This window comes from Mojavia sp., from assembly GCF_059505145.1.
Genome location: NZ_JCACKA010000077.1, coordinates 43,863 through 90,159, shown reverse-complemented (window position 1 = coordinate 90,159; position 46,297 = coordinate 43,863). Strand labels below are relative to the sequence as shown.

Here is a 46,297-nt window from a genome sequence, read left to right as displayed (position 1 = left end):
ACAAAAGCAAGCGATTTGATTTCCTCTCTCATTCGAGCGATCGCTCCCAACCCAATCACCGAAACAACTCAAGAACTTTTTTCTAGGTGGAAAACAGGTGCGATCGCTTGTGGTCATGATCAAAAGTCCCAACAACGACGGCCCAAACCCGAATGATTTCGTCAACTTCCAAAGTTTTCAGCAACAATTGCCAGGTTAATAATTTCTACCGAGAGTAAACAATTAGACTTGTTGGTTTGGCTACAAGAGTTTTTATTATAAATTACCTATTTATGAACTGGTGTCTCTTCCTGATGAAAGAGAACTTAGCCATCAACGTTTTCTAAAGTGGGCTTAAAGAATTAATCTCGATGCGATCGCCATCACTCGCTCGCATCTTGTTTGCAGTGCGAAATTTTAGTATTCGTTTTGACAGCAGTGGGGAGTCAATGGAGGTTTCGCGAAAAGGAGATAACTTATGGAATATCGGCAGTTAGGTAAACACGGCATTCGTGTGTCGGAAATTTGTTTAGGGTCATGGCTCACCTATGGTGGCGCAACGGTAGAAGATACTGCCCGTCAATGTATTGAGCAAGCCTATGATTTGGGAATTAATTTCTTTGACACGGCAAATGTCTATGCTGGGGGAGAAGCCGAAAAAATTGTGGGTAAGGTGCTGCGGCAGTACCCGCGTGAATCCTATGTTCTGGCAACCAAAGTTTATTTCCCAATGGGCAATGGGCCGAACGATCGCGGGCTATCACGCAAACATATTTTGGAGCAATGTGATGCCAGCCTGAAGCGATTGGGGCTGGACTACATTGACCTCTACCAGGCACATCGTTATGACCCCACCGTACCGCTAGCTGAAACCCTGATGGCATTTGATCATCTGGTGAAACAGGGCAAAATCCTTTATTACGGAGTTTCTGCATGGAGTGCCGGACAACTCGCCCATGCAACCGACCTGACCCGGTTGGCAAATTTCGCGCCGATCGCGTCCGATCAGCCTCGTTACCATATGTTTGACCGCTCGATTGAAGAAGAAGTATTACCTCTGTGCCGTCGTGAAGGGATTGGCATAATCAATTACTCTCCCTTAGCACAAGGCTTGCTGACTGGTAAATACAAACCCGGTCAAGCGTTACCGGAGGGGTCACGGGCAAGTGACCCCAAACAAAATATGTTTTTGAACAATGGAAAACTCGATCAGCAACAGTTACTTAAGGTGCAGCGACTGTTGCCCATCGCCGAGCAAGAAGGTTTGAGCCTGAGCCAACTGGCGCTTGCCTGGTGCTTACGCAATCCCGAAATTAGTAGCGTCATCATTGGTGCAAGCCAACCAACACAGGTACAGGAAAACGCTAGCGCATCAGGTAAGCAACTGTCTCCGGTAACGATTCAACGGATTCAAGAAGTTCTGGAAATGGAAATCAGCGATCGCCTCACCGTTGGTGTCTGAGCTGTTCTCAATTCACTCAATTGGGATTGCAAATCTATCAAAGGAGTTTTTGATTAATGCATATCAATTATGACAGCTTATTTAGGCTCATCGCCTTTGCGATCGCTTTACTACCCGTTTTCCTGCTACTCGATCGCTGGTGGCGCGAACGGATTTACAACCTGTCAGGCAAAACCATTCTGATTACAGGTGGTTCACGCGGATTGGGACTGGTGATGGCACGCCAGTTGATTGATGCAGACGCACGCATAGCAATCTGTGCGCGGGATGAAGCAGAGCTGGAACGGGCACGAAATGAACTGGAGCAACGAGGCGGTGAAGTTTTCGCCTTGACCTGTGACGTGACGGATCAAGCTCAGGTTGAGCAAATGGTACAACAGGTGAAACATCGCTTTGGAGCGATCAACATTCTCATCAACAATGCGGGAACCGACATCGTAGGCCCGGTAGAAACCCTCACTATGCAGGACTACGACGATATGATGAAACTGCATTTCTGGGCACCGCTCTACACAATGTATGCCGTTTTGCCAGAGATGCGGCAGCAAAAGAGCGGACGAATTGTGAATATCTCCTCGATTGGGGGAAAACTGGCATCGCCGCATATGGTCGGGTATTGCGCCAGCAAATTTGCCCTGGTTGGGCTATCAGAAGGAATGCGAACCGAGTTAGCAAAAGATGGAATTGCCGTTACAACCGTATGTCCTGGTTTCATTCGCACCGGAGTGATCGATCATGCCGTGATGAAAGGTCAGCACCGCAAGGAGTTTGCTTGGTTTAGCATTGGTGATTCGCTACCGTTGATTTCTGCCAGTGCAGAAAAGGTTGCCCGTGCCACGATCGCTGGATTACGCCGGGGTGCTACGGAAGTCATTGTGCCGTTGCCAACCTGGTTCTCGGTCAAATTCTATGCCCTGTTCCCCGGACTGAGTACCAATCTATTCGGTTTGGTAAATCAGCTTTTACCAGAACCGGGTGGAATTGGCAAAGAGCGGGCATTTGGCAAAGACAGCCACTCAGCTTGGTCGCCCTCTTGGTTAACTTATTTGAGCGATCGCGCCGCACAACGAAATAACGAACGTCCGGTAACTGAACCAAAAGGTGCGACCGAGGTTAAACAGGTGGGAACCGATGGCAAATTATCGCTCCAAGCCCCTAAACCGACCCTTGCAGAAGATAACCAATCTGCCTTTCCATTAATCGATCCTGGCCAAGCACCTTCTGAAGTTCAAGCCTGTTTAAGCGATATTCAAGATACATTAGGGATTCCCTGGAAACCTGCTAACTGGCGAGCTTACGCGATGTTTCCCCCCGTGATGCAGTTGTTTTGGCAACGGCTCAAAGGAGCCACACAAACTGAATATTTTTTAGAGAATGCGATCGCCATTACCGAACAGGTATATCGAGATGTTGATGACTGGTATCAACCGAGTTATCAAATCGATGTTGATCAGGCATCGCAGCGGCAGATCCAGCGAGAATTGAATGCGTTTAGCTTTGGTAATCCGCAATTGCTGATTCAACAGATCGCTTTAAGTAAAACCCTAGCAGGCGAAGTCGTTGGCCAAGATGGGAGTGCAGATATCCGGCGGGGGCCGAATGCCTATCGTCATCCAGAAATTAAATTAACCGGGGAGCAGGAGGCAAGAGAAATTTCTGCACAAATGCAGCGTGTGTATCGTGACATTAAGCAAACTCTGGGGGTTCCGCTCGTCAACTCTGATTACCAGGCTCTTGCTCGTTGGTCTGCCTTTTTCATTCCCGCTTGGGAGGATATCAAACTCTGGCGTGAGCGACCGGAATATCAGCTTCTCAAGCAAGCAATTGTGCAAAGAGCAGAGAATGCTGCCAGTCAGCTTCGTCCTGCGGTTGTCATCGGTGAAGCAGAAGTACGCGATCTCTTAGACAATCCCGAAGATTTCGAGCAAATTCAGCAGACGGTGCAGATGTTTACAGAGATTTTGCCCGAACTGATTATCCAGGATGCTCTATTTTATCTGGGTTTGGCAGGTGTTCAGCAAGCGATCGCTCGCTGAAGTCGATAGTCAGGAATTGGGTTTAATGATGATTCTGGCGATCGCGCTCATCGTTTTGTTCATTGCCTATGTCCTAGATTGCCTCGTTTGTATCCCCTCAATGATGGAACACAAGCGAGGCACTATCATCGTCAGCAGTGGTTTATCTCGCTATCCAAGAGAAGGCTTTATCGCTCATAATACCGCCAATTCTAAATTAACTGAGATATACACCACCAGAAATACAACTTGTTATATTCCAAAATTTATTATTTATTCCCTCAGTATAACTGCTTTATAACCTCTATATTCCCTGAGTACTATTTTCAGTTTATCTGTACGAGTTCGTACAGATAAACGCTAGTTATTTTATTTAAATTTGAGAACAAGATGCATTTGAACGCACCATGTTCATTAGATTTAAAAATGGAAAAATTGCTATGATGTTCAACATTAATGAGTATGTACTAAATCCCCAAACTGGACAGGTGGGAAAAGTTATTGGTTACGGTCATGAAATTATCAACAATGTATATACCGTAACCCTAAAAGTTTTAATATCTGAAACTGCTCATTATCCAAATAAGTTATTAGTCTTGGAAGATTTAGTTTCAGCCTGGAGTGTGATGCCATAAATAGAAAATTTCCATTATTTAAGAGCAATTAAATTGCTCTTAAATAAAATTATTAATTCCAAATGAAGCGACATTTTTTTTGAGATAGAAGATTAGGATTTTTTGGCAGAATCTATTTACGTTTTGTTTGGTTCAATACTAACTATGGATGTATAGACTAAATTTCAAAGTTAATACTCCTGACACAGAAAATACTGAAATTTACGATAGATAATAACTATTTTTTGCAGTTAAAAGTATAAAGCAAAGTTTATTGATTTAAAAAGGAACAGTATGATTACAAATATTTTGTCAATGCCGAAGTTTAGCCAAGGTCAAAAAGTAGTATTTGTCGGTGGTGAAGGCATCATTAAAAATTATAGGCCAGAGTCAGATAGCTGGGTTTATTTGGTAGAGATGCCTTTAAGACCAAAGCAAAATATAGATAGGGTCGGCTATGAAACCATGCTCTGGCTATCTGAATCCGAGATATCTGAAATTTTTAAGACTTGATAATCAGAAGTCATTAGTAATTCAATTAAGAGACAGATCAAATCTAGCTTTTTTATTATCAAGAGAAAGCTTAGTATGAATGGAATTCTGTTAACTTTAGATTTATAAATTTGAGCAACAGTGGCACTTAGGGTGTTTACTTTCAGTCCTTGCTGATCAACAGGATATGTGGGGGCTGGGGCTAGACGAGAATACAGCTGTGATAGTTAAAGGTAACCAGTTTAGAGTCATTGGCAAAAATGCCGTCACTGTTGTAGATGTCAGTGAGGCTAGCAACAGCGACGAGAACAAACTCGGCAAGGGAGAGAATTAGTAGTCTGGGGAGCCTAGCTAAATGTTCTTCCTGATGGATACAGTTTTTATATTGAAAACGAAGGTCAATTCTGAAGAAAGCCTCTAGTAAAGAATTATTTAGTGTCTGAGCTAGGCTGCCTGCTAAAATACATAAACATGATTGAGTACGAAATTCTACCTCAAACACATAAAACATTTGTGCAAGTTGCAATGATTCGGTTAATGCTTTCCTAACATCCTCTAATACCAATTCACGAAAATCCTGATAGACATAAATTTTTCGTAGGGGTTTAGCATTGCTAAACCCAAATCCCGCGTATTTGTATCATTATTAAAGTGAAATGGGATAAGAGTAAACAACAGGCTGTTTATAACTAAGTCTTATTATCCAAACACTCATCACCAATTAAACTTGCAAAAATTTTTATAGAGCCTATAGTTATATATAAGCATTAACTTGTTATGTGATTTTAGCTACTTATAGAAATATTAAATTTTTATAAAAATTACAACAGATATAAAAATGAATTAATTCCTTGCTATCTTAATTCAATTGATATTTTGCGTCGTACATCTGAAGAAAAGCGACCGGATAACTATCAATAATCAATTGCTGATTGTGAATAGGGTTTAGAACTGGACTAAGTGCGCTCGCACCCCTTTGACGAATCGCTAAATACCTCAAGTCCTTGTGTGTTTAGCCTTTGGTATCCAAGTATTAATAAGAAAAGAGTAAGAAACGCCAACAGTATAGAAACGTGGCTGTTGTATCATTGGAACCACAAAAATCACTGATTGCGAAGGCAGTAACGGCTGTTTCATGTATGTATTGGAGCAGCCTAAGCTTTTCCGTACTATAAAAGTAGCCCATCTTTTGAAAGCCGATACTCTTACAGCCACAACAGAGCAAAAGTGTTGAAGGTTCGCACCCATCCAAAACGCTTGGGGACAAGACTTTCTTGTTTAATACTTTAGGTATTTCTGATTTATTTCTTTCGCCCAGCATTGGCGGCTAATTCCGCATTTATCACAATTAAATTGACAAATCTAGCATTAGTCATCGCATAGGAAGCGGAACCCACTTTTGGAAACCTTCTAAATGATTCCAGTAAGCTAAATAACCAGTGAATGCCCAAATCAGCGCAGCTATGATCAGCACCGCCGCACCAATTAAGCGCCAATTTCGGTTAGCTTTCCAATAGAGAGTTGGTGCAGCAAAAATGCCACCCAAGCCGGTGAGAATAAAACCTATTCCTGACATTAATGGTTGCCGTGTCATGTTCAAGTTAATGATGCGTACACCGACCACGATCGCAGCCAAGCCAGCAAAAAAAGCATAAATTGCAATTGTCAGCAAATCCCAACCTAACGAAAGTGCGATCGCTGACGCAATGAACAAAATTCCGAACAATACCGTAGTTTCACCAAAAGCAATGTTAAAACTACCACCAACTGGCCAAGTAAATATCATGTGTAATCCAGTTGTTAAGGCGATCGCACCTGTAATTCCAAAGCCAGGAATCCACTGTTTCTGATTAGCGTTATCTATCCCTCGATACACGTAATCTGCCAGTAAAATTAACCCGGCTACCATATTGATCAACATGAGTGTGATGTAGTCGATAAACATGATTAATGTCTGAATGTATTTCTAGGTTGATTTACTGTTTTATTTCACTCATTAAGTGCTGTAGGTATAGGCTGATTTAGGAAGCGTAAAAAGAAAAAATTGTTTAAGGTATCAAATATCGCTTCGTCAGTACAAGCTACTTTACCTCATTCTCTGCCGTGCTTTCTTGAGGGAACACAGCAGCTTTTTATGCTGATAGATGGTTAAGTGTTACGATCTTGGCATATTCCGAGTGCTTATTTTAAGTTAATACAAACGAACAAAACACACAGTTAGAAGCATAGCTTTCCCCTAGAGCATACTATTTACAGGAGCAGTATGAGCCGAAAAAGATGTCACAATAGACACTTTGCAAAATGTTTAGCAGTAAAACTTAACATAGGTGTCTATCAAGACTATTTTCCAGGTGTATCCGCCCTTTGGTAGACTTGAAGACTGGAAGAGCTAGATAAAACGACGCTAAGTCAAGCAATTGAGAGGGCGACTCTGTGGAAAATACACTTGGGTTAGAGATTATTGAGGTAGTAGAACAAGCCGCGATCGCATCCTCAAAGTGGATGGGCAAAGGCGAAAAAAACATTGCTGACCAAGTAGCAGTGGAAGCCATGCGGGAGCGGATGAACAAAATTTATATGCGTGGTCGCATTGTCATTGGCGAAGGCGAACGTGACGATGCCCCTATGCTGTATATTGGCGAAGAAGTAGGTATCTGCTCCCGTCCAGATGCCAAAGACTTCTGTAACCCAGATGAATTGGTCGAAATCGACATCGCTGTTGACCCCTGTGAAGGTACAAACCTGGTAGCATACGGACAACCTGGTTCGATGGCTGTCTTGGCAATTTCGGAAAAAGGTGGATTATTTGCTGCTCCTGACTTCTACATGAAGAAGTTAGCAGCACCTCCAGCAGCTAAGGGCAAGGTAGACATCAACAAGTCAGCAACAGAAAACCTCAAGATTCTCTCCGAGTGTCTAGATCGCTCTATCGAAGAACTTGTGGTAGTTGTCATGAAGCGCGAACGCCACAACGATTTGATTAAAGAAATCCGCGACGCTGGGGCGAGAGTGCAACTGATTTCCGATGGTGATGTGGGTGCAGCCATCTCTTGTGGTTTTGCTGGAACTAACATCCACGCGCTGATGGGTATTGGTGCTGCTCCTGAAGGTGTAATTTCCGCAGCCGCCATGCGTGCTTTGGGTGGACACTTCCAAGGTCAACTGATCTACGATCCAGCAGTAGTGAAAACAGGTTTGATTGGAGAAAGTAAAGAAGCCAACCTTGATCGTCTGAAGTCTATGAATATCAATGACCCCGATAAGGTCTACGATGCTCATGAACTAGCATCTGGTCAAACCGTGCTGTTCGCTGCTTGCGGTATTACCTCTGGTAACTTAATGCAAGGTGTACGCTTTTTCAAGGGTGGAGCAAGAACTCAAAGCTTAGTTATTTCCAACCAGTCAAAAACTGCTCGTTTTGTGGATACCATTCACATGTTTGAAGAGCCTAAGACCGTGCAATTGCGATAAATAGTGAGGAGTTAGGAGTAATGAATTCTATTCCTAACTCCCCACTGACCATTCACCACTTACCAATTAACATTTAGCAATTACCATTTAGCAGATGAATATAGCAGTGGTGGGGTTAAGCCATAAAACAGCCCCAGTAGAAATTCGGGAAAAGCTGAGTATTCCAGAACCACAAACCGAAAGCGCGATCGCTCAACTTACCAGCTATCCCCATATTGACGAAGTTGCCATTCTGAGTACTTGTAACCGTCTGGAAATTTATATCGTGACTGGTGAAACAGAACACGGTATCCGGGAAGTAACTCAGTTTCTGGCTGAATACAGCAAATTGCCTGTAATCTCTTTGCGACATCACCTGTTTATGTTGTTGCATGATGATGCAGTGATGCATATGATGCGGGTGGCAGCTGGGTTAGATAGTTTGGTACTCGGAGAAGGTCAAATTCTAGCTCAGGTGAAGAATACTCACAAACTGGGGCAGCAATACAACGGTATAAAAACAATTTTGAATCGCTTATTTAAGCAAGCACTAACAGCTGGCAAGCGGGTGCGGACTGAAACTAGCATTGGTACTGGCGCAGTCTCTATCAGTTCGGCAGCAGTGGAGTTAGCACAGATGAAAGTGGCAAATTTAGCTGCTTGTCGAGTGGCAATTCTCGGTGCTGGTAAAATGTCGCGCTTATTGGTGCAGCACCTAATTTCTAAAGGGGCTGGGCAAATTAATATTTTAAATCGCTCTCGTGAACGTGCCCTAGAATTGACCAAACAATTCCCCGATCAGCCTCTCGAAATTCATCCACTATCGGAAATGATGGCAGTAATTGCTAACAGCGATTTGGTATTTACAAGTACTTCGGCCACAGATCCGATCCTTGACCGCGCCAAGTTAGAAATAGTTTTAGAGCCTAACCAGCCTCTGATGCTATTTGATATTTCCGTACCACGTAATGTCCATGCAGACGTGAATGGATTAGCCAATGTGCAAGCGTTTAATGTGGACGATTTGAAGGCTGTAGTAGCGCAAAACTACGAAAGCCGCCGGAAGATGGCCCAAGAAGCCGAAAAAATACTAGATGAAGAAGTAGAGGCATTTGATGTTTGGTGGCGATCGCTAGAAACTGTCTCCACTATTAGCTGTCTGCGAAATAAAGTCGAAACCATCCGCGAACAAGAATTGGAAAAAGCATTGTCGCGCTTGGGTTCGGAATTCGCAGAAAAACATCAAGAGGTAATCGAAGCTTTAACAAGAGGAATAGTTAACAAAATTTTACATGATCCGATGGTGCAATTGCGAGCGCAACAGGATGTCGAAGCTAGACGTCGATGTATGCAGACTCTGCAAATGCTATTTAACTTAGATGCAGAAGAACAATTTAGCTGAAATCAACAGCTATGTTCTCATGGTGCGTTAGTGTAATTGCTAATGCACCACTTATGCTATTGGCATAGGAATTTAGTCAGGCGATCGCATACCAACTTACATAAGCGCTATTCTGCAACGCCAACAATTAAATACAACCAATATCCTGAAGCATAGTTAAATGCTGCTGCACAGGTGCAATGGTATTTGCGGCAATCATGCCACTAGCAGCGGCTGCTGGTAAACCAATACCCGGAAATGTCGAATCTCCACAGCACATCAACCCTGGTAGAGGTGTACCAGGGCCGGGAAACATACCAACTCCTGCTTTAATAGCCGGGCCATAAGAACCTCGATGGCGACGTAGAAAGCGTTCATGAGTCAGAGGTGTACCCACAAGACTAACTTCGCAACGAGAACGAATATCTGGAATGATGCGTTCCAAAGCTTGCCACATTACCTCTGCACGCAAAAGCTTTTGTTGGGCATATTCTTGGCTTTTCCTGTCCATTCCCTGCCAAAGAGCATACGGCTCATTACCAGGTGTGTAGGCATGAATCATGTGCTTGCCTGGTGGTGCTAGCGATGGGTCGAGAATTGAAGGAATTGATATCAATACAACGTTCTGAGGTGCTGTCACTCCCATTTCCCAGTTGTTGACAACGATGTAATGACACGCCAAATTTGATTGTAATCCTTGGGCATCAATGCCAAGATGCAGATGCATGAAGCTATCGCACTCAGGCGTTGCTTGCCTTTTAGCGCGAAACTTTTGTGGCACTGCCTTCTCTGGCAGCAGCTTCAATGTATCCCAAACCGACGCACCAGAAACAACTGCCCGCTGTGCCCGGATTTCCTTACCATCACGTAGACGCACACCTACTGCACGGTTATCTTCTACAAGCACTTGCTCCACATGAGCGCCAAGTAATAGTTGACCACCGCGACGCTTTAGCCCTTGCACTAGGGCATCAACTAAAGCACCGCTACCACCAATGGGATAGTCAAGTACGACACCTGGACGATACCAATCAGCAAACATAAACGCTACCTCTGCCGCACTCGTACCATCTGCTGGCAGCCCGGAGAGTAGAAAGGACAGCATATTGAGCCAGTTACGTGTAAATGGGTCTTTGACAACGCCATCGATAATTTGGCTGAAAGGCCCGGTAAGCTTGGTAATATTTGTAACATGGCTAAATAGGGATGGAGCAAATCGGCTCACAGTTTTAACTGCACCCCAATCAAAGCGCAATGCGGCTGATGGTATGGCTGTTGCTGCACTAGCTAGTGGTTCCATTACACGCTGGAGTTGCTGCCATTCGGCTACAGCATCATCACCACGAAATTTCATCAGCACTTCACAAAATTGTTCAGCACCAACTGATGTATCAAAATCACCTTCTGGCAAACAGCATCCCCAAGTATCGTAGGTGACGCACGGTAGCTGAGAACCGATTGCGTCTAGTACTTGCCGCAGGGGGTTAGCAGAGGGACTGTAGGATAATCCAGAGTAAAGTGATGGCCCTGAGTCAAATTTGAAGCCATTGCGTTCAAAAGCGTGGGCTGCACCACCGGGGATAGAGTGGCTTTCGCAAACTATGACATCAAAACCATACCGCGCCAAAAGTGCAGCACAACTTAAACCACCAATACCGCTACCAATGACAACTACATCTGGCTTCAACAAATTTTGTCTCCCTATTACTTTTGTAAAAACACCCAAGCCGCTTCAACTTTGAATTTTATACTTTTATAAAGAGGCGATCGCAAATGAGGAATACAACCACTCACTGTGTTCTGGGGCAATAAGCAAGGTATTTTGACTGTGCATAGCCCATCAAAGGAGCTGAAATTGGTACCCAACCACCTTTTCCTCGTGCAATTACAACATTTTGACCATTAGAAACTACTCCCACCCTGGCTGAATTATTAGAAGGAGCTGTTCGCACCACCAACCCACCATTAGCGGTAACCTTGCGACAAAAGTTTAGCTCAGGGGGTGTTGCGGCTTGTGAGGCTTGGCATGAGGCAAGAAAATTAGTATGTAATATGTATCCATTAACAGGAGAGGAAATTGCTACCCAGCCATTTTTCCCGCGATTTTCAACTGTGACATTTCTTCCATAGTCTAGAAGGCCAACAATACGACTATTAACTGATGGCCCTTGCCAGACATAAAGGCCATTCCTTGCCATAATCCGGCGACAGTTACTTGAATATTGCGCTAGTTGATATTCACCCTGTTTTTTTTGCAATGTGCTTTCTGAGGCAGAAGTTTGAATTTCTTGATTTTTACTCGTACTAACAGCGAGTGAAGGAGTTGCAAAACCTGTTGCAGTCAACAATAGCACAGTGCTTAAAATTGAGTATTTTTGGCAAATAAAATTAAATTTCATCCTCAAATCTCTCATTTTTTATTAATTATTTTTGTTTTGATAAACCTAGAAAAATGTTCTATTATTTTATTTTTGATTTTAGATTACTAAATTAATTACTTATCTAAAACTTAAGGTAATACACATCTTTTACCATCAATGCCAATATTTAGTACTGGTATCAATCAATTTTTAAGCTGCTATGCTAGAAATTTAATATCTTATATTTAAAAAACATCTTCTTTAAGAGAGAGCCAATATTCATCCCAATGACATAAACGAAAAAATAAGCAATAACACTTAAATTTTGCTAAGAACTATTGCGAAATAGAAATCTATAGTTAATACACAATAAATATTTGTAGGGAAGAGTACTAGCTTAAAATCAGATCTAGAAGTATAAAAAAGCTTGGTTGTTTGGAGCCTTGCGATCGCCTCTTGTAGTATTAAACTCAGCAAAAATTGCCATCATGAGTATTATTGTCTTTGGCAGCATCAATATAGACTTAGTAGCAACAACACCTCGGTTGCCAATTACGGGAGAAACACTGTTAGGGCATGATTTTTTTCAAGTACCGGGAGGCAAAGGCGCAAATCAAGCGGTTGCCTTAACACGATTGGGAATTCCTACTCAAATGATAGGGCGTGTAGGGGCAGATAATTTTGGTACAGAATTGATTAACAATTTGCAAACATCTGGTGTCCAGACTGACAATATTGTTGTGGATGAAGCTGTTAGTTCTGGAGTTGCCATTATCGCTGTAGATGATAATGGCGGCAACCAAATTATTGTTATTCCTGGCGCTAATGGGCGTGTGAATAATGAAGATGTAGAAAGATTGTCTCCTTTATTAGGGAGAGCTTCAACACTGCTTTTACAATTTGAAATTCCCCTTTCTGCTGTGGTGGCTGCTGCTAAAGCGGCACGAAAAGCAGGAGTAAAAGTTATTCTCGACCCAGCACCCGCACAATCTGATATCCCAGATGAACTTTACCCGTTGGTAGATATCATTACACCGAATGAAGTTGAAGCAGGGCAATTAGTAGGTTTTGCTGTAGATGGCGAAGAGTCGGCAGCAAAAGCAGCAGCAATTTTATTACAAAAGGGTGTGAAATGTGCGATCGCCAAACTTGGTACTAAGGGCGTTTTCTGTGCCACAAATGAGGAAACTTTTTTTGTCCCTGCATTTTCAGTTAATGCCGTTGATACAGTAGCCGCTGGCGATGCCTTTAATGGCGGTTTGGCAGCGGCACTTTATGAAGGACTTTCTCTGCATCAAGCAGTTGTTTGGGGTGCAGCAGCGGGTGCTTTAGCCGCAACGAAACCAGGGGCGCAAACTTCTTTGCCTGATAGGTTGACGTTTGATGCGTTTCTAAAGGAAAGGGGTTTTTAATGAACCGCAAAGGACATAGAGGAGACTATTAACTTTTGCTTATTGCCTTATTGACAAATGGTCAATGAAAAATGGCTCTTTCAAGCCAAAGGCAAAAAATGTAATCAGATACAATCGCATTGTCACCCAATACAATCGCATTGTCACCCGATACAATCGCATTGTCACTCGATACAATCGCATTGTCACTCGATACAATCGCATTGTCACTCGATACAATCGCATTGTTACCCAATACAATCGCATTGTCACTCGATACAATCGCATTGCATTGCGATGCGTTAACATAGCACGCTAATATTTCCAGGCAAAGGGGATGAAGGAAAAAAATAACCAATGCCCTATGCCCCATGCCCCATGCCTACTTGCCGATATCCTCATTCCACAGTTCTGGATTAGTTTCAATAAATTCACTCATCATTTTTTCGCATTCATCAAGACTTAGATCAATTACTTCCACGCCGTGAGATATCATAAATTCTTTAGCACCAGGAAAAGTTTTAGACTCTCCGGCAATAACTTTTTTAATGCCAAATTGCACTACTGCCCCAGCGCATAAGTAACAAGGCATTAAGGTTGAGTAGAGTGTTGTACCTCTGTAGTTCCCGACTCTGCCAGCGTTGCGGAGACAATCAATTTCGGCGTGGGTGACAGGATCGCCATCTTGTACACGCTTGTTGTGTCCTTTGCCGAGAATTTTGCCATCCTTGACAAGAACCGAACCAATGGGAATTCCACCTTCTTGTCTGCCTTGTTTTGCTTCTTGAATAGCAGCTTGCATAAATTCATCCATTGTTTAATTCTCCTTGTATGTCAAAACAACTCGTATTAATGGATCACGATGGCGGTATAGATGATTATTTGGCAACTATGCTGCTGTTGACGATGGATCATGTTGAACTCCTCGGCGTTGTCGTGACTCCAGCTGATTGCTATATCCAACCAGCAGCTAGTGCTACACGTAAAATCTTAGATTTGATGGGATTCTCTCATATCCCGGTTGCCGAAAGCACGGCGCGCGGTATCAACCCTTTTCCCTATCTTTATCGCCGTGATTCTTTTATCGTTGACCATTTACCAATTCTCAATCAAAGCGAAACTGTTAATACTCCCTTAGTTGCCCAAACAGGCCAAGATTTTATGGTCAGGGTTCTGCGTGAGGCTACTGCACCAGTAACTTTGATGGTAACCGGGCCGTTGACGACAGTAGCAGTGGCCTTAGATAAAGCACCGGACATTGAAGCAAAAATTCAAAAGATAGTCTGGATGGGAGGTGCTTTAAATGTCCCAGGTAATGTAGAAAAAAATTGGGAACCTGGACAAGATGGTTCTGCTGAATGGAATGTTTATTGGGATGCCGTTTCAGCAGCGCGAGTGTGGCAAACCCAAATTGAAATCATTATGTGTCCTTTAGATTTAACTAATAATGTGCCAGTGACATCGGAGATAGTTTACAAAATGGGGCGACAACGCCACTATCCTGTTTCTGATTTAGCAGGGCAATGCTATGCACTAGTTATTCCCCAAGATTATTATTGTTGGGATGTGCTGGCGACGGCTTATCTTGGACACCCGGAATTTTATCAACTACGCGAGTGGGAAACAGAAATTATTACTACTGGTCTTAGTCAAGGGCGTACTAAAGTAGTGCCTAGTGGTCGAAAGATTTATGCGATGGACAAGGTAGATAAAGAGGCGTTTTACGCTTATATTTTGCAGCAATGGGCACGTTGAGTTTTTCGTGAATAACAAGATCCCCGACTTCTTTAAGAAGTCGGGGATCTAAGGTTATCAATTTTTACAAATTATATCATGTCCGTTTAAATAACTGTCATTGCGACCGAAGGGAAGCAATCACAAAATTTTTGTGATTGCTTCGTTTCACTTCGTTGCACTCGCAATGATGTTTTATAAGTGATCGGCTGAACATGATATTACTTGTTAACTTTCAGGAAATTTAATCCTAAAAAAAGAGCAGCAACGCTACCTGCTACAGAGATTTCACCCTGAGCAATTTTATCTAAAACTGATTCTACAGGAATTAATAATACTTCAATTTCTTCTGTGATATCTAGCTGTTGTTCTTCTACTTTAATTACATTTTCGGCTAAAAATAAATGTATTTGATTGGTATCTTTACTCGGCTTATCGTAAAGTGTGGCAATTTTTTTCACTTGTTGAGCAACATAACCAGTTTCTTCTACCAATTCTCTAACTGCTGCTACTTCAGCACTCTCTTGATGTGGGTCAAAACTACCAGCCGGTAATTCTATGAAAAATTCACCGACTGCGTGTCTATATTGACGTACAAAAATAATTTCTTGATTAGTAGTTATAGGTAAAATTAAAGCTACATCCGGTTTAATATTAACAAAATAATCATCTATAAGTTTTCCATTCGGTAATTCGATTTCATCTTGCCTTACCTGACACCAGTGATGATTTAAAACCATTACTGATTTACGGATTTTCCATTTCTCTAACTTTTTCATAGATGCAGTAAAATCTGACGACAATATGTATAAAACTTTGGTAATAAACTTGAATGTAAAAAAGTATAACAGATGTATAAGAGCATCTAAAAATTAAACTTAAACTGTGTTGTTTGCCTAAGCAATCAAGCACATATATTATGCAAATAGATGTCAAAATATTTACAGTTAACAAGCGATTCCCTTTAAAAATTAGTCGGGGCACAACGGCACAAACAACAAATGTGTGGGTAAGTATTTCCCAAGATGGGATTGAAGGCTGGGGGGAAGCATCACCATTTGGGGTAGGCAATTATTCGCAAGCAACTGAGCAAATCAAGGATGCTTTGCAACAAGTTGCACCTCGACTGCAAGTTTTTAGCCCTTTACAGCGGCAGCAAATTGAACAAGAGTTAAAAACAGCGCAGGTTCCTTCCTCAGTTAGAGCTGCACTGGATATGGCAATGCACGACTGGCTAGGTAAGCGTGTAGGACTACCGCTATGGCAAATCTGGGGGTTAGATCGTAATGCCATAGTGCCAACTTCAGTGACAATTGGCATTAATTCCCCAGAAGGGGCGAGGGCTAGGGCGCGAGACTGGTTACAATTTACCGATGTTCGCCTGTTTAAGGTGAAGTTAGGTAGCCCGGATGGTATAGAAGCAGACCGTAAAATGTTATTAGCCGTAAAAGAGGAAGCACCACATCTAGAATTATTTGTTGATGCTAACGGTGGTTGGAGTTTAGAACACGCTATTGAGATGTGTAATTGGCTAGCTGATTTAGGTATAAAGTATGTAGAACAGCCGCTGCCACGGGGACAGGAAAAAATTTTAACCCAGCTAAAGGAGCATACACCCCTGCCTATATTTGTCGATGAAAGTTGCTTCACCAGTGCAGATATTCCCCAATTAACAAACTATGTGGACGGCATTAACATCAAAGTCATGAAATCAGGAGGCTTAACAGAGGCAATGCGAATGGTACATACAGCGCGAGCCTATGGGTTGCAAGTAATGTTCGGTTGCTATTCTGATAGTTCGCTAGCCAATACAGCAGCGGCACAACTAGCGCCACTAGCTGATTATTTAGATTTAGACAGTCACCTCAACTTAATCGATGACCCATTTACAGGTGCATTGATTCAAGAGGGGAAAGTTTTACCCAATGATTTACCTGGTTTGGGGGTACAATACAGTGCGTCTGCCACTTAATCAACGAATAGCCATCCTGCTGCATGAGGGAACCACTGGAACTCAGGGCAAAACAGGGCTGTCAATTTTACGCTACAGTGAAGCTCCAATAGTTGCCGTAATTGACCGAGAATGTGCTGGCAAATCCTTGCCAGAATTAACAGGTATCAAACGTAATGTTCCAATTGTGGCATCGGTAGCCGCGGCCTTGGAATACAAGCCTGAAGTTTTAGTAATCGGCATTGCCCCAAAAGGCGGTGTTGTGCCAGATGACTATTGGCCGGAAATCAAAACCGCCCTAGAAGGTGGAATGTCGTTGGTTAACGGTTTGCATACACCATTGGCAAGCATCCCAGAGTTAAATGCACTCCTCAAACCAGGACAAATAATTTGGGATGTACGCAAAGAACCGCCGAATTTAGGTGTTGCTAGTGGTTTGGCGCGAACTCTTCCTTGTCGGCGGGTGTTGACTGTGGGAACGGACATGGCAATTGGCAAAATGTCGACTAGCCTAGAGATGCATTGGGCATCACGACTCAGGGGTTGGCGTTCTAAGTTCTTGGCTACAGGTCAAACTGGTGTGATGTTAGAAGGGGATGGCATAGCATTGGATGCAGTAAGGGTAGACTTTGCTGCTGGTGCTGTGGAACAGATGCTAGTGCGTTATGGCAAAAACTATGACATCTTGCATATTGAAGGACAAGGTTCACTGTTACATCCTGGTTCTACAGCAACGCTACCCCTAATCCGTGGTTCACAACCAACCCAACTAATACTAGTACATCGGGAGGGGCAAACTCATAACCGCAATAATCCTCATGTACCGATTCCCCCTTTACCAGAAGTAATTCGGCTTTATGAATCTGTCGCTAGTGCAGGAGGTGCTTTTGCACGAGTACCTGTAGTTGCTATAGCTTTAAATACTGCTCATTTAGATGATTCTGCGGCTAAAGAGGCGATCGCACAAACAACAGCAGAAACTGGGCTACCATGTACTGATGCAGTTCGCTTTGGTGCAGGGATACTGCTTGATGCAGTAATGAAGAATTAGGTTTTATTGTTGCCCAAAACTCTATAAATGAATACGATTCAGATAAGAGTTGATCCTCCCTAACCCTCCTTAAAAAGGAGGGAATTAAGCCCCCTTTTCTAAGGGCAGGGCCGTTTCATTCGTTGCTGTTTGAGATTTGTCAAGAGGATAATCTCACGCAAAGGCGCAAAGGCGCAAAGAAAAACAACGTATTTAGGGCTTAAGGCGCAAAAATTTTTTCCCAAAATTGTGGGCAAGCCCTAAATTTTAATCTCTTTGACCCTTGTAATTTTAACCATTTGAGGGTTAATGCTGAGAAGACTCGCTTAATAGATTTTTTTAATACTTTTCAAACATCCTCTCAGCCTCACGAGCTTTTTGGAATCTTTCGAGTATTTGCGTCGCCACAGTTTCACCATCCAAACCTTCTCCACGTTCAATTTCTGCAATTGCAACATCAACTTTTTGCTGGGTATCTTCTACCCATTGAACATAGTCAGAATTTAATTTTTCTAGCAGTTGAAATGCTATATCAATTACTTCATCTGCATTTGTAAATCTGCCAGTGGCAATTTGGGCTTGGATAAATTGCTCGTGTTCGGGTTTGAGTTTAATATTCATGATTTATCCTTAAACTTAGAAATCCGCTTTACCCAGATACTACTAAATTCTAGAAAAGGCATAAGGAGTTGAGGGCATAGATATGAGAACTGCTCAACCTCCCAAAATATTCTTTGCTACAACCTCAAACCCCTACTATCTCAAATTTCGTTCTCAAGGTATCACCGCGATGCAATCAATCTCTACCAACACATTCTTAGGTAAACGCGATACCTCAACGCAAGCACGTGCTGGCGCTGTGTCTTCAGGAAAATATTTAGCATAAACCGCATTCACGGCGGCAAAATCATTCATATCAGCCAGAAATACAGTGGTTTTAACCACATCTTGGAAAGTTGCACCGGCTGCTGCCAAGATAGCTTCCAAATTAGCTATTACCTGCTCAGTTTGCTTTTTAACATCATCAGTGTAGACAACATCACCAAGCCGGGGATCGATCGCAATTTGTCCAGCCACAAATAACATTTGGCCAGAAGCTGCGATCGCTTGATTATATGGCCCTACTGGTTCGGGTGCATTATCAGTATGAATTACTTTACGAGTCATAGATACTACTGTCTCTAACGATGCTTGCTGTTTGCCGATTTTCACTTCAGAGGCGATCGGCTTATATATTTCTCCATCAGGCATTATCGCACCAGTTAGGTCAGCATCTTGAAGATTAGCTCCGTAGACATGAGAAGAGGTCAAATCAGCCTTCTTTAAGGTTGCTCCACTTAGATTTGCTTTCATCAAATCCGCTTGTTGTAAATCTGCTCTCTCTAAATTTGTTCCTTGTAAACAAGCTTTCCTGAAATTTGTACCTCTCAGGTTTGCCGCACCCAGATCAGCCTCAGCTAGATTTATACCAGATAAATTTTGTTGAGTTAAATTAACACCCCGAATTTTCGCTCCCTGGAGATTAGCATCTTTCAATATCACACTGTTGAGGTTTGCTTGACTCAAATCAGATCTAAATAAGTTAGCCCCACTGAAATTAGTACCACTCAGGTTAGCTCTAACAAGATTTGCTTCTCTTAATGAGGCTTCAGTTAGATTGCTAGAGTTTAAATTGGTATCACTCAGATTGGCATTATCCAGGCTGGCATTACTGAATTTAGAGCTATTGATGGTTGATCCACTCAAATCAGCACTAGTCAAATCTGCCCAACTCAAATTTAAATGAGAACTTTCCACCAACCCACTCAAATTTGTGCCTGTCAAGGATGCCCTAGTAAGGTTAGTGCCATGAAGCAATCCCTTACTTAGGTTAGCATCATTCAAATTCGCTCCTGTCAAATCTGCACTTGTTAGATCTATCCCACTTAGATTTGCGCCTTTGAGGTTGACTCCTCTAAGATTTTCTTTCTCAAATTTCCGTTGACCTTGTGCGTATTTTTTTAAAAGTTCCTCAGCGTCCATCATGCACCTTTAAATACCATTGACACAGTATAGTCTCGATAATTTTGTGTCACAGGTATTCTTCTCTTCTCTTACTTTGCGCCCTCTGCGTCCTTTGCGGTTCGTTACCCTAACCCAACAAGGGACGTATCCCATAATGCCGATATCGCCAATAATCCCGCAGAATGCGATTGTGGTCAAAACATAAATTATCTGGCACACACCAAGACTCAAAAATCCCGATATTCTTGGCATCATCACCCGCTTTCGGTTCCCCTTTCGCCGTTGCCAAAAACACAATACTAATTGTGTGCTGACGCGGATCGCGGCTGGGATCAGAATACACCAGCAATTGTTCAACTAACTCAACCTGCAAACCCGTTTCTTCCTCAGCTTCGCGTCGCGCCGCTACTTCCACCGCTTCCCCGTAATCTACAAAACCACCGGGGATAGCCCAACCTAAGGGCGGATTATGTCTTTCAATTAACACTATTGGTAGATGAGGCCGATCCACCAGTTCAATGATGATATCTACTGTCGGCGCGGGATTTCGGTAAGTCATATGCAGTATTAAGTATTAAGTAGTAAATATTAGTTTTCTTAGTGATTTATTACTTTCTGTACAGACCCGCCTAACGGCAGCTATTAAAGCATACTCTGCCGTGATAAATTCGATGGCATCGCTTCCTCCTACATAAATCAGGTAAAATATGCCTTTTCCAAGATCCAGCGGCATTTTGCTGCATCCTACTTCTTTTCCCAGCCGATTTGGTATTGGGGATTTAGGCTTAGAAGCTTATCACTTTATTGATTTTCTCAAAGACACCTACCAACGATATTGGCAAGTTTTACCTTTAGGCCCTACTGGGTATGGCAACTCGCCATATATGTCCTACTCAGCAATGGCAGGAAATCCGCTGTTGATTAGCCCGGAAAAACTCCTAAATGATGGTTTTTTGGCTGAAGAAGACTTCGCAAACTTACCAACATTTCCAACAGATAAAGTAGATTTTGAGCAGGTTGCACCAATAAAAATTGAGTTACTGAAAAAAGCCTGCGAGAACTTTAAAACCAAGGCAACATCTTTCCAGCAGAAAGCATTTGCAGGTTTTTGTGATAGTAAAGCTTATTGGCTAGATGATTATGCCTTATTTATGGCGCTAAAAGATAGCCAAGATAATGCTAGCTGGCATACTTGGAAACCAGAACTAGCCAAGCGTAAACCTGAAGCATTAGATCAAGCGCAACGGCAGCTAACTACAGAAATTTTTTATTATAAGTTCGTCCAATACGCGTTTTTCCAGCAATGGTCAGAACTTAAAACCTACGCTAATATGCGCGGCATAGAGATTATTGGGGATATTCCAATTTATGTAGCTCATGATAGTGCCGACGTTTGGGCAAATCCTGATATCTTTTGCCTAGATGAAGAGACAGGAGAAGCCGCACAAATGGCTGGTGTTCCACCAGATTACTTTAGCGCTACGGGTCAATTGTGGGGTAACCCAGTTTATGACTGGAAGGAATTACAAAAACAAGACTTCAAGTGGTGGTTACTGCGCTTTGAGGCGATGTTAGATTATGTAGACATTATTCGCATTGACCACTTCCGCGGATTTGAAGCTTTTTGGGCTGTACCCCAAGGTGAAGAAACTGCCATTAATGGCGAATGGGTGAAAGCGCCTGGAGAAGCTTTTTTTGAAGCAGTTAAACAAAAGTTGGGCAAGCTACCTGTATTGGCTGAAGATTTGGGAGTAATCACGCCAGAGGTAGAAGCACTGCGCGATAAGTTTGAATTTCCGGGAATGAAAGTTTTGCATTTTGCATTTGGTTCTGATCCTGGCAATCCATTTTTACCTTTTAATTATCCACGAAACGCTGTAGTTTACACCGGAACCCACGACAATAACACAACCATTGGTTGGTTTGAGACAGCTAATGAACAAGAAAAGCGCGACTTGTTGCTTTATTTAGGTTGTTTCAGTTCCGAAGGCATCCACTGGGATGTAATTCGACTAGCTTTAAGTTCTATAGCTAATCAGGCGATTATTCCTTTGCAAGATGTTTTAGGATTGGGAGCCGAAGCGCGAATGAATTTTCCCAGCATTGCTGAAGGTAACTGGGAGTGGCGCTACTCTGAGGAAGCTTTGACCAAGGAATTAATTGAGAGGCTGAGAATTCTCACTAAATTATATGGACGCGTTCCTATAGAGTCCTGAGCCATCGGTTCTGAGTGCTGAGTGTAACTGTGAGCAATCAGCACTTAGAACTTAAGACTCAGCACTCTTTAAAACCTGGGTTTAGCAGCAATTTTGACTTCTTCAACTTTTCCTAATTCTCCCATTTGCTTGGCTTCTTGCTGATTGACACTCATCAGTACACCGCCAGCATTATCAGTTTTCACTGTTAGTTGCTCTTGGGCTTTCCAAGTGCGATGTGTACCTTGTGGCAAAGTCCCTTCAAACTCTGTTTTGCCATCTGCTACTACACGAATCCACGATGATGCCTTCAATGTGACGCCAATCTGCACTGGCTGAACATCTTGAGTGGTGTTGAGAGCATTGACGGCGGTTTTAGACTGTGATGATTGCTGTAATTTGGTTAACTCTGCTAGGGGAACTGACTCTTTATCTAGGGTTGGCTTGGTTTCGCTATTATTTGCTTGCAAGCCATAATTGTCCATTAGCTGAGACAAGCCGCTGACAGCACTGACAATCAGAACTATATAAACTACGTAAAGATGAAGAGGACGGAATTGGGGAATTGGTATCGGTTTCTTAGCAGTCTCAATGTTGACGCGCTGATAACCACCAATAGGAAAATTGCTGGCAAATTCCGTTCCATTAAAACCCAGTGCATCAGCAAATTGTCTGATTAAGCCCTGAATATAAACCGGTTCTGGCAGATCATTTAAATTACCTTCTTCAATCGCCTGTAACAGCCGCTTAGAAATCTTTGTCATTACAACAACTTCTTCTAAAGACAGGCCTTTTTCTTGACGCGATGCCCAAAGTTGAGCGCCAATTTCTGTCAACTTTTCGGCCTGTTGTTGCTCTAGCGAAACTGCTGGCTCCTGATTATCCTTCGTACTGAACCATCTCATGCTTGGTTACACTCCTTAACTCACCTGTATCTTGAATAGCAATGTGCTTTATTTGCTGTTGCAAAAAGCGAATTTCATCATCTTCGAGGAAACGATAGTTACCCTCTTTTAAACAAGGCTTTTTTGGTATTTGTAATTGAATCAGTCCTATAGCAGTCCGATGCAGCTTGATTACTGGGTAACCCAACTGTTGAGCTATACGGCGAATCTGGCGATTGCGTCCCTCTTGTAAAACAATTTCTAAGCTGCTGTGTGCAGCAGAACTTTCTATCAGGCGCACCTCGGCTGGTCGTGTTTTTCTTCCTTCTAAGATCACACCTTGACGCCACATTTGCAGTATTGCTTCGGGGGGATGTCCTTTGACTAATACGTGATAAGTCTTAGGAACACTGTGGCGTGGGTGGGTTAGCCCAAATGTCAGGTCACCATCGTTGGTAAGTATTAATGCCCCTGTCGATTCTGTATCTAAACGCCCAACTGGATGAATACCTGAACCTTCTCGTAATTCTTTTGGTAGTAAATCCAATACAGTTGTTCTTCCCTGAGGGTCGTAGCAAGTGGAAACGACTCCAGGAGGTTTGTGCAGCAACAGGTATATTAAAGCCGGACGCTGCTTATTAACTACGGGTTTGCCATCGATTGTGATCGTGTCTCTTTGGGGGTCAACTTTTTGACCTAATTCTGCCAATACTCCATTTATCCGCACACGCGATCGCCTAATCATCTCTTCGGCTTCGCGTCGTGAGGCTATACCCCATTGAGCTAGAATTTTTTGTAACCGTGCCTCCATGTGGAAATTGCTTATTTTTTCACTAACATTTAAATCATATTATTTGCATTTTGGAGTTAATAGCCATAAATATTACATTTAGGGCTTATTTAACTTTAGCCACTTGTTGAGTATATACCCATTAACAAAAAAGCAAGATGTCAGAGCAAAACTCAGAGGCCAAGACTACTGGTAAAATCCGGGTAATTACTAATATGCTCAAAACAGCTGTAAAGCTATGGTTGAGAGCACAAGTTAGTCAAGTATCGCAAATCGAAGTCGAAATTAGGGCGAGCGATCGCCAACTTCTTTCTGGAAGAATACCCTTCGTGTCTGTCTTTGCCGATCATGCTGTTTATCAAGGTCTCCATCTAGGACAAATTCAACTAGTTGCAGAAAAAATTCAGATTAACGTCGGGTCAATAATCAAAGGGCAACCACTGCGGCTGTTAGAAACAGTACCAGTGAATGGTGAGTTAATCGTCGAGGAGACGGATCTCAATTATTCCCTTTCATCTGAGTTATTATCGACTGCTTTGAATGATCTACTGGTTAAACTTTTACCAGAACACTGGGGAAAAACCAAGTCAATTGTTTGGGAAAAAATTATCCTTGGCAATAACCAAATTATACTGCGTGGAATTCTAACATCTCTAAGTAAATCTACGCTCTTGGAGGTTAGTATGGGCTTAACCTTAATTAGTGGCCATGAGCTACAACTGGCACCTATTCAAATTAAATACGACATCGCAGAACTAATAGAAAGTTATCCTGAGTACAATCTGGATCTTGGCCCAGAGGTGGATATTCAAGAACTGACCTTGATCCCAGGTAAGCTAGTATGTCGTGGGCGGATTAACGTTAACCCTTGAGAATTAAAAATTAAAAATTAACAATGATGATTCTTTATTTTTAATTAAGTTTTTCGCACCATCTGTTTCCAGTTAGAAGGGAAAATTTGTAGCAGCAACGCAGTAATTTACCATCGTTGCTATATCGATAGATTCCTATCTAATTATTTCTGATTGTTACAATAAAGATGAGTGAATACTCCCAAAAGTAACACTAAAGTCAATCAGTCCGCTAAGGAAATTGACAGCGATTTTAATGGGATCAGTTAGACAAACTTAAGCTTGAGAGAAAAGATACAAGAAAAAGAGATTTATCCTTGCCATTTTCTCCTAGCTTTTCCTTCCCTAATGCTGCAATTTGTATTACGCTCCACCAATAACTCCTATAAACTATTCGCACATATTTATATGTACCCCTGATTCACTTATCTGCGAGCAGAGGTAACAAAAGTGTCACGAAATAGTAGACCAGGGGAGCAGTAAAAATATAACTATCTGTGCGATCTAAAATGCCACCGTGTCCGGGGATCAACTGTCCTGAATCCTTGACACCAGCATCTCGTTTGAGCATAGACTCGGTAAGGTCTCCTAAAAGGCTAGCAATACCAATGAGTAAACCCAGTGTTGCGCCAGTATAAAGGGATCTAGGCAAATGAAGATAATACGCTCCTGCTAAACCCACAGCAACACTAGCACTAATGCCAAAAACGGCACCTTCAACAGTTTTTTTCGGGCTAATCTCAGAAAGACGAGTTTTCCCGAAAAATCTGCCAATAATATAAGCGCCGATGTCAGCTGCCCAAATGCACAGAAAAGTTAGTACTGTCGCTGTCAAACCTTGTGGTAGATAGGTGAGGTTGCTTTGATCGAGGATATCTGTCCAGCCTGTAGGCCAATAACCTCCCAAAGGTAGATTGCTAATAGCTTGACTACCGAGCGATCGCAACCGCACCCAGAAACTCGATAAATAACCTACATAAAATAGCCCCATGATTGAAGCGGAAACATCCGCAATCGTGGCCATTTTTGGTTGAAACAGTAGGTAAAAACAAATAAATGTGCCAGCTATTGGCATCACAGCATCAGCTAATGTGCCATCAAGCGTACAAATCACCAATAAGGCTTGGCTGACAACCATGGTGGTTTTAGCAGCAGGTGCTATAGCTCTAGCTCGCACCAAATTAAAATATTCCTGTTGTCCCAAAAAGACAACAATCGCAATCATAATAGTAAAATACCAGCCACCCAAAAGGGTCGCAAACAGAGCAAGGGCGATCGCAACAATTCCACTAATAATCCGAGACCAAGGCATAGAAGTATTTTGGATTAGGTATTGGGCATAGGGCATGGGGTATGGGGGAGGCAGTGCGTTGGTGAGGCAGCGACGGGTACGCAGGGGGTTTCCCCCAGGAGGAACTGCCGAAAGGGTTCCCCGGCTTGTAGACGCAAAGCGGCTTCCCGCAGGGTAGCAACTGCCGTCATGGGGGATTGGGCATTGGGGATTGGGCATTGGGGATTGGGCATTGGGGATTAAGTAAATTGCCCAGCCCCTTCCTTGTCCCACAGTCCCCTTGCCCCCTTGTCCCCTTATCCTCCTTGTCCCCCTTCCAGCCCCTAGTCCGTAGTGCAAAATTTATAGATTTAGTCTAGTTTCTCACCACTAAGGATAAAAATGGGATCTACAGCTGCAAAGGTTTGAGAAAAACCGCGCATCTCTAAGCGGTTGACCGCAGATTGGACGACTTCGATATTCCTTGCTCTTAATTGAGCAAAGCTTTGGGAAATAGCATACAAACTTTCTAAATTAGTTGCTGTAGCCACAACTCTACCCGTTGGTGGTAGATAATGCCACGCGGCTTGTAATATTTCTTGGATGGGCCGTCCTCCCTCAATGCAAACTCGGTGAGGAGCAACCTTGATTTCATGTAAACAATCTGGGGCGCTACCTTCAATGACTTCGACATTTTTCACTTCAAAGCGATCGCAGTTGCGCCGGATGAGGTTGGCTACTTCTTCATCCCGTTCCACAGCGATTATCTGTCCGCCTGGGCACAGCAGTCCTACCTCTACAGGAATTGTACCTGTCCCTGCACCAATATCCCACAACACGGAATCGGGTTGAAGTCGTAGTTGACAAATTAGTAATAGCCTAACTTCTCGTTGGCTCAGAGGAATTCCTGGTAAGTGCTCGAACAATTCATCGGGAATACCAGGGGTAGTGTAAGGCCAAAGTTGGGAGGGCATAGAGTTACATAATTATACTAAAGATATTTATCAGCTTTCCTCATACGATCAGCCATAGCTAGGCGATCAAAGCTTTAAATGTAGCGTTAACAGTAATTATCATGACTAAAGAAATATTAGGCGATCGCTACGAAGTGCAGCAGCACTTAGGAAAAAAAGCAGGACGAAGAACGCTATTAGCCCGTGACTTGCTAACTCAAGAACTCGTCGTAATCAAGTTACTTAGTTTTGGCGGTGACTTTGAATGGGATGATCTCAAGCTATTTGAGCGGGAAGCCGAAACGTTAAAATCTTTATCACATCCCTTTATTCCCAAATATTTAGACTATTTTGAGGTAAATTCTCCTGCTATCAAAGGATTTGCCCTAGTACAAACTTATATCTCAGCCCAAACTCTAGAACAATACTTAAAAGCTGGGCATCTTTTTACAGAAGCGGAAGTCAAACAGATAGCCAAAGCACTTTTAGAAATTCTTTGTTACCTGCATGGGCTACATCCACCTGTAATTCACCGTGATATTAAGCCTAGCAATATTTTGTTAGGCGATCGTTCTGGCAATAGCGTCGGTCAAGTTTATCTGGTAGATTTCGGTTCGGTGCAGACTGTCTTGGCTACGGAAGGTGCAACTCGGACGGTAGTTGGAACATATGGTTATATGCCACCAGAGCAATTCGGTGGACGTACCGTTCCCGCCTCTGACCTTTATAGTTTAGGTGCGACATTAATTTATTTGGTAACAGGTATACATCCAGCGGATTTACCTCAAAAGGATTTTCGCATTCAGTTTGAGTCAGCAGCTAATCTTAACCCCGGCTTCAGTCATTGGTTGCGATCGCTGATTGAACCTAATCTAGAACGCCGTTTAAGTTCTGCTGCTCAAGCACTCAAGGCTTTAGATAAACCGCAGTTGCATACTACAGCTTTAACTATTGGTAAACCAGCTGGTAGTAAAATTCAACTAACTAAAAACTCCGATGCTCTAGAAATCATTGTTCCGCCAGTTGGTTTTCATCCATCGATAGTGTTCACAGGTTTGTTTGCGATCGCCTGGAATTCATTTATCCTATTTTGGACAATTGGCGCTCTCTCTGCGCCTTTTCCCATCAACCTCCCCTTTGCTTTGTTCTCTCTGCCTTTTTGGGGTGCTGGTTGTTTCATGATGTATAACTTTTTATTTAGTGTGTGGGGACGCATCCGACTACGCCTCGATCAGCGGCAAATTGCTTTAACTTACGAGATATTGGGATTGAAATTCCATCGCCCTCGTTCATCGTCCAGACACAATATTACTAAGCTCGTTTACACTCCACCATACTTTACCAAAGACTCTGAAGGGAATCGGTCTCAGGTGCCAGCCCAATTAGATATATGGGCAGGAGTGCAAAAATATCAGGTTGGTGGGAGTGGTGGCGCTATTAAATCGGAAGCGGAACTGGAATGGCTAGCTTATGAATTAAGCGATTGGCTAGGTCTAGAAATAAAAGGAGAGAAAGCCTCTTAATGTCTATAGTTAATTTAAGTATGGTTTACAGGAGAAATGTATGTTTGGACTGGGATGGCCAGAAGTTGCTGTTATTGCCATAGTCGCTATTGTAATTTTCGGCCCGAAAAAAATTCCTGAACTAGGGAATGCACTGGGTAAAACTCTACGAGGCTTTAAAGAGGAACTAAAAACTCCCAGTGAAGAAACTAATTCGGAACACGAAAAATAATATTTAACTTGTCTTGAAAATGGGGACTGGGGGCTGGGGACTGGCGACAAGGGAATAACGGGACAAGGTGAGAAATTCTTATTCTTAACTCAGCACTCTTTCAAGCTAGGAGCCAGAAGGAATGAGTATTTTCATTCTTGATTGTGTTCGCCTTGGTGCGCTTTGCACTCACTTTAGTTCATGGTGTCTCTTGTGAGGGAATTCAAAATTCAAAATTTTACCCCAAGCGGCGGTCAATAGTAAAGATGCGACTAACCACATCTCTACTATTGACTAAAGCAGCGTATTGATTACAGAAGTAATGCCATTTTGAGAATCTACGATAGTCGTAGTGGCATTTTGTTGATGCGTTTCTTCTTTGACAACGCCACGCGTCCTAATTAACCGAATAGCACGGCTAACGCTTTCTGGCAAAATGACGACTAAACTATTCTCAGGAGCCATATCTAAGGCTTTATTTATGGCTTGGGTTTCATCCAAAATCGATTCATAACGGCAATTCGGTTTTACTTGGGTAATGCCTTTGGTAATTAATTCCGAGGCTGAACCTCTTAGCCGTCCCCTGGTATCATCATCTTCTTTGATAATGATGTAATCAAAAATTGCCGCTGCTAATTTGCCCAAGGTGATAAAATCTTCGTCCCGGCGATCGCCAGGTCCCCCAACTACACCAATCCGCTGTCCTGTGTTCCAATTACGCACAAAAGCACCTAAAGCTTCGTAGCTGGCTGGGTTGTGAGCATAGTCTACCAAAGCATGATAGTTGCCTAAATTAAATAAATTCATTCGTCCTGGCGTTTGACTCACGGAAGCGCGGAACGTCTTTAAGCCAGCACGAATCTGCTCAATAGTAACGTTTTGTACAAATGCTGCCAAACTAGCTGCTAAAGCGTTGGCAATCATAAATGGCGCACGTCCACCCATTGTCAAGGGTATTTGCTCTGCTCTTTCTATCCGGTGTGTCCAATCGCCTTTAACAATAGATAGATAGCCATTTTCATAGACTGCCGCTACTCCTCCCTTTTGAATGTGCTTACGCACTAATTCTGAGTCAGGGTTCATTGTGAAGTAGGCAACATTCGCTTTAGTTTTCTCTGCCATGGCAGCAACGCGGCGATCGTCGGCGTTGAGTACTGCATAGCCATCTGGCAATACAGCTTCTGCGACTACACTTTTGAGGTTAGCTAATTGCTCAATAGTATCTATATCGCCTATTCCTAAATGATCGGCGGCAACATTTAATACTACACCGACATTTGCAGCTTCAAAGCCCAGCCCCGAACGGAGAATGCCGCCACGAGCAGTTTCTAATACCGCTATCTCAACTGTGGGATCTTGCAATATGACATGAGCGCTTTGAGGCCCAGTATTATCTCCAGCTTCTACTAAATAATCACCGATATAAGTTCCATCTGTAGTTGTATAACCTACTACTTTACCCGTCTGTTTGTATATGTGTGCTATGAGTCGGGTAGTAGTGGTTTTGCCATTAGTGCCCGTTATGCTCAAAATCGGAATTTGGCTGGATTGTTCATTGGGAAACAGCATATCCATGACTGCTCCCGCAACGTTACGGGGAATACCCTGACTCGGTGCAACGTGCATCCTAAAGCCTGGGGCGGCGTTAACTTCTACAATCACGCCATCGACTTCCCGCAAGGGGCGGCTAATATCGGTAGTGACAATATCAAGTCCAGCAATATCCAAGCCGATAATTTTCACGACTCTTTGGGCGAGCCAAATATTTTCTGGATGGATTTCATCGGTGCGGTCTACGGCACTGCCTCCTGTACTTAAGTTAGCGGTGGCTCGCAGATAACAAATTATACCTTTGGGTATAACGCTATTGAGGGTGTAGCCCTGCCTTTCTAGAAGTTGGTAGCTAGTACGGTCTAGTTCAATTTTTGTGAGAACTTTGTCATGCCCTTCGCCACGATTTGGGTCTTGATTGGTTTCTTCGATCAGTTCTGCAATGCTAGATCTACCATTACCAACCACATGAGCAGGGACGCGTTCCGCCACTGCTACTACTTTGCCATCTACTACCAGCACTCTATGGTCTCGCCCGACATAATACCGCTCAACAATGATTGACCGCGAAACCTGTCTAGCAGCCTCATAAGCCGCCTCTGCTTCTTCCCAAGTTCTGATATCGATGGTAATACCGCGTCCATGATTGCCATCTAATGGCTTGATGACGATAGGATAACCACCTACGTATTCAATAGCTTCTTCTAAATCGTCCAAAAAGTTAATTACTGTACCTTTCGGTACTGGCACGCCAGCAGCAGCGAGAATGCGCTTGGTAGCTTCTTTGTCGCAAGCTAATTCTACTCCCAAAATGCTGGTGTTGTCGGTCATGGTTGCTTGCATCCGCTTCTGATTCACGCCGTAGCCTAACTGAATCAAAAAGCGTGCTTCCAGTTGCATCCAAGGAATGCCTCTTTTTTCTGCTTCTTTAACAATTGCTTCTGTTGAAGGCCCTAAAGAAGCATCTCGGCAAAAGTCTTTGAGGTCTTGGATATCTTGGTCTAGTTCTGCTTTTGGATAACGGCCTCGATCAACGATACTTTGGCATAACCGCACTGCTGCTCGTCCGGCGTAGCGTCCCGCTTCCTCATTTAGGTACTCGATCACTACCTGAAAAATTCCAGGTGTAGCGGTTTCACGGGTACGACCAAAGCCTACATGCATTCCAGCTAATTCCTGGAGTTCCAAGGCTACGTGTTCCACTATATGACCTATCATGGTGCCTTCTCGCACCCGCATTAGAAAACCACCACGACAGCCAGGGGAGCAATAGTGTCCTTCCAGACTTGGCAGCGCCTCAACTAATCCTTCATAAAAACCAGGGATTTCATTCGAGGGCGTCTCGGCAAGGTTTTCTAAATCGAGGCGCATGACGATCAGCTTGTGGCGTCGAATGCTCCAATAGTTTGGGCCGCGTAATGTCTGGATCTTGAGGATTCTCATGGGAATAGGTAGATGGAGATTCGGAACCAAAATTCTAGTTTCTTACTGAATTTGACCGCTAAACTGTTTGTGATGAACAGTTTTTTCTTTTTACATGGTATTTATCTAAATTTTTCTACAGCAATAAATAAATACGCGATCTACTCAGTGTAACCTCAGATACTCTATTCCGTCAGCTGGAGATGCGGTGTACAGCAGGCAGTACAGTGCGTTGGTACAGGTGGAAGCGATCGCCATAGCTGAGGATATGTAGACGTAAATTATGTACAGTTAGTGGTTCATTAGCACCTACATGGGGTTCGTTGGTGTGAGTTACTTCTGTGGGATCAACAATTGTGACGCTGCCTTTGCCCATAACTTGGAGCCAACCATCACGTTCAAACACAGCACAAGTATCTTCATCAATCCCAATACCTAAGCGATCCGGGTGGGCGGCGATCGCACTAATTAACCGTCCCATGCGATTTCGATTGTGAAAGTGTTGGTCTACAATCACTTCGGGAATAAATCCTAAACCTGTTGCCATATCTACCAGAGAACGGTTTGGTGACTCCCCGCTACCACCACCAGCAATCATATGATGCCCCATCACTGCTGCCCCCGCACTAGTGCCTGCTAGGGTAAGCTGCCCTGCCCTGACTCGCTGCCGAACAATTTCCATCGCTGGTGTATCTGCCAAAACACCACATAGACGCAACTGATCCCCTCCAGTCAAAAAAACTCCACTACAGGCTTCTAAGGATGCTTTAATTTGAGGGGCTTCACACTGTTCTCGTTCGCGGATGTCTAAAATCTCAACTTTCTCAGCACCCATTTCTTCAAATATGCGAATATACCGACCACCGATGATGGCTGGTTCGCGGGAGGCAGATGGAATAATTGTAATATACGCCTTACTAGCACCGGCACGACCAAAAAAAGTCCGCAGGATATCGCGTCCATGAACTTTGTCTTCTGCGCCTCCGATAACCAGAACGGCGGTTTTAGTTGCTTGGGGTGTCCTCATTTCCAGCGATTTAGCTTGTAATTGCGGCATTGTGTTTCTCCTGTCAACAACTTCAGGAGCCATCGCCTTGGACGGGTTTCCCGGCTTGTGGCGAATGGCGTGTGAATTTAACAAGGTTCAGTAGCCTGATTATGTTCGCGCTTTGCTTTTTGGGAGGACACTGCTTAACCCACATTAAGCCTTAATCTGCATATGTCCGTTGCCGTTCTTCAAAGCCAGCACCTTGTTTTTCACCTGTCCACTTTATTCCAGACTGGCAAAACAGTGCTTGGGTCGCTAGGGCTGACCTCTGGGTTTGGGGGCTAGGCTGCACCCTAGAGTGGGGAGTGCAGGTCTTGACAAGCTTTGTTCTGAGGCTGGCTCGATGCATCCTGGAAGTTGTTAACTTGGTCAGATTATTAATTTAAATGTAGTTGTGACAATATTTAAACATAAATTAAGTTATTAGAAAATCTTTTGATCCCACGAAGATCTAACTTTTCTGGTACTTTTAGTTACTATTGACAAGGTTTATCTGTAGTTTTACTCGCCATTAGCTTCTTGTTTTTGCTAGACATTCAAATTTAAGATTAGTGTTCTTGAATACGAATAACTGTGCGCTTTGATATAGTTACGCTTTTTCCTGATTGTTTTACCTCTGTTTTGAGTTCTGGACTGCTGGCTAAAGCCTTAGCCAAACAGATTGCTCAAGTAAATTTGGTTAATCCACGGGATTTTACCACTGATAAGCACCGGAAAGTAGATGATGAACCCTACGGGGGTGGTGTGGGGATGCTGATGAAGCCGGAACCCATTTTTGCTGCTGTGGAGTCGCTGCCGATTTTACCTCAAAGAGAAGTGATTTTGATGAGCCCTCAAGGACAAACCATGAATCAGCCTCTTTTGAGAGAATTGGCCACAAATTACAACCAATTAGTAGTAATTTGCGGTCATTACGAAGGAGTGGATGACAGGGTACTGCATTTAGTTACTCGTGAAGTATCGTTGGGCGATTTTATTCTGACTGGTGGCGAAATACCTGCGATGGCTTTGCTCAATGGTGTAGTACGGCTAATACCGGGAACTGTGGGCAAAGTAGAATCGCTCACAGCAGAAAGTTTTGAGGAGGGGTTATTGGACTATCCCCAATACACTCGTCCCGCAAATTTTCGTGGGTGGAAAGTGCCTGATGTCTTACTTTCTGGTAATCACGCAGAAATTGCCCGATGGCGTTACGAACAACAGATTAAAAGAACAGGCGATCGCCGCCCCGATTTACTGGAAAAATGGAAGCAACAGCAGGCTAAGGACTGGGGACTGGGGGCTGGGGACAAGGGGAAAGAACTATGAATAACTCTTGCTCCTTGTCTCCCCATCCCCCATGCTCCTTGTCCTCTTCACCCAATGCCCAATGCCCAATGCCCTATTCACAATAACAAATGACAAACATACGTATTGGTAACGGCTACGATATCCACCGATTGGTAAGCGATCGCTCCTTAATTTTAGGAGGAGTGAAAATTCCCCATGAACTTGGTTTGCTGGGACACAGTGATGCTGATGTATTAACCCATGCAATTATGGATGCCATGCTGGGGGCACTATCTTTAGGAGATATTGGTCATTATTTTCCACCTACTGATCCTCAATGGGCTGGATCTGATAGTTTGGTGCTATTAACTCAAGTACATCAACTAATCCGCGATCGCGGTTGGCAAATAGGAAATATTGACTCTGTGGTGGTAGCAGAACGACCAAAACTAAAACCTCATATTGAGAAGATGCGCGACAAACTAGCGGCGGTTTTAGAATTACAACCAAATCAAATTGGTATCAAAGCTACTACTAACGAAAAATTAGGCCCTGTGGGACGAGAAGAAGGTATATGTGCTTATGCTGTTGTCTTACTGGTAGGTGCTGATTAACTTAAATTTTGGTCAAGGAGTCGTCAATGGCTAGCATAGGGATATACGAGCAAGATTTGGTCAAGAATTATTCAGCTATTTGGGAGACCTAGCACAATGGAAGCTGCAAAATTTCAAATTACTAATTATCTTGCTGATATTGTTGTCTTAGATAAGGATGAGCAAATCGTTTTATTGGTTGAAGTGAAAGTCCAGTTAACTTCACTAATCAATTATTGAAATTATGAAATTTTATAGGAAACTCATTACTAAATTTCAGCATTTTTGGTTGCTAATAATTTTGGCTTTAGCCACAGCAATAACAATTGCTGCTTGCAATCCATCTAACTTGAAAAAAGCTTCTGCTCAAGTACCACAATTAGTAACCACTATTCTTAGTGATCCTAAAACATTTAACTTGGCTCTCAGCCAAGAATCACCAAATATATTTGGTTTAACTTACGCAGGATTAATTACCCAAAATCCAATTACCGGTAAAGTTGAGCCAGATTTAGCGGAATCATGGCAAATTTCCGAAGACAAATTGCGATTTACTTTTACTTTACGTGAAGGATTGAAATGGTCTGATGGGCAGCCACTCACAGCTGAAGATGTTGTATTTACTTATAACGATCTCTACTTCAATGAAGCGATTCCTACAGATGTTAGAGACGGTTTCAGAATCGGTCTGAGTCGGAAGCTACCTAAGGTACAAAAACTTGATGAACGCCGAGTTGAATTTATTCTACCGGAACCTTTTAGACCTTTTTTACTGAATACAGGCACTTCTATCTTACCTGCCCATGCACTGCGAGAATCTGTGAAACAGAAAGATGCAGAAGGAAAGCCAACTTTCTTGAGCAAGTGGGGTGTAGATACTCCTCCAGAGCAAATTGTTGTTAACGGCCCATACAAACTTGAGCGCTATGACACAAGTGAACGTGTGGTGTTTCGGCGTAATCCTTACTACTGGCGCAAAGACACTCAAGGTAAAGCCCAACCTTATATTGAACGTATAGTTTGGCAAATAGTCGAAAATACGGATACTTCTTTGCTACAATTTCGGTCTGCTGGACTAGATACTGTAACAGTCACACCTGAATATTTTTCTTTGCTAAAAGTCCAAGAAAAGCAAGGAAATTTCAAAATTTATGGAAATGAACCTGGCACAGGTACAACGTTTGTTTTTTTTAATTTAAATAAAGGTAAAAGAAATGGAAAGCCACTGGTAGATCCAGTAAAATCGCGCTGGTTCAATACAGTTGAATTTAGGCAAGCAGTAGCTTATGCTATCGATCGCCAAACGATGATTAATAACACTTATCGCGGCTTAGGTGTACCACAAAACTCACCAGTTACAGTACAAAGCCCTTATTACCTTTCGCCTCAAGAAGGGCTAAAAGTGTATGATTATAATCGTGAAAAAGCAAAGCAACTGCTAATCAAAGCTGGATTTAAATACAACCAACAAGGCCAGTTACTAGATGCTCAGGGAAACCGTGTTCGCTTTAGTTTGCTCACTAACTCTGGAAATAAAATCCGCGAGGCAATAGGATCACAGATTAAACAAGACTTGAATAAAATAGGTATGCAAGTCGATTTCGCTCCATTGGCATGGAATACTTATACAGATAAGCTGTCTAATACCTTAGACTGGGAAGCTTCTATGCTAGGTTTGACTGGTGGTTTAGAACCAAACGATGGTTCTAATGTCTGGTCACCTGATGGGGGATTACATATGTTCAATCAAAAACCACAACCTGGGCAAAAACCGATTGAGGGTAGAGAAGTAGCCCCTTGGGAAGCAGAAATAGGTAAGCTATATATTCAAGCTGCACAGGAATTTGATGAAGCAAAGGTAAAAGAAATTTACGGTGAAACTCAGCGGATTAGTCAAGAATATTTACCCTTTATTTACCTAGTTAATCAGTTGTCAATGTCAGCAGTACGTAATCGCTTTGAAGGTATTAATTATTCTGCAATAGGTGGCGCATTCTGGAATATTCATGAAATCAAAATCACTGATTAGTCATTAGTCATTAGTTATTCGTTAGTGATTAGTAGTATCTAACAGCTAACCACTGACAATTGGCAATTGACAACTGACAGAGGACTAATTATCAATGACGACTGAAAAATCTTTGCGATCGCTCCTAGAAGCGGTTGCTAATGGTAACGTTACCCCAGATAGGGCACTCGACAACCTCAAAGACTTAGCTTATGAACCAGTAGGTGAGTTCGCCAAAATTGACCACCATCGCAGCTTGAGAACTGGTTTCCCTGAAGTCATCTGGGGTTTAGGTAAGACTCCCGATCAAATTGCTCAAATTATGGAGGTAATGCGCCACCGTAGTCCGGTGGTAATGGCAACTCGGATTGAACCGGCAATTTACGCTGCATTGCAATCGAAAGTCAGAGGTTTGCAATACTACGAGTTGGCGCGAATTTGTGCGATCGCTCCCTCTAACATCGAACCACAATTTCAGGGCATCATCAGTATTCTTTCTGCTGGTACTGCTGATTTACCCGTTGCAGAAGAAGCAGCTGTGACAGCAGAACTCTCTGGTTTTCGGGTACAGCGCCTCTGGGATGTTGGGGTGGCTGGAATTCATCGTTTACTAAGTAATCGCCACTTGATTGAGTCAGCATCAGTTTTGATTGTTGTGGCGGGGATGGAAGGCGCATTACCAAGCGTTGTTGCAGGTTTGGCAGATTGTCCTGTGGTTGCAGTGCCTACCAGCATAGGTTACGGAGCTAGTTTTGGTGGGTTAGCACCTCTATTGACAATGCTCAACTCTTGTGCGCCTGGAGTAGGCGTAGTGAATATTGATAATGGCTTTGGCGCAGCAGTTTTAGCAGGGCAAATTTTGCGAACAGCCGAGAAATTGCGGTTGGCATTATCTGCATCTTGAGGTTATGACATTAAAGTTATGCACCACCTCAGTAGATTATCAGTAGTCAGTAAATATCACTAAATTTCTGGCAGCTGATAAATGCAGTTAATAAATTATTAATGAGTAAATATGAACTACTTCAGTGATTCGATATCTGAGGCATTTTGGCATTTGCCTGTGACGTCAACGCTAGCCCAAACCGTTACCGATCCCAATGTAATTGGTCAAATGCAGCATAGTTGGAACCATTTTGTGAAGACCGGTCAAATCTGGGCGCTGTTGATTGGTTTGGTCATTGGCTATATGATTCGGAGTCTAACTAGCTACGGTTGACACTCATAGGGACTAGGGACTAGGGATTAGGGATTAGGGACTGGGAAGAGTTTTCCTAATACCCAATACCCAGTACCCAGTACCCAATACCCAATCCATTTGTATCTATGACCGAACAACAAACTTGGAGCCAACGGTTTGAATCAGCGCTACATCCGGCGATCGCCCGTTTTAATGCCAGTATAGGTTTTGACATAGAATTAATCGAATATGACCTGACTGGCTCCCAAGCTCATGCCAAAATGTTGGCTCACACGGGCATTATTTCCCCAGAGGAAGGAAATCTTCTGGTTACAGGTTTAGAACAAATTCGTCAGGAATATCGCCAAGGAACATTTAATCCTGGAATCGATGCCGAAGATGTACACTTTGCTGTAGAACGGCGATTGACAGAAATTGTTGGTGATGTGGGTAAAAAGCTGCACACCGCGCGATCGCGCAATGACCAAGTTGGCACTGATACCAGACTCTACCTCCGCGACCAAATCCAAAAAATCAAAAACCAATTACGGGAATTTCAAGCTGTTTTATTAGATTTAGCTGAAAAAAACATTGAAACTCTAATTCCTGGCTATACCCACCTGCAACGCGCCCAGCCTTTAAGTTTGGCTCACCATCTCTTGGCATACTTTCACATGGCGCAACGCGACTGGGAACGTTTAGTAGATGTTTATCGCCGAGTTAATATCTCGCCCTTGGGGTGTGGTGCTTTAGCCGGAACGACTTTCCCCATTGACCGCCACTACACAGCCGAACTCTTAGATTTTGAGAACATTTATGCTAACAGCCTTGATGGAGTGAGCGATCGCGACTTTGCAATCGAGTTTCTTTGTGCTGCCAGTCTCATTATGGTTCACCTCAGCCGCCTCTCAGAAGAAGTGATTCTTTGGTCATCAGAAGAATTTCGCTTCGTCACCCTCAAAGATAGCTGCGCCACTGGTTCCAGCATTATGCCCCAAAAGAAAAACCCCGATGTGCCAGAACTCGTGCGGGGAAAAACAGGGCGTGTATTTGGTCATCTGCAAGCAATGTTGGTGATGATGAAAGGGCTACCTCTGGCGTATAACAAAGATTTGCAAGAAGACAAAGAAGGTTTGTTTGACAGCGTTAACACAGTCAAAGCTTGCCTAGAAGCAATAACAATTTTGCTCAAAGAAGGTTTAGAATTTCGCACTCAGCGTTTAGCACAAGCAGTGACAGAAGACTTTTCTAACGCTACCGATGTAGCAGATTATTTAGCAGCGCGAGGTGTCCCCTTCCGAGAAGCCTACAATCTCGTGGGTAAAGTGGTAAAAACCAGCATTGTCGCAGGTAAACTTCTTAAAGATTTAAAGTTGGAAGAGTGGCAACAAATTCATCCAGCATTTGCCGCCGATATTTATGAAGTGATATCCCCTCGCCAAGTTGTGGCTGCCCGTAATAGTTATGGCGGTACTGGCTTTGCACAAGTACGTAACGCACTCCTTGCTGCTCGTGTTCAAATTAAAAAATAAAGAAACTGGCGGCTGGCGATTGAGAAATTTCGCTAATATCTGATAGCCAATCCCAATAAATTAGGGCGTACAAATGTAAATGTACGCCCTAAAAATTCAAAGACTCAAAGAGTAAGAATTTTATTAGGTGACTTACTCAGCATCAACTGCTGCTGCGCCCTCATCTTCCTCACTCTTAGGTGGTCTTTGTTGGAACCTTCTCTGCATTCTTCCTGTGGTAGTTCGTTTACGAAACTTTCTGGCATATGCCTGGTTCCGTAGCGCCTTTTCTTTTTTCGGATTGCGGCGCTTAGCCATGTTCACCTCATTAATAAACAACAAAAAAGAGCTACTAGGCAATATTAGCTACTGATGTTACTGATATAATTTTAGCCTAGTCTAGCTGTTAACATTCTTTGAACAGCATACAATTATAGCGCAATCACTCTTGTTATGTCAAGAGTAATTCTGAATTCTCTTTGCGTAAAATTCCAGTAAGGAACAAATCATCTATCCTAAATATTTTAAGATGTTTGTACTTAATTAATAGATAAAGAAACGAGAAAAATTTTCAGGATATTATCCACCTCAACATAAAATAGATATTGATTAAACATTATCAAAAAATAATATTTAATGAAATTAGTTGGAATTGAATACTATTAAAAAATTGCTAACAATCAATAAATTATGCAAGCTTAATTAGTAAAATTAACACCTAGCCATTTTTTATGTTTTAAATTTGTTTTTAAAGCTATTATCAGCTAGCTAATTATATTCAACTGAATTTGAATAAAAACTTATAAATATTTTTAATTAATTATTCAATTTTGTATAAAAACATACGCTAACTTTTTAAAATCAAATGATAAAATTAGGATGTTCTACGCACGCGTTAGAATAAAACTCCAAGCTACAAACAGATTTGTATAACACAAAACTCAATACTTTAGTATTTGAGATTTGCTGTTAAGTAGTAAGGAATCATAGAATACAACACAAACATTTGAAGATTGAACGTTCTTGCTTTTTTCACGGTAGCTGTACAGTCCACCCGTAGCTTATGGCGCTTTGGACAAACGGTACTCGGTATTATATTCCGTCATCCGATTACTGGCACCAGCATCATCCCGATTTTACCTGATGGTCGGATTGTGTTGATTCGGCGGAGTGATAATGGTCGCTGGGCATTGCCTGGAGGTATGGTGGACTGGGGAGAAGATATTCCTAGTACAGTCCGCCGAGAGTTGCTGGAGGAAACAGGACTAGAATTAGTGCAAATTCGGCGTTTGGTTGGGGTTTATTCCTCACCAGAGCGAGATCCCAGAATCCATTCGATTTGTGTTGCTGTGGAAGCAGAAGTACAAGGAGCAATGGAGATTCGAGATAAATTGGAAGTTATAGACATCCAAGCTTTTGCTCCCGACTCCCTACCTTCAGGGCCAATGTCTCACGATCACTCTCAGCAGTTACAAGACTATTTAAATGGCTTGACAACAGTGGCATAACACTATTTACTTCTTAGTCAATAGTCATTTGTTCCAATTCAGTGAACGATGACTATTGACTAATATGCTAAAAATTAACTCTTAAATTCAAATGGATGCGCTATTTCATAACTCCCGGAGAAAGCTCTCTCAAGGACTATTATTCTGGCGTGAGGTGGGTAAAGGAACTCCAGTAATTTTATTACATGGCGCTTGGAACGAAAGCAGTCAATGGGTAAAAGTAATGGAATCCCTGTCGCGGGATTTTCATTGCTTTGCACCTGATTTATTAGGTTTTGGTGAGTCCGAAAATCCTAATATCCACTACTCGATTGATTTAGAAGTGGAGTGTCTAGCTGAGTTATTGCAAGCTTTAAAACTAGAAAAAGTATATTTAGTAGGACACTCCTTGGGTGGTTGGATTGCTGCTAGCTACGCTTTAAAATATCCAGAACAAGTTTATGGCCTAGTACTGCTGTCGCCAGAGGGTGTAAAAATAGAAGGGCAAAAGAAGCAATGGCAAAAAATGCAGCGGTTAGTGGGCTATTCGCCCTTGATAGTTAAACTATTACGACTGCTTCATCCTTTGGCTAAAATTCTGGGTTTGCATGAAAAAATTCAACACGATTTACAACTGCGTCAAGTGCTATTGCAATACCCCATAGGCTGCCAATTATTATTTCAAAGGCAACAGCCAGAAATTGAGGCTGAATTATTGCAAGATAGATTGCACCTGATAGAAGCCCCAGTTTTGATTTTACAAGGTGGCAAAGACACAGCAGCAGCTTTAGCTAAAAGTCAGGCTTACACTCAGCTAATTTCTAACGTTGATTTAAAAATGATTGCTCACGCAGGAAATGACCTACCAGAATCTTGTGCTGGGGTTGTAGCTGGAGATGTTAAAGACTTTATCAAAGGTGAGAAGTAGTAAATTTCAAGTTGTTAACTACTAATTTAGCGCTCAAGGCTAATCACTATTTTTTGCATTCCCCAAAAAGTTAAATTCGGTTCTACAATTAATCGCGTTGCGATCGCAGGATATAATTCTTGAAAATAGTTTAATAGAATTGTGCGATCGCCTCCTTTAATCGCAACATTTCCATCAGGAAATAATTGCCACCATGCTTCAATAAAATCTTTTATTCCCGCTAATAAAGTGTAAATTACTCCACTTTGAATTGCCTCTGTTGTATTTAAAGCAAAACGTGGAGGTAGATACGATATAGCTTGCGTTTCTAATTGTGGTAACTGTCCTGTTTTTTGACCAAGAGTCGCAAACTGCAAACCTAATCCTGGTAAAATTGCGCCGCCAACCAGACAGTGGTTAACATCTGCGCCTGTAAAAGTTAGTGCAGTTCCAGCATCAATTACCAGCATCGGAAAACCCCAAGTTTTACCAGCACCCCACAAAGCCAAAGCACGGTCAATTCCTAATGTAGGATATACATTCTTCAGCGATACTTGCTCTAAGGTAATCACCTCAACATAGGGGTAAGTTTGCCAAAGTGCTGTTTGGCTAGGAACTACAGAAGCGATGGCGAGGGGGAGGGGGGGACAAGGGGAGGGGGGGACAAGGGGAGGGGGGGACAAGGGGAAAATATCTTTGGTATTTCCGCGTTTTCTATTCCTCTTCTGAGGTGGGAAAATTTCTGGTGGCAAATCATCTAAGGTTTTAGAGTTAGCCAACTGCTGTATGACTAACTCAGGTAAATAATCAGTATCCCAGGTACAGTCAAGGGTTTGACCAGCAAATAACGCCCAATGTAGCCGAGAATTGCCAATTTCCAAAGCTAGCCAAGTATTCTCTGTGTACCTCTGTAATTTCACAGTTTTAACTTTCTTAAGTTATTCATAGTTTTTTTAATAAAAATTAACAATAAACACGTGTAACAATAAAAGTCAGAGGAAAAATACTCATTTTGTCAAGGAGGGGAGTTATGGTAGCGCTCACCGAAAAAGTTGAAAAAAGGCTCACCATACAGACTGTGGAAATTGCTCAAGATACTACAGCAATTCGCTCTTTGGACTGGGATCGCGATCGCTTCGATATTGAATTTGGTCTGCAAAACGGTACTACCTACAACTCATTTCTCATTCGCGGTGAGCAGACTGCTTTAGTTGATACTTCCCACGAAAAGTTTCGCCAGCTGTATTTTGACACCCTAACAGGACTGATCAATCCTACAGAGATTGATTATTTAATTATCAGCCACACCGAGCCAGACCACAGTGGTCTAGTTAAAGAATTGCTACAAATGGCTCCAGAAATCACTGTTGTCGCCTCGAAAGTAGCAATCCAGTTTCTAGAAGATTTTGTGCATCAGCCATTTAAGCGCCGGATTGTGAAAAATGGCGATCGCTTAGATTTAGGTAACGGGCACGAACTAGAATTTGTCATCGCCCCAAACCTACACTGGCCTGATACTATCTTCAGCTTCGACCACAAAAACCAAATTCTCTACACCTGTGACGCTTTCGGGATGCACTATTGCTCTGATAGCACCTTTGACGAAGACTTAAAAACTATTGAAGCAGATTTTAAATATTACTATGAATGCTTGATGGGGCCGAATGCGCGTTCAGTGCTGTCTGCCCTCAAGCGCATGGGAGAACTACCTACTGTAAAAATGATTGCCACCGGTCACGGGCCGCTACTTTACCACAACGTTGAAGAACTAACCGGACGTTACCGCACTTGGAGTCAAAAACAAACGAAGGCAGAAACAGCCGTTGGTATATTTTACGTTTCCGAATACGGTTATAGCGATCGCCTCGCCCAAGCAATTGCCAACGGTATCAGCAAAACTGGAGTTGCCGTAGAATGGGTAGACTTGAGTTCGGGAGTTGATTTACAAGAACTGCGGGAATTGGTTGGTCGTTGTGCTGGACTTGTCGTTGGTGTGCCTCCAGTTTCTAGTTCTGCAAATACTCAAGCAGCGCTGAGTACTGTTTTAGGATCTGCCAAAGAAAAACAAGCCATCGGCATATTTGAAACTGGTGGTGGTGATGACGAACCAATAGATCCTTTAGTGAGTAAATTCCGCAATTTAGGTCTGACAACAGTTTTCCCAGCAATTCGGATCAAACAAACTCCTACAGAAAATACTTACAAGCTGTGTGAAGAAGCAGGAACCGACTTGGGGCAATGGGTAACACGCGATCGCAGCATCAAAGCGATGAAATCTTTGGGTGCTGATCTGGACAAAGCACTAGGCAGACTCAGCGGTGGACTATACATTATCACTGCCAAAAAAGGTGATGTCTCCAGTGCAATGTTAGCCTCCTGGGTGAGTCAAGCAAGCTTCAAACCGTTGGGATTCTCCATTGCAGTTGCCAAAGATAGGGCAATTGAATCACTGATGCAAGTAGGCGATCGCTTTGTTCTCAACGTCTTAGAAGAAGGCAATTATCAGCCACTCATGAAACACTTTTTGAAGCGATTCGCCCCTGGTGCAGATCGCTTTGAAGGCGTAAAAACTCAGCCAGCCGAAAATGGCGCACCTATCCTTACCGATGCTTTGGCATACATCGAGTGCGAAGTCGTCAGCCGGATGGATTGTGGCGATCACTGGGCAGTCTACAGCACCGTCTATGCCGGACGAGTATCTAAACCAGATGCCTTGACTGCTGTGCATCACCGTAAAGTTGGTAATCACTACTAAGGGTTAGGGACAAGGGACTGGGGATTGGGGACAAGGGGACTGGGGGACAAGGGGACAAAGGGAAAGAACTATGAATAACTCTTGCTCCTTGTCTCCCCATCCCCCATGCTCCTTGTCCTCTTCACCCAATGCCCAATGCCCAATGCCCAATGCCCCATGCCCAATTCCCCATCCCCCAAACCGCCATGTCAACAACCAAACCCCGTGACGTTCAAATACTCCCCATAGCTACGGATACAACAGTACTGCGATCGCGCAGTTGGTCAAGGTTGAGGTTTGAAATTGAATATGCTTTGGCCAAGGGTACAACTGCTAATTCTTATGTGATTCAAGGAGATAAACTCGCCCTGATTGACCCGCCAGGGGAAACATTTACGCAAATCTACCTTGATGCATTGCAGCAAAGATTTGATGTCAAAGCCATCGATTACGTAATTTTGGGTCATGTCAATCCCAACCGCGCCGCTACTTTAAAAGCTTTGTTGGAAGTTGCACCGCAGATTACCTTTGTATGTTCTAATCCAGGGGCGATCAATTTACGCGGGGCGCTAGAAAACCCAGATTTACCAATCATCGTCATGCGGGGGGAAGAAACCCTTGATTTAGGCAAGGGTCATGATTTGCAATTCATTCCCACCCCTAACCCTCGCTATGCCGATTTACTCTGCACCTATGACCCCCAAACAGAAATTCTCTACTCAGATAAGTTTTTTGGGGCGCATATTTGTGGCGATCAGGTCTTTGATGAAGGCTGGGAGATCATTAACGAAGACCGACGCTATTATTTTGATTGTTTGATGGCTCCCCATGCCCGTCAAGTAGAAACAGCTTTAGATAAACTTGCCGATTTGCCCGTGAGATTGTACGCCACCGGACACGGGCCTTTGGTGCGTTATGCCCTCATTGAACTGACCAAAGCGTATCGGGAATGGAGTCAACAGCAGACATCTGCCGATTTAAAAGTAGCATTAATTTATGCTTCAGCTTATGGGAATACAGCAACTTTAGCCCAAGCGATCGCTCGTGGTATCACCAAAGGTGGTGTCGCTGTAGAATCAATTAATTGCGAATTTACCGATCCAGAAGATATCCGGGCTGCTGTAGAAAAATCTGCTGGCTTTGTCATCGGTTCCCCGACTCTTGGTGGTCATGCACCCACACCCGTACAAACAGCCTTGGGAATTGTGTTATCCACTGCTACAAACAATCAACTCGCAGGTGTATTTGGTTCCTTTGGCTGGAGTGGTGAAGCAGTAGATTTAATTGAAAGCAAACTCAAAGACGCTGGTTATCGATTTGGGTTTGACAGCATCCGCGTAAAATTCAAACCTAACGATGTTACCCTACAACTGTGCGAAGAAGCCGGAACCGACTTTGCCCAAGCATTGAAGAAAGCTAAAAAAGTGCGATCGCAGAGTGTTCCCGCCACAACTGTAGAACAAGCTGTAGGAAGGATTGTAGGTTCTCTATGCGTTGTCACAGCCAAGCAAGGGGAAATATCCAGTGCTATGTTAGCCTCTTGGGTTTCTCAAGCCAGCTTTAATCCTCCTGGTTTAACAATAGCCGTTGCCAAAGACCGTGCTGTAGAAACTTTGACGCATACAGGAAATAAATTTGTCCTTAATATCCTCAAAGAAGGAAATCACTTAGGTTTGATGAAGCACTTCCTCAAACCCTTCAGCCCAGCCCAAGACCGATTTGCTGATGTCGCTACTCAAGAAGCCGACAACGGTTCTCCTATTCTTAATGATGCCTTGGCATACTTGGAGTGTTCTGTACAAAATCGGCTGGAATCTGGCGATCACTGGCTTGTTTATGCAACTGTCGAGAATGGCAAAGTGTTAAATCAAGATGGTGTCACAGCCGTGCATCATCGCAAGTCAGGAACTCACTATTAATCAGCTTACAATCTCGGCGTTCCGAGTTCAGAGCTAGTCGTTCCCTGTTCCGAACTCGAAGTTCCGTGTTCCGAACTCGGAGTTTCGTGTTCCGAACTCGGAGTTTCGTGTTCCGAACTCGAAGTTTCATGTTCCGAACTCGGAGTTTC

Annotated in this window: 45 protein-coding genes; 26 read left to right on the top strand and 19 right to left on the bottom strand. The window is 43.0% G+C overall.

The features are described from left to right. Window positions 1-457: 457 nt before the first annotated feature. From AC5JL8_RS22545 to AC5JL8_RS22525, 5 genes are all read left to right on the top strand, one after another. On the top strand, window positions 458-1,441 hold the full coding sequence (locus AC5JL8_RS22545; RefSeq protein WP_495881918.1) for an aldo/keto reductase family protein: 984 nt from the start codon (window positions 458-460) through the stop codon (window positions 1,439-1,441). 56 nt (window positions 1,442-1,497) lie between these two features. Further along, complete coding sequence (locus AC5JL8_RS22540; RefSeq protein ID WP_495881917.1) at window positions 1,498-3,477, top strand: SDR family NAD(P)-dependent oxidoreductase; 1,980 nt, start codon at window positions 1,498-1,500, stop codon at window positions 3,475-3,477. Next, on the top strand, window positions 3,425-3,757 hold the full coding sequence (locus AC5JL8_RS22535) for a hypothetical protein (protein ID WP_495881916.1): 333 nt from the start codon (window positions 3,425-3,427) through the stop codon (window positions 3,755-3,757). Before AC5JL8_RS22540 ends, AC5JL8_RS22535 begins: the two co-directional genes overlap by 53 nt. A gap of 139 nt (window positions 3,758-3,896) precedes the next feature. Next, a complete protein-coding gene (locus AC5JL8_RS22530; protein WP_495881915.1) occupies window positions 3,897-4,091 on the top strand; it encodes a hypothetical protein in 195 nt (64 codons plus the stop codon). A gap of 294 nt (window positions 4,092-4,385) precedes the next feature. After that, window positions 4,386-4,583, top strand: a complete 198-nt coding sequence (locus AC5JL8_RS22525) for a hypothetical protein (protein WP_495881914.1) — start codon at window positions 4,386-4,388, stop codon at window positions 4,581-4,583. 181 nt (window positions 4,584-4,764) lie between these two features. Here AC5JL8_RS22525 and AC5JL8_RS22520 read toward each other — a convergent pair whose 3' ends face one another. Continuing rightward, complete coding sequence (locus AC5JL8_RS22520) at window positions 4,765-5,127, bottom strand: hypothetical protein (RefSeq protein ID WP_495881913.1); 363 nt, start codon at window positions 5,125-5,127, stop codon at window positions 4,765-4,767. 807 nt (window positions 5,128-5,934) lie between these two features. After that, window positions 5,935-6,507, bottom strand: coding sequence for a DUF981 family protein (locus AC5JL8_RS22515; protein ID WP_495881912.1), 573 nt, complete (start codon window positions 6,505-6,507; stop codon window positions 5,935-5,937). Between the two features lie 488 nt (window positions 6,508-6,995). Between AC5JL8_RS22515 and glpX the strand changes: the two genes are divergently transcribed. Both glpX and AC5JL8_RS22505 read left to right on the top strand, forming a co-directional pair. Beyond that, complete coding sequence (glpX, locus tag AC5JL8_RS22510; RefSeq protein ID WP_495881911.1) at window positions 6,996-8,033, top strand: class II fructose-bisphosphatase; 1,038 nt, start codon at window positions 6,996-6,998, stop codon at window positions 8,031-8,033. A gap of 94 nt (window positions 8,034-8,127) precedes the next feature. Further along, the gene (locus AC5JL8_RS22505) at window positions 8,128-9,414 is read left to right on the top strand and encodes a glutamyl-tRNA reductase (RefSeq protein WP_495881910.1); all 1,287 of its coding nucleotides are present in this window, start codon (window positions 8,128-8,130) and stop codon (window positions 9,412-9,414) included. Between the two features lie 127 nt (window positions 9,415-9,541). On the opposite strand, the gene AC5JL8_RS22500 is transcribed toward AC5JL8_RS22505, so the two are convergent. Both AC5JL8_RS22500 and AC5JL8_RS22495 read right to left on the bottom strand, forming a co-directional pair. Continuing rightward, window positions 9,542-11,083 (bottom strand): phytoene desaturase family protein, encoded by a 1,542-nt coding sequence (locus AC5JL8_RS22500; RefSeq protein ID WP_495881909.1) that lies wholly within the window; start codon window positions 11,081-11,083, stop codon window positions 9,542-9,544. Window positions 11,084-11,183: 100 nt separating this feature from the next. Then, window positions 11,184-11,747: an SH3 domain-containing protein gene (locus AC5JL8_RS22495; RefSeq protein ID WP_495881908.1), complete on the bottom strand. Its 564-nt coding sequence runs from the start codon at window positions 11,745-11,747 to the stop codon at window positions 11,184-11,186. A gap of 494 nt (window positions 11,748-12,241) precedes the next feature. Here AC5JL8_RS22495 and rbsK point away from each other — a divergent pair, with 494 nt between their 5' ends. Further along, complete coding sequence (gene rbsK, locus AC5JL8_RS22490) at window positions 12,242-13,165, top strand: ribokinase (RefSeq protein ID WP_495881907.1); 924 nt, start codon at window positions 12,242-12,244, stop codon at window positions 13,163-13,165. Window positions 13,166-13,226: 61 nt separating this feature from the next. Here rbsK and AC5JL8_RS22485 read toward each other — a convergent pair whose 3' ends face one another. Together AC5JL8_RS22485 and AC5JL8_RS22480 are read right to left on the bottom strand one after the other, a co-directional pair. Beyond that, the gene (locus AC5JL8_RS22485) at window positions 13,227-13,517 is read right to left on the bottom strand and encodes a hypothetical protein (protein ID WP_495881906.1); all 291 of its coding nucleotides are present in this window, start codon (window positions 13,515-13,517) and stop codon (window positions 13,227-13,229) included. A gap of 9 nt (window positions 13,518-13,526) precedes the next feature. Then, window positions 13,527-13,958 (bottom strand): nucleoside deaminase, encoded by a 432-nt coding sequence (locus AC5JL8_RS22480; protein ID WP_495881905.1) that lies wholly within the window; start codon window positions 13,956-13,958, stop codon window positions 13,527-13,529. Window positions 13,959-13,975: 17 nt separating this feature from the next. Between AC5JL8_RS22480 and AC5JL8_RS22475 the strand changes: the two genes are divergently transcribed. After that, window positions 13,976-14,899, top strand: coding sequence for a nucleoside hydrolase (locus AC5JL8_RS22475; protein ID WP_495881904.1), 924 nt, complete (start codon window positions 13,976-13,978; stop codon window positions 14,897-14,899). A gap of 200 nt (window positions 14,900-15,099) precedes the next feature. Here the strand turns inward: AC5JL8_RS22475 and AC5JL8_RS22470 are convergent, their stop codons facing one another. Next, window positions 15,100-15,657, bottom strand: coding sequence for an NUDIX hydrolase (locus AC5JL8_RS22470; protein WP_495881903.1), 558 nt, complete (start codon window positions 15,655-15,657; stop codon window positions 15,100-15,102). A gap of 140 nt (window positions 15,658-15,797) precedes the next feature. Here AC5JL8_RS22470 and AC5JL8_RS22465 point away from each other — a divergent pair, with 140 nt between their 5' ends. Both AC5JL8_RS22465 and AC5JL8_RS22460 read left to right on the top strand, forming a co-directional pair. After that, on the top strand, window positions 15,798-16,850 hold the full coding sequence (locus AC5JL8_RS22465) for a dipeptide epimerase (protein WP_495881902.1): 1,053 nt from the start codon (window positions 15,798-15,800) through the stop codon (window positions 16,848-16,850). After that, on the top strand, window positions 16,834-17,880 hold the full coding sequence (locus AC5JL8_RS22460; RefSeq protein ID WP_495881901.1) for an N-acetyltransferase DgcN family protein: 1,047 nt from the start codon (window positions 16,834-16,836) through the stop codon (window positions 17,878-17,880). The genes AC5JL8_RS22465 and AC5JL8_RS22460 overlap by 17 nt, the downstream gene beginning before the upstream one ends. A gap of 318 nt (window positions 17,881-18,198) precedes the next feature. On the opposite strand, the gene AC5JL8_RS22455 is transcribed toward AC5JL8_RS22460, so the two are convergent. The 3 genes from AC5JL8_RS22455 to AC5JL8_RS22445 form a co-directional block, all read right to left on the bottom strand. Then, on the bottom strand, window positions 18,199-18,480 hold the full coding sequence (locus AC5JL8_RS22455; RefSeq protein WP_495881900.1) for a ribbon-helix-helix domain-containing protein: 282 nt from the start codon (window positions 18,478-18,480) through the stop codon (window positions 18,199-18,201). A 153-nt stretch (window positions 18,481-18,633) separates the two neighbouring features. After that, window positions 18,634-19,881 (bottom strand): Rid family detoxifying hydrolase, encoded by a 1,248-nt coding sequence (locus tag AC5JL8_RS22450; RefSeq protein WP_495881924.1) that lies wholly within the window; start codon window positions 19,879-19,881, stop codon window positions 18,634-18,636. Between the two features lie 109 nt (window positions 19,882-19,990). After that, window positions 19,991-20,422, bottom strand: a complete 432-nt coding sequence (locus tag AC5JL8_RS22445; RefSeq protein ID WP_495881899.1) for an NUDIX domain-containing protein — start codon at window positions 20,420-20,422, stop codon at window positions 19,991-19,993. A 148-nt stretch (window positions 20,423-20,570) separates the two neighbouring features. Between AC5JL8_RS22445 and malQ the strand changes: the two genes are divergently transcribed. Beyond that, window positions 20,571-22,079 carry a 4-alpha-glucanotransferase gene (malQ, locus tag AC5JL8_RS22440; RefSeq protein WP_495881898.1) on the top strand — a complete coding sequence of 503 codons (1,509 nt, stop codon included), beginning with the start codon at window positions 20,571-20,573 and terminating at the stop codon, window positions 22,077-22,079. Window positions 22,080-22,147: 68 nt separating this feature from the next. Here malQ and AC5JL8_RS22435 read toward each other — a convergent pair whose 3' ends face one another. Both AC5JL8_RS22435 and AC5JL8_RS22430 read right to left on the bottom strand, forming a co-directional pair. Next, the gene (locus AC5JL8_RS22435; protein WP_495881897.1) at window positions 22,148-22,963 is read right to left on the bottom strand and encodes a helix-turn-helix domain-containing protein; all 816 of its coding nucleotides are present in this window, start codon (window positions 22,961-22,963) and stop codon (window positions 22,148-22,150) included. Beyond that, a complete protein-coding gene (locus AC5JL8_RS22430; protein ID WP_495881896.1) occupies window positions 22,938-23,753 on the bottom strand; it encodes a pseudouridine synthase in 816 nt (271 codons plus the stop codon). The genes AC5JL8_RS22435 and AC5JL8_RS22430 overlap by 26 nt, the downstream gene beginning before the upstream one ends. Before the next feature lie 137 nt (window positions 23,754-23,890). On the opposite strand from AC5JL8_RS22430, the gene AC5JL8_RS22425 reads away from it, so the two are divergent. Then, the gene (locus AC5JL8_RS22425; protein WP_495881895.1) at window positions 23,891-24,604 is read left to right on the top strand and encodes an LmeA family phospholipid-binding protein; all 714 of its coding nucleotides are present in this window, start codon (window positions 23,891-23,893) and stop codon (window positions 24,602-24,604) included. A 400-nt stretch (window positions 24,605-25,004) separates the two neighbouring features. On the opposite strand, the gene AC5JL8_RS22420 is transcribed toward AC5JL8_RS22425, so the two are convergent. Together AC5JL8_RS22420 and cbiT are read right to left on the bottom strand one after the other, a co-directional pair. Beyond that, window positions 25,005-25,895: a phosphatidate cytidylyltransferase gene (locus AC5JL8_RS22420; RefSeq protein ID WP_495881923.1), complete on the bottom strand. Its 891-nt coding sequence runs from the start codon at window positions 25,893-25,895 to the stop codon at window positions 25,005-25,007. 329 nt (window positions 25,896-26,224) lie between these two features. Next, entirely contained in the window at window positions 26,225-26,827 is a 603-nt protein-coding gene (gene cbiT, locus AC5JL8_RS22415; RefSeq protein WP_495881894.1) for a precorrin-6Y C5,15-methyltransferase subunit CbiT, read from the bottom strand. Between the two features lie 101 nt (window positions 26,828-26,928). Between cbiT and AC5JL8_RS22410 the strand changes: the two genes are divergently transcribed. Continuing rightward, entirely contained in the window at window positions 26,929-28,329 is a 1,401-nt protein-coding gene (locus AC5JL8_RS22410) for a serine/threonine protein kinase (RefSeq protein ID WP_495881893.1), read from the top strand. Window positions 28,330-28,369: 40 nt separating this feature from the next. Then, complete coding sequence (gene tatA / locus AC5JL8_RS22405) at window positions 28,370-28,540, top strand: twin-arginine translocase TatA/TatE family subunit (RefSeq protein ID WP_495881892.1); 171 nt, start codon at window positions 28,370-28,372, stop codon at window positions 28,538-28,540. A 273-nt stretch (window positions 28,541-28,813) separates the two neighbouring features. On the opposite strand, the gene cphA is transcribed toward tatA, so the two are convergent. The 3 genes from cphA to AC5JL8_RS22390 form a co-directional block, all read right to left on the bottom strand. Further along, entirely contained in the window at window positions 28,814-31,513 is a 2,700-nt protein-coding gene (cphA, locus tag AC5JL8_RS22400; RefSeq protein ID WP_495881922.1) for a cyanophycin synthetase, read from the bottom strand. Window positions 31,514-31,685: 172 nt separating this feature from the next. After that, entirely contained in the window at window positions 31,686-32,549 is an 864-nt protein-coding gene (locus AC5JL8_RS22395; protein WP_495881921.1) for a cyanophycinase, read from the bottom strand. A 151-nt stretch (window positions 32,550-32,700) separates the two neighbouring features. Beyond that, the gene (locus tag AC5JL8_RS22390; RefSeq protein WP_495881891.1) at window positions 32,701-32,889 is read right to left on the bottom strand and encodes a hypothetical protein; all 189 of its coding nucleotides are present in this window, start codon (window positions 32,887-32,889) and stop codon (window positions 32,701-32,703) included. Between the two features lie 224 nt (window positions 32,890-33,113). On the opposite strand from AC5JL8_RS22390, the gene trmD reads away from it, so the two are divergent. From trmD to argH, 7 genes are all read left to right on the top strand, one after another. Further along, window positions 33,114-33,848, top strand: coding sequence for a tRNA (guanosine(37)-N1)-methyltransferase TrmD (gene trmD / locus AC5JL8_RS22385; protein WP_495881890.1), 735 nt, complete (start codon window positions 33,114-33,116; stop codon window positions 33,846-33,848). Between the two features lie 89 nt (window positions 33,849-33,937). Next, window positions 33,938-34,423, top strand: a complete 486-nt coding sequence (gene ispF / locus AC5JL8_RS22380) for a 2-C-methyl-D-erythritol 2,4-cyclodiphosphate synthase (protein ID WP_495881889.1) — start codon at window positions 33,938-33,940, stop codon at window positions 34,421-34,423. A 96-nt stretch (window positions 34,424-34,519) separates the two neighbouring features. Next, on the top strand, window positions 34,520-34,642 hold the full coding sequence (locus tag AC5JL8_RS22375) for a hypothetical protein (protein WP_495881888.1): 123 nt from the start codon (window positions 34,520-34,522) through the stop codon (window positions 34,640-34,642). A gap of 4 nt (window positions 34,643-34,646) precedes the next feature. Beyond that, entirely contained in the window at window positions 34,647-36,431 is a 1,785-nt protein-coding gene (locus tag AC5JL8_RS22370; protein ID WP_495881887.1) for an ABC transporter substrate-binding protein, read from the top strand. 94 nt (window positions 36,432-36,525) lie between these two features. After that, a complete protein-coding gene (larB, locus tag AC5JL8_RS22365) occupies window positions 36,526-37,314 on the top strand; it encodes a nickel pincer cofactor biosynthesis protein LarB (RefSeq protein WP_495881886.1) in 789 nt (262 codons plus the stop codon). Window positions 37,315-37,425: 111 nt separating this feature from the next. Continuing rightward, complete coding sequence (locus tag AC5JL8_RS22360) at window positions 37,426-37,629, top strand: hypothetical protein (RefSeq protein ID WP_495881885.1); 204 nt, start codon at window positions 37,426-37,428, stop codon at window positions 37,627-37,629. Window positions 37,630-37,736: 107 nt separating this feature from the next. Then, complete coding sequence (gene argH / locus AC5JL8_RS22355) at window positions 37,737-39,122, top strand: argininosuccinate lyase (protein WP_495881884.1); 1,386 nt, start codon at window positions 37,737-37,739, stop codon at window positions 39,120-39,122. 132 nt (window positions 39,123-39,254) lie between these two features. Here argH and AC5JL8_RS22350 read toward each other — a convergent pair whose 3' ends face one another. Then, window positions 39,255-39,419 carry an Asl3888 family RNA-binding protein gene (locus tag AC5JL8_RS22350; RefSeq protein WP_016860072.1) on the bottom strand — a complete coding sequence of 55 codons (165 nt, stop codon included), beginning with the start codon at window positions 39,417-39,419 and terminating at the stop codon, window positions 39,255-39,257. A 695-nt stretch (window positions 39,420-40,114) separates the two neighbouring features. Between AC5JL8_RS22350 and AC5JL8_RS22345 the strand changes: the two genes are divergently transcribed. Further along, window positions 40,115-40,609, top strand: coding sequence for an NUDIX domain-containing protein (locus AC5JL8_RS22345; protein WP_495881883.1), 495 nt, complete (start codon window positions 40,115-40,117; stop codon window positions 40,607-40,609). Between the two features lie 91 nt (window positions 40,610-40,700). Further along, window positions 40,701-41,516: an alpha/beta fold hydrolase gene (locus AC5JL8_RS22340; protein WP_495881882.1), complete on the top strand. Its 816-nt coding sequence runs from the start codon at window positions 40,701-40,703 to the stop codon at window positions 41,514-41,516. Window positions 41,517-41,542: 26 nt separating this feature from the next. On the opposite strand, the gene AC5JL8_RS22335 is transcribed toward AC5JL8_RS22340, so the two are convergent. After that, window positions 41,543-42,415, bottom strand: coding sequence for a pantothenate kinase (locus AC5JL8_RS22335; protein WP_495881881.1), 873 nt, complete (start codon window positions 42,413-42,415; stop codon window positions 41,543-41,545). 110 nt (window positions 42,416-42,525) lie between these two features. Between AC5JL8_RS22335 and AC5JL8_RS22330 the strand changes: the two genes are divergently transcribed. Beyond that, entirely contained in the window at window positions 42,526-44,250 is a 1,725-nt protein-coding gene (locus AC5JL8_RS22330; protein ID WP_495881880.1) for a diflavin flavoprotein, read from the top strand. A gap of 185 nt (window positions 44,251-44,435) precedes the next feature. Continuing rightward, complete coding sequence (locus AC5JL8_RS22325) at window positions 44,436-46,148, top strand: flavin reductase (protein ID WP_495881920.1); 1,713 nt, start codon at window positions 44,436-44,438, stop codon at window positions 46,146-46,148. The last annotated feature ends 149 nt before the right edge of the window (window positions 46,149-46,297 follow it).

Coding starts and splice junctions, on each gene's coding strand:
- AC5JL8_RS22545 (WP_495881918.1), top strand. CDS start 458: ATGGAATATCGGCAGTTAGGTAAACACGGCATTCGTGTGTCGGAAATT.
- AC5JL8_RS22540 (WP_495881917.1), top strand. CDS start 1,498: ATGCATATCAATTATGACAGCTTATTTAGGCTCATCGCCTTTGCGATC.
- AC5JL8_RS22535 (WP_495881916.1), top strand. CDS start 3,425: ATGCTCTATTTTATCTGGGTTTGGCAGGTGTTCAGCAAGCGATCGCTC.
- AC5JL8_RS22530 (WP_495881915.1), top strand. CDS start 3,897: ATGATGTTCAACATTAATGAGTATGTACTAAATCCCCAAACTGGACAG.
- AC5JL8_RS22525 (WP_495881914.1), top strand. CDS start 4,386: ATGCCGAAGTTTAGCCAAGGTCAAAAAGTAGTATTTGTCGGTGGTGAA.
- AC5JL8_RS22515 (WP_495881912.1), bottom strand. CDS start 6,507: ATGTTTATCGACTACATCACACTCATGTTGATCAATATGGTAGCCGGG.
- AC5JL8_RS22505 (WP_495881910.1), top strand. CDS start 8,128: ATGAATATAGCAGTGGTGGGGTTAAGCCATAAAACAGCCCCAGTAGAA.
- rbsK (WP_495881907.1), top strand. CDS start 12,242: ATGAGTATTATTGTCTTTGGCAGCATCAATATAGACTTAGTAGCAACA.
- AC5JL8_RS22485 (WP_495881906.1), bottom strand. CDS start 13,517: ATGGGGCATAGGGCATTGGTTATTTTTTTCCTTCATCCCCTTTGCCTG.
- AC5JL8_RS22480 (WP_495881905.1), bottom strand. CDS start 13,958: ATGGATGAATTTATGCAAGCTGCTATTCAAGAAGCAAAACAAGGCAGA.
- AC5JL8_RS22475 (WP_495881904.1), top strand. CDS start 13,976: ATGTCAAAACAACTCGTATTAATGGATCACGATGGCGGTATAGATGAT.
- AC5JL8_RS22470 (WP_495881903.1), bottom strand. CDS start 15,657: ATGAAAAAGTTAGAGAAATGGAAAATCCGTAAATCAGTAATGGTTTTA.
- AC5JL8_RS22465 (WP_495881902.1), top strand. CDS start 15,798: ATGCAAATAGATGTCAAAATATTTACAGTTAACAAGCGATTCCCTTTA.
- AC5JL8_RS22455 (WP_495881900.1), bottom strand. CDS start 18,480: ATGAATATTAAACTCAAACCCGAACACGAGCAATTTATCCAAGCCCAA.
- AC5JL8_RS22450 (WP_495881924.1), bottom strand. CDS start 19,881: ATGGACGCTGAGGAACTTTTAAAAAAATACGCACAAGGTCAACGGAAA.
- AC5JL8_RS22445 (WP_495881899.1), bottom strand. CDS start 20,422: ATGACTTACCGAAATCCCGCGCCGACAGTAGATATCATCATTGAACTG.
- malQ (WP_495881898.1), top strand. CDS start 20,571: ATGCCTTTTCCAAGATCCAGCGGCATTTTGCTGCATCCTACTTCTTTT.
- AC5JL8_RS22435 (WP_495881897.1), bottom strand. CDS start 22,963: ATGAGATGGTTCAGTACGAAGGATAATCAGGAGCCAGCAGTTTCGCTA.
- AC5JL8_RS22430 (WP_495881896.1), bottom strand. CDS start 23,753: ATGGAGGCACGGTTACAAAAAATTCTAGCTCAATGGGGTATAGCCTCA.
- AC5JL8_RS22425 (WP_495881895.1), top strand. CDS start 23,891: ATGTCAGAGCAAAACTCAGAGGCCAAGACTACTGGTAAAATCCGGGTA.
- AC5JL8_RS22420 (WP_495881923.1), bottom strand. CDS start 25,895: ATGCCTTGGTCTCGGATTATTAGTGGAATTGTTGCGATCGCCCTTGCT.
- cbiT (WP_495881894.1), bottom strand. CDS start 26,827: ATGCCCTCCCAACTTTGGCCTTACACTACCCCTGGTATTCCCGATGAA.
- AC5JL8_RS22410 (WP_495881893.1), top strand. CDS start 26,929: ATGACTAAAGAAATATTAGGCGATCGCTACGAAGTGCAGCAGCACTTA.
- tatA (WP_495881892.1), top strand. CDS start 28,370: ATGTTTGGACTGGGATGGCCAGAAGTTGCTGTTATTGCCATAGTCGCT.
- cphA (WP_495881922.1), bottom strand. CDS start 31,513: ATGAGAATCCTCAAGATCCAGACATTACGCGGCCCAAACTATTGGAGC.
- AC5JL8_RS22395 (WP_495881921.1), bottom strand. CDS start 32,549: ATGCCGCAATTACAAGCTAAATCGCTGGAAATGAGGACACCCCAAGCA.
- AC5JL8_RS22390 (WP_495881891.1), bottom strand. CDS start 32,889: ATGCATCGAGCCAGCCTCAGAACAAAGCTTGTCAAGACCTGCACTCCC.
- ispF (WP_495881889.1), top strand. CDS start 33,938: ATGACAAACATACGTATTGGTAACGGCTACGATATCCACCGATTGGTA.
- AC5JL8_RS22375 (WP_495881888.1), top strand. CDS start 34,520: ATGGAAGCTGCAAAATTTCAAATTACTAATTATCTTGCTGATATTGTT.
- AC5JL8_RS22370 (WP_495881887.1), top strand. CDS start 34,647: ATGAAATTTTATAGGAAACTCATTACTAAATTTCAGCATTTTTGGTTG.
- larB (WP_495881886.1), top strand. CDS start 36,526: ATGACGACTGAAAAATCTTTGCGATCGCTCCTAGAAGCGGTTGCTAAT.
- AC5JL8_RS22360 (WP_495881885.1), top strand. CDS start 37,426: ATGAACTACTTCAGTGATTCGATATCTGAGGCATTTTGGCATTTGCCT.
- argH (WP_495881884.1), top strand. CDS start 37,737: ATGACCGAACAACAAACTTGGAGCCAACGGTTTGAATCAGCGCTACAT.
- AC5JL8_RS22350 (WP_016860072.1), bottom strand. CDS start 39,419: ATGGCTAAGCGCCGCAATCCGAAAAAAGAAAAGGCGCTACGGAACCAG.
- AC5JL8_RS22340 (WP_495881882.1), top strand. CDS start 40,701: ATGGATGCGCTATTTCATAACTCCCGGAGAAAGCTCTCTCAAGGACTA.
- AC5JL8_RS22330 (WP_495881880.1), top strand. CDS start 42,526: ATGGTAGCGCTCACCGAAAAAGTTGAAAAAAGGCTCACCATACAGACT.
- AC5JL8_RS22325 (WP_495881920.1), top strand. CDS start 44,436: ATGTCAACAACCAAACCCCGTGACGTTCAAATACTCCCCATAGCTACG.